Annotated in this window: 58 protein-coding genes (2 of these 58 cut by a window edge); 31 read left to right on the top strand and 27 right to left on the bottom strand. The window is 64.0% G+C overall.

Going from position 1 to position 55,515, the window contains the following annotated elements; translation table 11 throughout:
- From K1177_RS12125 to K1177_RS12085, 9 genes are all read left to right on the top strand, one after another.
- A protein-coding gene (locus tag K1177_RS12125; RefSeq protein WP_224703542.1) for an acyl-CoA dehydrogenase crosses the window boundary here: on the top strand, window positions 1–410 show its 3' portion. 2,056 nt of this gene lie to the left of the window's left edge; the window shows 410 of its 2,466 coding nt (coding positions 2,057–2,466); the start codon falls outside the window, past its left edge; its stop codon occupies window positions 408–410.
- Between the two features lie 168 nt (window positions 411–578).
- Window positions 579–2,540: a 3-hydroxyacyl-CoA dehydrogenase NAD-binding domain-containing protein gene (locus K1177_RS12120; protein ID WP_224703541.1), complete on the top strand. Its 1,962-nt coding sequence runs from the start codon at window positions 579–581 to the stop codon at window positions 2,538–2,540.
- Window positions 2,541–2,642: 102 nt separating this feature from the next.
- Window positions 2,643–3,926: an acetyl-CoA C-acetyltransferase gene (locus K1177_RS12115; protein WP_224703540.1), complete on the top strand. Its 1,284-nt coding sequence runs from the start codon at window positions 2,643–2,645 to the stop codon at window positions 3,924–3,926.
- Window positions 3,923–4,084, top strand: coding sequence for a hypothetical protein (locus tag K1177_RS12110; protein ID WP_224703539.1), 162 nt, complete (start codon window positions 3,923–3,925; stop codon window positions 4,082–4,084). Before K1177_RS12115 ends, K1177_RS12110 begins: the two co-directional genes overlap by 4 nt.
- 251 nt (window positions 4,085–4,335) lie before the next feature.
- Window positions 4,336–5,967: a peptide ABC transporter substrate-binding protein gene (locus tag K1177_RS12105; protein WP_224703538.1), complete on the top strand. Its 1,632-nt coding sequence runs from the start codon at window positions 4,336–4,338 to the stop codon at window positions 5,965–5,967.
- An 84-nt stretch (window positions 5,968–6,051) separates the two neighbouring features.
- Window positions 6,052–6,975 carry an oligopeptide ABC transporter permease OppB gene (oppB, locus tag K1177_RS12100; protein WP_224703537.1) on the top strand — a complete coding sequence of 308 codons (924 nt, stop codon included), beginning with the start codon at window positions 6,052–6,054 and terminating at the stop codon, window positions 6,973–6,975.
- 36 nt (window positions 6,976–7,011) lie between these two features.
- The gene (locus tag K1177_RS12095; RefSeq protein ID WP_224703751.1) at window positions 7,012–7,917 is read left to right on the top strand and encodes an ABC transporter permease subunit; all 906 of its coding nucleotides are present in this window, start codon (window positions 7,012–7,014) and stop codon (window positions 7,915–7,917) included.
- The gene (locus K1177_RS12090; protein WP_396120163.1) at window positions 7,914–8,900 is read left to right on the top strand and encodes an ABC transporter ATP-binding protein; all 987 of its coding nucleotides are present in this window, start codon (window positions 7,914–7,916) and stop codon (window positions 8,898–8,900) included. The genes K1177_RS12095 and K1177_RS12090 overlap by 4 nt, the downstream gene beginning before the upstream one ends.
- Window positions 8,897–9,922 (top strand): ABC transporter ATP-binding protein, encoded by a 1,026-nt coding sequence (locus K1177_RS12085; RefSeq protein WP_224703535.1) that lies wholly within the window; start codon window positions 8,897–8,899, stop codon window positions 9,920–9,922. Before K1177_RS12090 ends, K1177_RS12085 begins: the two co-directional genes overlap by 4 nt.
- Here K1177_RS12085 and K1177_RS12080 read toward each other — a convergent pair.
- Together K1177_RS12080 and K1177_RS12075 are read right to left on the bottom strand one after the other, a co-directional pair.
- Window positions 9,914–10,420: an HIT family protein gene (locus tag K1177_RS12080; protein WP_224703750.1), complete on the bottom strand. Its 507-nt coding sequence runs from the start codon at window positions 10,418–10,420 to the stop codon at window positions 9,914–9,916. The two genes, K1177_RS12085 and K1177_RS12080, sit on opposite strands and share 9 nt — an antisense overlap.
- On the bottom strand, window positions 10,417–10,926 hold the full coding sequence (locus K1177_RS12075) for a response regulator (RefSeq protein WP_224703534.1): 510 nt from the start codon (window positions 10,924–10,926) through the stop codon (window positions 10,417–10,419). Before K1177_RS12075 ends, K1177_RS12080 begins: the two co-directional genes overlap by 4 nt.
- A gap of 216 nt (window positions 10,927–11,142) precedes the next feature.
- Between K1177_RS12075 and ykgO the strand changes: the two genes are divergently transcribed.
- Both ykgO and K1177_RS12065 read left to right on the top strand, forming a co-directional pair.
- On the top strand, window positions 11,143–11,268 hold the full coding sequence (gene ykgO, locus K1177_RS12070; RefSeq protein ID WP_046105532.1) for a type B 50S ribosomal protein L36: 126 nt from the start codon (window positions 11,143–11,145) through the stop codon (window positions 11,266–11,268).
- A gap of 151 nt (window positions 11,269–11,419) precedes the next feature.
- Window positions 11,420–11,815: a hypothetical protein gene (locus K1177_RS12065; RefSeq protein ID WP_224703533.1), complete on the top strand. Its 396-nt coding sequence runs from the start codon at window positions 11,420–11,422 to the stop codon at window positions 11,813–11,815.
- A gap of 88 nt (window positions 11,816–11,903) precedes the next feature.
- Here K1177_RS12065 and pyk read toward each other — a convergent pair whose 3' ends face one another.
- Window positions 11,904–13,343, bottom strand: coding sequence for a pyruvate kinase (pyk, locus tag K1177_RS12060; protein WP_224703532.1), 1,440 nt, complete (start codon window positions 13,341–13,343; stop codon window positions 11,904–11,906).
- Window positions 13,344–13,357: 14 nt separating this feature from the next.
- Window positions 13,358–13,903: a DUF1036 domain-containing protein gene (locus K1177_RS12055; protein ID WP_224703531.1), complete on the bottom strand. Its 546-nt coding sequence runs from the start codon at window positions 13,901–13,903 to the stop codon at window positions 13,358–13,360.
- A 172-nt stretch (window positions 13,904–14,075) separates the two neighbouring features.
- Here K1177_RS12055 and K1177_RS12050 point away from each other — a divergent pair, with 172 nt between their 5' ends.
- Window positions 14,076–14,336 carry a DUF2312 domain-containing protein gene (locus K1177_RS12050; protein ID WP_137153141.1) on the top strand — a complete coding sequence of 87 codons (261 nt, stop codon included), beginning with the start codon at window positions 14,076–14,078 and terminating at the stop codon, window positions 14,334–14,336.
- Window positions 14,337–14,396: 60 nt separating this feature from the next.
- Here the strand turns inward: K1177_RS12050 and K1177_RS12045 are convergent, their stop codons facing one another.
- The 6 genes from K1177_RS12045 to K1177_RS12020 all read right to left on the bottom strand — a co-directional run bounded on the left by K1177_RS12045 (window position 14,397) and on the right by K1177_RS12020 (window position 22,126).
- Window positions 14,397–14,621, bottom strand: a complete 225-nt coding sequence (locus K1177_RS12045; protein WP_224703530.1) for a hypothetical protein — start codon at window positions 14,619–14,621, stop codon at window positions 14,397–14,399.
- 163 nt (window positions 14,622–14,784) lie between these two features.
- Window positions 14,785–15,126, bottom strand: a complete 342-nt coding sequence (locus K1177_RS12040) for a DUF2147 domain-containing protein (protein ID WP_396120069.1) — start codon at window positions 15,124–15,126, stop codon at window positions 14,785–14,787.
- A 184-nt stretch (window positions 15,127–15,310) separates the two neighbouring features.
- A complete protein-coding gene (gene dxs / locus K1177_RS12035) occupies window positions 15,311–17,236 on the bottom strand; it encodes a 1-deoxy-D-xylulose-5-phosphate synthase (protein ID WP_224703528.1) in 1,926 nt (641 codons plus the stop codon).
- A gap of 134 nt (window positions 17,237–17,370) precedes the next feature.
- Complete coding sequence (locus K1177_RS12030; RefSeq protein ID WP_224703527.1) at window positions 17,371–19,047, bottom strand: DUF882 domain-containing protein; 1,677 nt, start codon at window positions 19,045–19,047, stop codon at window positions 17,371–17,373.
- 232 nt (window positions 19,048–19,279) lie between these two features.
- Window positions 19,280–20,974: a L,D-transpeptidase family protein gene (locus K1177_RS12025; protein WP_224703526.1), complete on the bottom strand. Its 1,695-nt coding sequence runs from the start codon at window positions 20,972–20,974 to the stop codon at window positions 19,280–19,282.
- Between the two features lie 219 nt (window positions 20,975–21,193).
- Entirely contained in the window at window positions 21,194–22,126 is a 933-nt protein-coding gene (locus tag K1177_RS12020; RefSeq protein WP_224703525.1) for a dihydrodipicolinate synthase family protein, read from the bottom strand.
- Window positions 22,127–22,523: 397 nt separating this feature from the next.
- On the opposite strand from K1177_RS12020, the gene K1177_RS12015 reads away from it, so the two are divergent.
- From K1177_RS12015 to K1177_RS12000, 4 genes are all read left to right on the top strand, one after another.
- A complete protein-coding gene (locus K1177_RS12015; RefSeq protein ID WP_224703524.1) occupies window positions 22,524–24,065 on the top strand; it encodes a tryptophan halogenase family protein in 1,542 nt (513 codons plus the stop codon).
- Entirely contained in the window at window positions 24,062–24,868 is an 807-nt protein-coding gene (locus tag K1177_RS12010; protein ID WP_224703523.1) for a phosphotransferase, read from the top strand. Before K1177_RS12015 ends, K1177_RS12010 begins: the two co-directional genes overlap by 4 nt.
- An 8-nt stretch (window positions 24,869–24,876) precedes the next feature.
- Window positions 24,877–25,941, top strand: coding sequence for a DUF4037 domain-containing protein (locus K1177_RS12005; protein WP_224703522.1), 1,065 nt, complete (start codon window positions 24,877–24,879; stop codon window positions 25,939–25,941).
- Window positions 25,942–26,049: 108 nt separating this feature from the next.
- The gene (locus K1177_RS12000) at window positions 26,050–26,592 is read left to right on the top strand and encodes an AAA family ATPase (RefSeq protein WP_224703521.1); all 543 of its coding nucleotides are present in this window, start codon (window positions 26,050–26,052) and stop codon (window positions 26,590–26,592) included.
- A gap of 19 nt (window positions 26,593–26,611) precedes the next feature.
- On the opposite strand, the gene K1177_RS11995 is transcribed toward K1177_RS12000, so the two are convergent.
- Window positions 26,612–28,096 (bottom strand): sigma-54-dependent transcriptional regulator, encoded by a 1,485-nt coding sequence (locus K1177_RS11995; protein ID WP_224703520.1) that lies wholly within the window; start codon window positions 28,094–28,096, stop codon window positions 26,612–26,614.
- Window positions 28,097–28,301: 205 nt separating this feature from the next.
- Here K1177_RS11995 and K1177_RS11990 point away from each other — a divergent pair, with 205 nt between their 5' ends.
- The 6 genes from K1177_RS11990 to K1177_RS11965 all read left to right on the top strand — a co-directional run bounded on the left by K1177_RS11990 (window position 28,302) and on the right by K1177_RS11965 (window position 34,292).
- Window positions 28,302–30,104 carry a M3 family oligoendopeptidase gene (locus tag K1177_RS11990; protein ID WP_224703519.1) on the top strand — a complete coding sequence of 601 codons (1,803 nt, stop codon included), beginning with the start codon at window positions 28,302–28,304 and terminating at the stop codon, window positions 30,102–30,104.
- A 62-nt stretch (window positions 30,105–30,166) separates the two neighbouring features.
- Window positions 30,167–30,334 (top strand): aa3-type cytochrome c oxidase subunit IV, encoded by a 168-nt coding sequence (locus K1177_RS11985; protein ID WP_224703518.1) that lies wholly within the window; start codon window positions 30,167–30,169, stop codon window positions 30,332–30,334.
- A gap of 64 nt (window positions 30,335–30,398) precedes the next feature.
- Window positions 30,399–31,949, top strand: coding sequence for a Re/Si-specific NAD(P)(+) transhydrogenase subunit alpha (locus K1177_RS11980; RefSeq protein ID WP_396120063.1), 1,551 nt, complete (start codon window positions 30,399–30,401; stop codon window positions 31,947–31,949).
- Window positions 31,950–32,252, top strand: a complete 303-nt coding sequence (locus tag K1177_RS11975) for a proton-translocating transhydrogenase family protein (RefSeq protein WP_224703517.1) — start codon at window positions 31,950–31,952, stop codon at window positions 32,250–32,252.
- Window positions 32,253–32,256: 4 nt separating this feature from the next.
- Window positions 32,257–33,663, top strand: coding sequence for an NAD(P)(+) transhydrogenase (Re/Si-specific) subunit beta (locus K1177_RS11970; protein WP_263574808.1), 1,407 nt, complete (start codon window positions 32,257–32,259; stop codon window positions 33,661–33,663).
- Complete coding sequence (locus K1177_RS11965; protein WP_224703516.1) at window positions 33,663–34,292, top strand: LysE family translocator; 630 nt, start codon at window positions 33,663–33,665, stop codon at window positions 34,290–34,292. The genes K1177_RS11970 and K1177_RS11965 overlap by 1 nt, the downstream gene beginning before the upstream one ends.
- Window positions 34,293–34,294: 2 nt before the next feature.
- On the opposite strand, the gene K1177_RS11960 is transcribed toward K1177_RS11965, so the two are convergent.
- Window positions 34,295–34,501 (bottom strand): SlyX family protein, encoded by a 207-nt coding sequence (locus K1177_RS11960; RefSeq protein ID WP_224703515.1) that lies wholly within the window; start codon window positions 34,499–34,501, stop codon window positions 34,295–34,297.
- A 156-nt stretch (window positions 34,502–34,657) separates the two neighbouring features.
- Between K1177_RS11960 and K1177_RS11955 the strand changes: the two genes are divergently transcribed.
- From K1177_RS11955 to K1177_RS11945, 3 genes are all read left to right on the top strand, one after another.
- Entirely contained in the window at window positions 34,658–35,296 is a 639-nt protein-coding gene (locus K1177_RS11955) for a DsbA family oxidoreductase (protein ID WP_224703514.1), read from the top strand.
- Window positions 35,297–35,369: 73 nt separating this feature from the next.
- Entirely contained in the window at window positions 35,370–36,182 is an 813-nt protein-coding gene (locus K1177_RS11950) for an alpha/beta hydrolase (protein WP_224703513.1), read from the top strand.
- The gene (locus K1177_RS11945) at window positions 36,179–37,405 is read left to right on the top strand and encodes a multidrug effflux MFS transporter (protein WP_224703512.1); all 1,227 of its coding nucleotides are present in this window, start codon (window positions 36,179–36,181) and stop codon (window positions 37,403–37,405) included. The genes K1177_RS11950 and K1177_RS11945 overlap by 4 nt, the downstream gene beginning before the upstream one ends.
- A gap of 79 nt (window positions 37,406–37,484) precedes the next feature.
- Here the strand turns inward: K1177_RS11945 and rpsU are convergent, their stop codons facing one another.
- The gene (gene rpsU / locus K1177_RS11940; protein WP_224703511.1) at window positions 37,485–37,757 is read right to left on the bottom strand and encodes a 30S ribosomal protein S21; all 273 of its coding nucleotides are present in this window, start codon (window positions 37,755–37,757) and stop codon (window positions 37,485–37,487) included.
- Window positions 37,758–37,985: 228 nt separating this feature from the next.
- Here rpsU and K1177_RS11935 point away from each other — a divergent pair, with 228 nt between their 5' ends.
- A complete protein-coding gene (locus K1177_RS11935) occupies window positions 37,986–38,681 on the top strand; it encodes an alpha/beta fold hydrolase (protein WP_224703510.1) in 696 nt (231 codons plus the stop codon).
- A gap of 101 nt (window positions 38,682–38,782) precedes the next feature.
- Here K1177_RS11935 and K1177_RS11930 read toward each other — a convergent pair whose 3' ends face one another.
- From K1177_RS11930 to K1177_RS11920, 3 genes are all read right to left on the bottom strand, one after another.
- Window positions 38,783–39,868: a 5-(carboxyamino)imidazole ribonucleotide synthase gene (locus tag K1177_RS11930; protein ID WP_224703509.1), complete on the bottom strand. Its 1,086-nt coding sequence runs from the start codon at window positions 39,866–39,868 to the stop codon at window positions 38,783–38,785.
- Window positions 39,869–39,872: 4 nt separating this feature from the next.
- Window positions 39,873–40,337, bottom strand: coding sequence for a 5-(carboxyamino)imidazole ribonucleotide mutase (gene purE / locus K1177_RS11925; RefSeq protein WP_396120161.1), 465 nt, complete (start codon window positions 40,335–40,337; stop codon window positions 39,873–39,875).
- Window positions 40,338–40,443: 106 nt separating this feature from the next.
- Complete coding sequence (locus tag K1177_RS11920) at window positions 40,444–40,659, bottom strand: YdcH family protein (RefSeq protein ID WP_137153106.1); 216 nt, start codon at window positions 40,657–40,659, stop codon at window positions 40,444–40,446.
- 153 nt (window positions 40,660–40,812) lie between these two features.
- Between K1177_RS11920 and K1177_RS11915 the strand changes: the two genes are divergently transcribed.
- Window positions 40,813–40,986 carry a YdcH family protein gene (locus tag K1177_RS11915; RefSeq protein WP_224703507.1) on the top strand — a complete coding sequence of 58 codons (174 nt, stop codon included), beginning with the start codon at window positions 40,813–40,815 and terminating at the stop codon, window positions 40,984–40,986.
- Window positions 40,987–41,067: 81 nt separating this feature from the next.
- Here the strand turns inward: K1177_RS11915 and K1177_RS11910 are convergent, their stop codons facing one another.
- The 4 genes from K1177_RS11910 to K1177_RS11895 all read right to left on the bottom strand — a co-directional run bounded on the left by K1177_RS11910 (window position 41,068) and on the right by K1177_RS11895 (window position 45,619).
- Window positions 41,068–41,835 carry a sulfite exporter TauE/SafE family protein gene (locus K1177_RS11910; RefSeq protein ID WP_224703506.1) on the bottom strand — a complete coding sequence of 256 codons (768 nt, stop codon included), beginning with the start codon at window positions 41,833–41,835 and terminating at the stop codon, window positions 41,068–41,070.
- Between the two features lie 26 nt (window positions 41,836–41,861).
- On the bottom strand, window positions 41,862–43,712 hold the full coding sequence (locus K1177_RS11905; protein ID WP_224703505.1) for a monovalent cation:proton antiporter-2 (CPA2) family protein: 1,851 nt from the start codon (window positions 43,710–43,712) through the stop codon (window positions 41,862–41,864).
- 18 nt (window positions 43,713–43,730) lie between these two features.
- Window positions 43,731–44,462, bottom strand: a complete 732-nt coding sequence (locus K1177_RS11900) for a DUF1013 domain-containing protein (RefSeq protein ID WP_224703504.1) — start codon at window positions 44,460–44,462, stop codon at window positions 43,731–43,733.
- A 143-nt stretch (window positions 44,463–44,605) separates the two neighbouring features.
- On the bottom strand, window positions 44,606–45,619 hold the full coding sequence (locus K1177_RS11895; RefSeq protein ID WP_224703503.1) for an NAD(P)H-quinone oxidoreductase: 1,014 nt from the start codon (window positions 45,617–45,619) through the stop codon (window positions 44,606–44,608).
- Window positions 45,620–45,701: 82 nt separating this feature from the next.
- On the opposite strand from K1177_RS11895, the gene K1177_RS11890 reads away from it, so the two are divergent.
- Both K1177_RS11890 and rcdA read left to right on the top strand, forming a co-directional pair.
- On the top strand, window positions 45,702–45,884 hold the full coding sequence (locus tag K1177_RS11890) for a DUF1192 domain-containing protein (protein ID WP_224703502.1): 183 nt from the start codon (window positions 45,702–45,704) through the stop codon (window positions 45,882–45,884).
- 596 nt (window positions 45,885–46,480) lie between these two features.
- On the top strand, window positions 46,481–46,990 hold the full coding sequence (gene rcdA / locus K1177_RS11885; protein ID WP_224703748.1) for a protease adaptor protein RcdA: 510 nt from the start codon (window positions 46,481–46,483) through the stop codon (window positions 46,988–46,990).
- A 95-nt stretch (window positions 46,991–47,085) separates the two neighbouring features.
- Here rcdA and rpmE read toward each other — a convergent pair whose 3' ends face one another.
- Window positions 47,086–47,307, bottom strand: a complete 222-nt coding sequence (rpmE, locus tag K1177_RS11880; RefSeq protein ID WP_137153099.1) for a 50S ribosomal protein L31 — start codon at window positions 47,305–47,307, stop codon at window positions 47,086–47,088.
- Between the two features lie 224 nt (window positions 47,308–47,531).
- Between rpmE and K1177_RS11875 the strand changes: the two genes are divergently transcribed.
- A complete protein-coding gene (locus tag K1177_RS11875) occupies window positions 47,532–49,349 on the top strand; it encodes an ABC transporter transmembrane domain-containing protein (protein ID WP_224703501.1) in 1,818 nt (605 codons plus the stop codon).
- A 102-nt stretch (window positions 49,350–49,451) separates the two neighbouring features.
- Here the strand turns inward: K1177_RS11875 and K1177_RS11870 are convergent, their stop codons facing one another.
- Together K1177_RS11870 and K1177_RS11865 are read right to left on the bottom strand one after the other, a co-directional pair.
- The gene (locus K1177_RS11870) at window positions 49,452–50,477 is read right to left on the bottom strand and encodes a peptidoglycan -binding protein (protein WP_224703500.1); all 1,026 of its coding nucleotides are present in this window, start codon (window positions 50,475–50,477) and stop codon (window positions 49,452–49,454) included.
- A gap of 4 nt (window positions 50,478–50,481) precedes the next feature.
- Window positions 50,482–51,468, bottom strand: a complete 987-nt coding sequence (locus K1177_RS11865) for a flagellar motor protein MotA (RefSeq protein ID WP_224703499.1) — start codon at window positions 51,466–51,468, stop codon at window positions 50,482–50,484.
- Window positions 51,469–51,640: 172 nt separating this feature from the next.
- On the opposite strand from K1177_RS11865, the gene K1177_RS11860 reads away from it, so the two are divergent.
- A complete protein-coding gene (locus K1177_RS11860) occupies window positions 51,641–52,357 on the top strand; it encodes a DUF1868 domain-containing protein (protein WP_224703498.1) in 717 nt (238 codons plus the stop codon).
- 24 nt (window positions 52,358–52,381) lie between these two features.
- Here the strand turns inward: K1177_RS11860 and K1177_RS11855 are convergent, their stop codons facing one another.
- The 4 genes from K1177_RS11855 to K1177_RS11840 all read right to left on the bottom strand — a co-directional run.
- Complete coding sequence (locus tag K1177_RS11855) at window positions 52,382–53,176, bottom strand: inositol monophosphatase family protein (RefSeq protein ID WP_137153094.1); 795 nt, start codon at window positions 53,174–53,176, stop codon at window positions 52,382–52,384.
- Window positions 53,177–53,178: 2 nt separating this feature from the next.
- Window positions 53,179–53,745, bottom strand: coding sequence for an elongation factor P (gene efp, locus K1177_RS11850; protein ID WP_224703497.1), 567 nt, complete (start codon window positions 53,743–53,745; stop codon window positions 53,179–53,181).
- A 120-nt stretch (window positions 53,746–53,865) separates the two neighbouring features.
- Window positions 53,866–54,978 (bottom strand): tetratricopeptide repeat protein, encoded by a 1,113-nt coding sequence (locus tag K1177_RS11845; RefSeq protein WP_224703496.1) that lies wholly within the window; start codon window positions 54,976–54,978, stop codon window positions 53,866–53,868.
- On the bottom strand, window positions 54,975–55,515 hold the 3' portion of the coding sequence (locus K1177_RS11840; protein WP_224703495.1) for a thiamine phosphate synthase. The gene runs 56 nt beyond the window's last position; 541 of the gene's 597 nt are visible here — the last part of the coding sequence; the start codon falls outside the window, past its right edge; the stop codon is at window positions 54,975–54,977. Before K1177_RS11840 ends, K1177_RS11845 begins: the two co-directional genes overlap by 4 nt.

Below are 55,515 nucleotides of genomic sequence, written 5' to 3'. Positions count from 1 at the left end.
TGCTGTGCTTCCCGCTGGGTCGCCATGCGCGCCGCGCCAGCGACCGGGTGAACTATCGCCTGGCCAAGGCGGTGCTGCAGCCCGGCGCCTTCCGCGACCGGCTGACCACGGGCGCCTATGTGACCATGGACCCCGAGGACATCACCGGCGTGCTGGAAGATGCCTTCATCAAGGTGACCGAGGCCGAGGAGATCGAAGGTCGCTTCATCAAGGCGGCGCGCAAGGGCGTGATCGAGCGCCGGCTGGACCGGGACGCGATTGACGACGCCGTGGCCGCTGGGGTGTTGAACGGCAATGAGGCCGGGATCATGCGGGCGGCTGACGAGGCGACGGACCGGGTGGTCAAGGTCGACGATTTCGCGCCCGACGAACTGGCCGCCGAAAACAAGTACAAGCTGGCCGCCGAATAGGCCAGCAGGCCCCAGAGCGTATACAGCAGGGCAAGACCTGCGCCGCCCTCCGTGACGCGGGAGGGAAAGAGGGAGGGGGTCGCTGGGAGGTTCACTAATGGATCCCCACCCCCGGCCCCTCCCCTCAAGGGGGAGGGGAGAGAAGCCCCCAGCATATGAGGAGAAAAAATGATCCAGCCGCAGATGCCTGAGACTGAAAACTGGAGCTTCCAGCTCGATGTGGAAAAGCTGGGCTGGCTGACGATCAATACGCCCAATGCGCCGGTCAATACGTTGAGCCGCAAGGCCATCGAGGAGCTCGAGCAGCTGGTCGTGCGCTTTGAGGAGCTGGCCCGCACGGGCGAGCTGGTGGGCGTGATCCTGCTCAGCGGCAAGGACAGCGGCTTTATCGCCGGGGCGGACGTCAGCGAATTCGATGCTATGAGCGATTTTTCCGTGCTGCCCGAGGCGCTGGAGCGCACGCATGCGCTGTTCTCGCGCATCGAGGCCATGCCGATCCCGGTGGTTGCGGGTATCCACGGATTCTGCCTGGGCGGCGGGCTGGAGCTGGCGCTGGCCTGCCACTATCGCGTGGCGGTCAATGACGACAAGACGCGCATCGGCTTTCCCGAAGTGAACCTGGGCATCTTCCCGGGCTTTGGCGGCACGGGGCGCTCGATCCGCCAGGCCGGGCCGGTCGACGCCATGCAGATCATGCTGACCGGCCGCATGCTCAAGGCCGGCGCGGCGCGCGGGTTGAACCTGGTGGACAAGCTCGTGCGCCACCGTGACATGCTGCGCTGGGAAGCGCGCAAGGCGGTGCTGCAGAAGCGCAAGTCCGAGACCGCAGGCTTTATCAAGCGCGTGATGGCCATGGGGCCGCTGCGCAGCTATGTCGCGGGCAAGATGCGGGCGCAGGTGGCCAAGAAGGCGCGCAAGGAACACTATCCCGCGCCCCACGCCCTGATCGACCTGTTCGAAAAGCATGGCGACACCTGGCAGGCGATGAGCCATGGCGAGATCGCCGCCTTCGTGCCGCTGATGGGCAGCCCGACCGCGACCAATCTGCGCCGGGTGTTCTTCGCGTCGGAGAGCCTGAAAAAGCAGGGAACCAAGGGCGTCAAGTTTGCCCGGGTGCATGTGATCGGCGCGGGCGTTATGGGCGGCGATATTGCCGCCTGGTGCGCGCTGCGCGGCATGAGCGTGACACTGCAGGACCTCGACATGGCGCGTATCCAGCCGGCGCTGGACCGCGGCAAGGCACTGTTCAAGAAGCGGCTGAAAAAGAAGCGCGAGGTCGAGGCCGCCATGCTGCGGCTGGAGGCTGACCCCAGCGGCAAGGGCGTGGCCCGGGCCGATGTGGTGATCGAGGCAGTGGTCGAAAAGCTCGAGGTCAAACAGGCCATTTTCAGTGGGCTCGAAGACAAGCTCAAGCCGGGCGCCATCATGGCGACCAATACGTCTTCGATTGAACTGGAGCGCATTGCCGAAGCGCTCAAGGATCCGGCGCGGCTGATCGGGCTGCATTTCTTCAATCCGGTGGCGCAGCTGCCGCTGGTGGAAGTGATCCGCTCGAGCTTCAATACCGATGCCGAAATCGGCAAGGGCGCGGCGTTTGCGCTGGCCATCGGCAAGTCGCCTGTGGTGGTGAAGTCTGCGCCTGGGTTCCTCGTGAACCGCGTGCTGATGCCCTATATGCTGGGCGCGGTGGAGCGGGTGGAGCGCGGCGAGAGCAAGGAATTGCTGGACGCGGCCGCCGTGGCCTTTGGCATGCCGATGGGGCCGATCGAACTGATGGATACGGTGGGGCTGGACGTCGGCAAATCGGTGGCCACCGAATTGGGCCATGCCGTGCCCGAGGGCAGCAAGTTTGACGCCCTGGTCAAGGCCGGCAAGCTGGGCCGCAAGAGCGGGCAGGGCTTTTATACCTGGACAGATGGCAAGGCGCAGAAGGGTGAAGTGCCGGCCCATGCCGATCTGGCAGCGCTGGGTCGCGAGCTGGTGAAGCCGCTGGTCGACATGACCGAGGTGGTGCTGGCCGAGGGCGTGGTTGCCAATGACCGGCTGGCCGACATCGGCGTTATCATGGGAACCGGCTTTGCGCCGTTCCTGGGCGGGCCGCTCAAGGCGCGCGCGGATGGGCGGGCGTGATGGACACAGCAGACGCGACCATCGACCCCCACCCTCGGTCCCTCCCCTCAAGGGGGAGGGAGGCGACAGAATTGAACTTCCTGATGTGCGGAGACCGCCAAGATGACTGAACTTCGCAAGGTTGCCATTGTGGGCTCGGCGCGCATTCCGTTTGCGCGGGGCAACACGGCCTATGCCGATGAAACCAATCTCTCGATGCTGGGCACGGTGCTGGCCGGGCTGGCGGACAAATATGGGCTCAAGGGCGAAAAGATCGATGAGGTCGTCGCCGGGGCGGTGATCGGGCACAGCCGCGACTTCAATATCGCGCGCGAGGCCAGCCTCGACGCCGGCTATTCGCCGCGCACGCCCGGCACGACGCTGCAGATCGCGTGCGGCACGAGCCTGCAGGCGGCGCTGATGCTGGGCGCCAAGATCGCCAGCGGCGAGATCGACAGCGGCATTGCCGCCGGCACCGATACGGTCAGCGACAGCCCGATCGTGTTCGGCAACAAGTTCCAGCACCGGCTGATCGCGCTCAACAAGGCGCGCTCGACCGGCGAGAAGTTCAAGGCGTTCAAGGGCTTTTCCTTTGGCGAGCTGACGCCGGTGGCGCCCTCGGTCAACGAGCCGCGCACGGGGCTGTCGATGGGCCAGCATTGCGAGCTGATGGCGCGCGAATGGGGCATCACCCGCGAAGCGCAGGATGCGCTGGCCGTTGCCAGCCATCGCAATGCGGCCAAGGCCTATGACGAGGGCTTCCACGACGACCTGCTGGTGCAATGCGCCGGGCTGGTGCGCGACAACAATGTGCGTGCGGACGCCAATATCGAAAAGATGGCGACGCTCAAGCCGGCCTTCGACAAGTCGAGCGGGCAGGGCACGCTGACAGCCGGCAATTCGACGCCGCTGACCGATGGCGCCTCCTCGGTGCTGCTGGCCAGCGAAGACTGGGCGCGCCAACGTGGCCTGCCGGTGCTGGCCTATCTCACCATGGGGCGCGTGGCGGGCAATGACTTCGCCCATGGCGAGGGGCTGCTGATGGCGCCGACCATTGCAGTCAGTGAATTGCTGGCCCGGGCCGGGCTGGGCTTTGCCGATATCGACTATTTCGAACTGCATGAGGCCTTTGCCGCGCAGGTGCTGTCGACACTCAAGGCCTGGGAAGACGCCGACTACTGCCGCACGGTGCTGGGGCGCGATGCGCCGCTGGGGCCAATCGATCCGGCCAAGATCAACGTCAAAGGCTCGAGCCTTGCCTATGGCCATCCCTTTGCCGCAACCGGTGCACGCATCCTGGGGCTGACGGCCAAGATGCTGGCTGGCCAGGCTGGCAAGCGGGCGCTGATTTCGGTGTGCACGGCCGGTGGGCAAGGCGTGACGGCTCTGGTAGAAAGTGCCGCATGAGCGACAATGTCATCAAGTTCCGCAAGATCGAGAAGCAGCCCGAGCCACCGGTGAAGAAGCCGCGCGGGCCGGTTCCGGGCTGGGTGCCGTTTGCCGTGGTGGTGGCCGTCGCGGTGGCCATCTATCTGGCGCGCTCCGCCGGTTTGTTAGGCGCGTAGCCTTAATTTCTACCACTGACTGCATCGGCGCAATGAATTTGCGTGTTTTGCAAGGTTCGGACGTGTGAAGAAGTGCGCATTGGCTGCCGTATGCGTCAATGTTTTGCTTGTCAGTAGACGGATTTCCGGAATACCGTCCACCAATCTTGACCAGGGGGTCAATTCCCCCGGGTCCAGGACCATTGAAATCCGCGGCGCAATGACCGCGGAGACAAGACTTTTCAGGACTTCAACAAGGAGATGGGACGAGCATGATGATCACTCAAACCCTCAAGGCGGCCGTAGTGGCTGCAGCGCTGCTGAGCGCCACTGCCCTTACCGCGCCGGCCTATGCCGCGATGGTTCCCGAGGGGACCAAGCTGGCCGCCGAGCAGGTGTTCAAGTATCGGGTGCTGGACAACATCAATACGCTTGATCCGCAGCTGGTTGAAGACGTTGACACCTCCGCCGTGGTGCGCAGCCTGTTCGAAGGCCTGTACAACAGCGGCCCCGATGGCGAGCCCGTGCCCGGCGTTGCCGAGAGCTATGACGTCAACGAAGACAACACCGTCTATACGTTCCACCTGCGCGATGCGAAGTGGTCCAATGGCGAGCCCGTCACTGCCGGTGACTTCGTCTATGCCTGGCAGCGCGCCGTGAACCCGGAAACCGCCTCGAACTACGCCTATTTCGTGGGCCTGGTCGGCGTGGTGAATGCCGATGCCATCGTGGCCGGCGAGAAGACGCCAGAAGAGCTGGGCGTCAAGGCGATCGACGACAAGACGCTGGAAGTGAGCCTGGCCTTCTCGAGCCCGTGGTTCATCCGCACCCTGTCGCATGCCACCCTGTTCCCCACCTACAAGGCGAGCGTGGACAAGGGCATCGACTGGACCAAGCCGGAAAACATCGTCAGCAACGGCGCCTTCACGCTGGCTGAAAACACCCCCGGCGAACGCGTTGTGCTCAAGCGCAACCCGAACTACTGGGACAATGAGCACACCGTGCTCGAAGAAGTGCAGTTCCTGACCATCAATGATGAGAACCAGGGCCTGACCCGCTGGCGCGCCGGCGAAGTGGACCAGACCGACGTGCCGGCTGGCCAGTTCCCCGCCCTCAAGGCCGAGCTGCCCGACAACACCTTCTCGGTGCCGCAGTTCTGCACCTACTACTTCAGCGTCAACATGACCGACAAGCAGCCCAATGCTGCCCTGGCGGACGTGAAGGTGCGCGAGGCCCTGAGCCTGGCCATCGACCGCGACGTGATCGTCAATGGCATCCTGCAGGGCGGCCAGCAGCCGGCCTATTCGTTCACGCATCCGCTGACCGCCGGCTTCACCATGCCGGAAATCGCGGCCGCGTCGATGACGCAGGAAGAGCGCGACGCCAAGGCTGTCGAGCTGATGACCGAAGCCGGCTTCGGCAAGGACAACCCGCTGACCATCAACTACATCTACAACACCTCGGAAGCGCACAAGAAGATCGCGACCGTCGTGAGCCAGATGTGGAAGGAAAAGCTGGGCGTGACGATGAACCTGCAGGACATGGAATTCCAGACCCTGCTCGATACCCGTCACTCCAAGACCTATGAGCTGGCCCGCAACGCGTGGTGCGGCGACTACAACGAAGCCTCGACCTTCCTGTCGCTGCTCGACTCCAAGTCCGAGCAGAACGACCAGGGCTATGCCAATGCCGACGTCGACACGTGGCTGGCCGAGTCCAAGACCGCCGAAGACCCCAATGTGCAGTATGCAGAGATCGAAGCGCAGGCGGCCAAGGACGTGCCGATCATGCCGATCTACTTCTACGCCAAGGTGTTCATGCAGAATGCTGACGTCAAGGGCTGGCCCTATGATGACGTGGAGCAGAACTGGTACGCCAAGGACCTCTACAAGGTCGCTGAATAAGGCTTAGGCCTGTTGCGCCCCGCCGATCCGGCGGGGCGCTTACCCGTTCCTGGCCAGGCGCCATGAACCGGCCGGACAAGACACATGATCCAGTTCATTCTCAAACGACTAGCGGTCGCCATACCGACCCTGCTCGTGCTTATCGTCGTTTCCTTCTTCCTGATGAAGATGGCGCCCGGAAACCCGTTTGCCGGCGAAAAGACCGTGCCGCAATCGGTGCTCGACAACATCTATGCGCGCTATGGGCTGGACAAGCCCGAGTGGCAGCAGTTGGCCGAGTACATCTACAATGTGGTGTTCCGCTTTGATTTCGGCCCCTCGTTCCAGTATCGTGACCGCACGGTCAACGACATCATCGCGCAGGGTTTCCCGGTCACCTTCACCTATGGGGCCTGGGCCTTTGTGGCGGCATCGGTGATCGGCATCGCGCTGGGCGTGGTGGCTGCGGTGCGCCAGAACAGCTGGGCCGACTATCTGTCGGTGGGCTTCTCGATCGGCGCACAGGTGGTGCCGAACTTCGTGATGGCGCCCATCCTGGTGCTGATCTTCACGCTGTGGCTGCGCTGGCTGCCGGGTGGCGGCTGGAACGGCGGGCACTGGAGCAATGTGGTGCTGCCGGTGATCGCGCTGGCGACCAGCTATTTCGCCAATATCGCCCGCATCACGCGCTCGTCCATGCTCGAAGTGCTGGGCTCGAACTATATCCGCACGGCGCGGGCCAAGGGCCTGCCGGGCTGGAAGGTGATCTTCGGTCACGCCCTGCGCCCGGCGCTGCTGCCCGTGGTGAGCTATCTGGGCCCGGTGTTCGTGGGCATGGTGACCGGCTCGGTGGTGATTGACCTTTATTTCTCCACCGGTGGCATCGGCCAGGCCTTCGTCAACAGTGCGCTCAACCGCGACTATTCCACCATCCTGGGGATCACGATCCTGCTGGGCGCCCTGACGATCACCGCCAATCTGGTTGTCGACGTGCTCTATGCCTGGATCGACCCCAAGATCGAATTGTGAGGCATGGCCATGCTTGCCGATAACCGTATCAAGACCGTGACGTCCGTAGCGGCCGCACCGGCGGATGTCCCCGCCAAGGGGCGTTCGCTGTGGCGCGACGCCGGACGCCGCTTCATGGCCAACAAGGCCGCCATGACCAGCCTGATCGTGCTGATCGGGGTGGTGCTCTTCACCATCATCGGGCCGTTCTTTGCCAAGTGGTCGATCGAAAAGGTCGACTGGAGCGTGGTGGGCAATGTGCTGACAGCCGGTGCGCCGTCGTTTGAGACCGGCCATTATTTCGGCACCGACGAAGTGGGCCGCGACCTCTATTCGCGCGTCATCCAGGGCACGCAGATCTCGCTGCTGGTTGGCCTGGTCGGCTCGGCGATCGCCGTGGTCGTGGGCACGATCTATGGCGCCGTCGCCGGCTATTTCGGCGGGCGGCTGGACAGCGCCATGATGCGCCTGGTCGATATCATCTACTCGATCCCCTACATGTTCATCCTGATCCTGCTGCTGATCGTGTTCGGCCGCTCGTTCATCATGCTGTTCGTGGGTATCGGGCTGATCTCCTGGCTAGGCATGTCGCGCGTGGTGCGCGGCCAGACGCTGACGCTGAAGAACCGCGAATTCGTCGAGGCGGCCATTGCCACCGGCTCCAAGCCGCGTGACGTGATCTTCCGCCACATCGTGCCCAATCTGCTGGGCATCGTGGCGATCTATGCGACGCTGCTGGTGCCCGAGATGATCCTTCTGGAATCCTTCATCTCGTTCCTGGGCCTGGGCGTGCAGGAACCCAATACCTCGCTGGGTGCGCTGATCAGCGAAGGCGCGCAGACCATGCAATATGGCACCTATTGGCAGCTGGCCTTCCCGTTGGTGTTTTTCATCACCATCCTGTTCACCTTCTTTTTTGTCGGCGACGGCCTGCGGGACGCGCTCGACCCCAAGGATCGCTGATGGCTCCGGTTCTGACAGTCAAAGACCTTTCGGTCCGCTTTGCCCTGCATGAGTCAGTGGTGACGGCGGTCAACAATCTCAACTTCACCCTGGAGGCCGGGGAGACCCTGGCCGTGGTGGGCGAAAGCGGCTCGGGCAAGAGCCAGGCCTTTCTCGCGCTGATGGGCCTGTTGGCCAAGAATGGCTCGGTGAGCGGCCAGGCGCTGCTGGGCGATGTGGACCTTCTGGCGCTCAGCAAGACCGAGCTCAACCAGTATCGCGGCCGCGACGTGGCCATGATCTTCCAGGACCCCATGACCTCGCTCAATCCGGCACTGCGCCTCAAGCAGCAGCTGGCCGAGGTGCTGGTGCTGCACAAGGGGCAGGACCAGAAGCAGGCCGAGACCAGCGCCATCGAGATGCTGGAACGTGTCGGCATTCCCGAACCTGCCAAGCGCGCCAATGCCTATCCGCACCAGCTCTCGGGCGGCATGCGCCAGCGCGTCATGATCGCCATGGCGCTGCTGTGCCAGCCCAAGATCCTGATCGCGGACGAGCCCACGACGGCGCTGGACGTGACGGTGCAGGCGCAGATGCTGGACCTGTTCAAGACGCTGACCGAGGATTTCGGCACCTCGCTTGTGCTGATTACCCACGATCTAGGCGTGGTGGCGGGTGTTGCCGACCGCATGATGGTGATGTATGGCGGCCGGCCGGTGGAAAAGGGCACGGTGGACGATCTGTTCTATGATCCGCGCCACCCCTACACGCTGGGTCTGCTGCATTCGACGCCGCATATCGCCAAGCGGGCAGAGCGGCTCGACCCCATCCAGGGCATGCCGCCAAGCCTGGAAAACCTGCCCAAGGGCTGCGCCTTCCATCCGCGGTGCGCCTTTGCGTTCGATCGCTGTCTCGCCGAGCGTCCGGCCCTGACACAATTGGAGAATGGCCGCGAGAAGGCCTGCTTCCACGAAGGCCCCATGCGCTACGGGAAGGTGGCATGATGAACCAGACCCCGGTCAATCTGCTGGAAATCCGCAACGTCAAAAAGACCTTCTCGATCTCGGGTGGTGGCTTCCTGTCGCGCCCGCTGACGCTGACGGCACTTGAGGACATCAACTTCACCATCCGCAAGGGTGAGACGCTGGGCATTGTGGGGGAGAGCGGCAGCGGCAAATCCACGCTGGGCCGCTGCATCCTGCAGCTTTTGTCGCCCGACCAGGGCCAGGTGCTCTGGCTGGGCCAGGACCTGACCAAGCTGCCGGCCGAAGAAATGCGCAGGCGGCGGCAGGACCTGCAGATCATTTTCCAGGATCCGCTGGCCTCGCTCAATCCGCGCATGACAGTGGGCGAGATCATCGCCGATCCACTGCGCACGCTGCGGCCAGAGCTCAGCAAGGAACAGCGGCGCGAGCGCGTGCTCAAGACCATGGCGGCAGTGGGCCTGTTGCCCGAGATGATCAACCGCTATCCGCATGAGTTCTCCGGCGGGCAGGCTCAGCGCATCGGCATTGCCCGGGCGCTGGTGACCGAACCCAAGCTCATCGTCTGTGACGAGCCGGTGTCGGCGCTGGACGTGTCGATCCAGGCACAGATCCTCAACCTGCTGGCCGAGCTCAAGGATGCCTTCGGGCTGACGCTGATCTTCATCAGCCACAATCTGAGCGTGGTGCGGCATGTGTCGGACCGCATCCTGGTGCTTTATCTCGGGCGCATCGTGGAGCTGGCAACCGGCGACGAGATCTATCTCGATCCGCGCCACCCCTATACGCGGGCGCTGCTGACCGCCGTGCCGATCCCTGATCCAAAGCTGGCGCGAAAGCGCAGCATCGACGGGCTGAAGGGTGAAATTCCCTCGCCGATCAATCCGCCCTCGGGCTGCACCTTCCGGACCCGCTGCCGCTTTGCCGAGGCGCAGTGTGCAGAGACGCGGCCGCCGCTGGAGACGCTGGAAAGCGGGCGACTGGTAGCCTGCCTGCGCTGGCGCGAGATCGAGGCTGCAGAGCCGATTGCCGGCTCAGCCTGACCCATCGATCTGCCGATAGACCGCCGCGATCTGCGCGGCGGTGGCTGCCATTTCGGCGTCGGGGATGGTGAGCACGCCATGCTCGGCCATCAAGGCATGATACTGCTGCTGCGCGTAGGGGACGCCGCGCGGTAGCGGCACCACATGAAAATGCAGATGGCTGTTGCCCTGCTGGCTGCCCAGCGAGAGCACATAGATGCGCTCGGCATCAAAGACCTGCTTGAGCGCCCGGGCCAGCCGGTGCACCACCGCCTGCAGGGCCAGATAGTCCTCTGGCGAGACGTCCTCGGCGAGGTCCTCGCAATGGCGCAACGGGCAGACCAGGGCATAGCCGGGCTGGGTGGGATATTTGCTGAGAAAGGCGATATGCCGGTCGTCCCTGGCAATCACATGATGGGCATAGGCCGGATTGCCCGCGATCAGCTCGCAGATGAAGCAGGGCCCGTTCTGGCTGCGCTGGGCATGCGCAGCGAGATCGAACGGCTGCCGGGCCATCAGCCGGCGTCTGCCACGGGCTTGGCGCTGTTGCGACGGTCGTTGGTGCCGACATCGACCGATTTGCGACGCCGGTCGGGGCCCTTGTATTCGCCCGCCTCGATGAAGCCGCGCGGATTGGTTTCGATGCTGGTCAGGCGGGTCTGCAGATGGTTGGCCGCAAAGGGCTTGCGCAGGAACTCGGTAATGCCGGCATCGCGGGCATCGGCAATGCGCTTGGCATCGGGCGCTGCGCTCATCATGATGACGGGCAGATAGCGGTTTGGGCAGTCGGTCATAGCGCGCAGCTTGCGGGTCAACGCAACGCCATCCATGCCCTCGAGTTCGTCATCAATGATAAGCAGGTCAAAGCTGCGCCGATTGAGCTCGAGCAGCACCTTGTTGGCATCATAGGCTTCGCGGATGTCCTTGCGGCCCAGGCTGCGCAGCATGACGGAGACCAGAGAGGCCATATGCTGAGAGCTGTCGGCCACCAGAACGCCCCGCTTGGTGATTTCTTCTGCGGCCATAGGGGTTTCATGCCTGATTTGCGACGCTGCTCATCTTAAGCAGGGATTGCATACGGGCGGTTAACGCGGGGGTGTCGTCATCCTGTCACGCTTTGTCTGGAAATGCGTGAATTGAGCGGCAAAGCTGCGTTGACAGGGTGGCGCATATTCCCTATGTATGCCGCCAAGTTTCCGGGGCGCGCAGGCGCCTCTTTTGTTTGACCAAGGAATCGTCCGATGAAGATCCGCAACTCGCTGAAGGCGCTGATGACTCGCCACCGCGCGAATAAGCTCGTCCGCCGTCGCGGCCGGGTTTATATCATCAACAAGGTGGACAAGCGCTTCAAGGCCCGTCAGGGCTAAGCCTTTGTTTCAAAGCCTCTTCCAAAGCCCGCGAAAGCGGGCTTTGTTGTTTCCTGGGACTGGCGAGGGGATTCGAGTCACGTCCGTTTCCTGCCAGCCGCGATGAACCGTTTCCCGATGGTCACGGCGGCACTCTCGTTCAGGCCCTGAGATGTTGCGTGCGCATACCCTGACCCTTCTGATCGAACGCCCGGCGCGGGAAGTGTATCGATTTCTGACCACCGTCGAGGCGCTGATCGACTGGCTGCAGCTCACCGACGTCGCGCTGCGTCCCGAAGAGGATGCGCGCCTGGTGCAGTTCGACACCGCACAGGGGCCGGTGCGGATCGACCTGACGGCGGAGAACCGCCAGGTGATCGATTACAGCCATTGGCAGGGCGGGCGACCCGTCCGCATGGGCTATGTGCGCGTGATCGAGCATGGCGAGGGTTGCGTGCTGGTGCATACGGGCCTGCAGCAGCCCGGTGTGAGCGCGGAGGAATTCGTATCCGAGCAGAACTGGGTCGAAACCGACCTGCTGGTGCTCAAGTCGCTGCTGGAACGCTGATCGCGCAAAAAGAACAAGGCCCGCATCGCTGCGGGCCTTTCTTTTCATGCTGGGTTGTCCTGCCATTCGGCCACAGACGTCATGGCCATCAGCTGGAGCCGGCGCCATCCTGGCGGACGAAGGCGATGCGCAGCATATTGGTGGCGCCCGGCGTGCCCAGAGGGATGCCGGCGGTGATGGCGATGCGGTCGCCGGGGCGGGCAAAGCCCTCCTGATAGGCAATGACGCAGGCGCGATCGACCATGTCCTCGAGGCTGACGGCATCTTCGGTCTGCACGCAATGGACACCCCAGACCACCGACATGCGGCGGATGGTGCGCATATTGGGCGACAGCACAATGATGGGCTTGGAGGGGCGCTCGCGGGCGGCACGGATGCCGGTGGAGCCAGAGGCCGTGTAGGTGACAATGGCGGCCAGATCGAGCGTCTCGGCGACCTGGCGGGTGGCGGCCGAGATGGCGTCGGCGGCGGTGGCCTCCGGCTCGGTCTGGGCGGCGCGGATGATGCCGCGATAGTTGGCATCGCCCTCAACGGCCACGGCCACCTTGTTCATGGTGGCGACGGCTTCGACAGGATACTGGCCGGAGGCAGACTCGGCCGAGAGCATGATGGCGTCGGCGCCTTCGAAAACGGCGATCGACACGTCCGAGACTTCGGCGCGGGTCGGGACGGGAGCCGTGATCATCGATTCCAGCATCTGGGTGGCCACGACCACCGGCTTGCCGTAGCGGCGCGCCATGCGGATCATGCGCTTCTGCAGGCCCGGAACGGTTTCGAGCGGCAGCTCGACGCCGAGGTCACCGCGGGCCACCATGATGGCATCGCACAGCTTGATGATCTCTTCGAGCCGCTCGATGGCCTGGGGCTTTTCGATCTTGGCCATGACGCCAGCGCGACCCTGGACGATCTTGCGGACATCGATGATGTCTTCGGGGCGCTGCACGAAGCTGAGGGCGATCCAGTCGGCCTCGGCCTTGAGGCCTTCGAGCAGATCGGCATGGTCCTTTTCGGTGAGGGCGCCGGTGGGCAGCAGCGTATCAGGCAGGGACACGCCCTTCTTGTCGCTCAGCTTGCCACCATAGATGACCTCGGTCTCGATGGCGCCATTGCCCACCTTGGTGGCCTTGAGGGCCAGCTTGCCGTCATCGAGCAGCAGGCGGTCGCCGACTGACACGCTTTCGATGATCTCGGGGTGCGGCAGGTAGACACGCTCGGCATTGCCGTTGTCGTTCTTGTCGCTGTCGAGGATGAACTTCTGGCCCGCGACCAGGTTGACCGCGCCATCGGTGAACTTCCACACGCGCAGCTTGGGGCCCTGCAGGTCGACGAGGATGCCCAGGGGATGGTTGAGGCGCTTCTCGACATTGCGGATGCGCGCCACCGTCTGGTGCAGGAGCTCATGGCTGGCATGGCTCATGTTGATGCGGAACACGTCAGCGCCGGCCTTGGCCAGTTCCTCGATCATCTTCTCTTCGTGGCTGGCTGGCCCGAGGGTGGCGACGATCTTTGCGCGTCTCATGCGTCTCATTGCGTGTCCGTTTCTCAGTTCGAAATGTCGTCCTGGGGCGCATCTGCGTCCGCAGGATCGACAAGGAAAGGTTGACCGCCCGGTGCGGTGGCACCATCGGGCCCGACAACAGCCGGACCATCGGCATTCTCTGTCAGCTGCAGAGTCCAGTCGGTGCGGTTCTGCGTGTCGATTTCGAAGAAGCCGGTGCGCTCATAGCCCCGCGCAAGGCAATCCTCAACCCCGAATATGGTGAAGGTTTCGTCACGCGTGCACATGAAAACCGAGCCGTCCCAGGCGCCGCCAGCCTGATCGTCGGCTGCGTAGATGTAGTAGAAGCGGCGCTGCAAATCGCCCTGGTAGAGCACGCGGCAATCGCCGGGGGCGGCCTGCCACCAGCCTTCGCTCATCCAGCCGCGGTCGGCGCGATAGCCCATGGCGACCGAGACCAGATTGGGCGTCTCGTTGCAGACACGCAAATCTGCCCGTGCCGGCGTGGCGAAGAACGCCAGGCTGCCAAGCATTGTACCGATCAGGGTCATGCCGAGACGGAAGGTTTGCAAATGCGAGCCAAAAATCATCGGAAACGTGCCTTCTTTGAGCCCATGGTGACCAAATGGTCAATGGCTAAAGACCCGTTTTGGCGGAATTGGGGGTATGCCCCAATGCAGGGGTGTGGATTGGATCACAAAAGGGTTGAACAGGAGCCAAGTCTGGGGTTCAAGCAGCGCTTGATCTAGTGAGGTAAGACCGATGGCTGAAGACAGCGTTGCCCAGGACCAGCTCCGGGCGTTCATCGAGCGCATCGAGCGCATGGAAGAAGAAAAGGCCGCCATCGCCGCCGACATCAAGGAAATCTACGCCGAGGCCAAGGGCAACGGCTTCGATACCAAGATTCTGCGCAAGATCGTGGCTATTCGCAAGCAGGACGCCAATGAGCGCATGGAGCAGGAAGCCCTGCTCGAGCTCTATATGAGCGCGCTGGGCATGGTGGCTGCGCCCTCCGACGACTGACGTCGGCGAGCTGAATGACTTTGACGCCCGGTTGCCACGCGCCGCCGGGCGTTTGTTCGTTCAGGCCAGGATGTTGATGGTCGCCTTGGCCATGGCGTCGGCGACGCGCACGACACTGGCGTTGGCCTTGAAGTCGGCCTGAGCCATGGTGACCTCGACGGCCTCGGTGGGGAGGTCGACATCGGCGAGGCCCGTGCCAAAGCGGGCGACGCGATTGGCGCTGGCTTCGAGGCGGTCGGCAGCGCGGGTCATGCCTGCGGTGGCCGAGGCAATTGATGACAACATGGGTAGGGCCTGTGCGTGCTGGGATAGGCCTCAGCTAAGCGCGCAAGTGTTTGAAAATCTGTTATCGGCGGGTGGGCAATCTGGTTCAAACGCGCCGCTTGGCGCTGGCCAGGCCATCAGGGATGGACGCGGGGCTGGCGTCCACCCCCCGGGGTGTCATCGGTCAGAGACGGGCCCAGGTCTGCGATTTGCAGAAGATGCCCAAGACGCAGCCTTTCATGGTGAGGCTGTCGCCCTTGACTTCGCCGGACCCCGAATAGGTCTTGTTGCCCGCCGGGTCGGTGATCTCGCCCTTGTAGGACTGACCCTGACCGGACATGCGGCCGATCTGCCTGCCAGCGAACTTGCCGGTCTGCAGCGTAACGCAGTAATCGGGCCCGCATGCCGCGATGTTGGCGGTTTCCCCGCTTGCCGTCTTCCAATTGCCCTCAATGGGCTCGGCTGCGGTCGCGGGGGCCAGGGTGGAGACCACCAGAGCCAGCGCCAGCAGCGTCTTCTTGATCATTGCAATGCTCCTCATATTGACCAGCCCGTCTCCGCCAGAGCTGTCTCCTGCAGCTGTTGGCTCATGGCCACCATCACCGTCCGGAGCGGCTTCTGCATTGCCGAACGTAAGGGAAATCTAGCTGACGTTTAGGTCAAGGTAAATCGGGATTGCGCGGCCCGGCGGGCCATCAGCGGGCGCCGATCTAGCGCTTGAGCGCCGCTGTCATGGCGGCTTCGTCATAGCCAAGGGTGGTGAGGGCGGCGGCGACAATGCCGGCGCGATCAAGCCCCGCGGCCGCATACATGTCGGCCTGGCTGGAATGCTCGTCGAAGCGGTCCGGGATCATCAGCGGGCGGAAGCGCAGCTTGCCATCGAGCAGGCCATGGGTGGCGAGGAACGTCGCCACGTGGCTGCCAAAGCCGCCGATGGAGCCTTCCTCGACGCTCAGCATGACATCATGGTTCCTGGCGAGGTCCGCGATGAGTTCCTCATCGAGTGGCTTGAGGAAGCGCGCATCGGCAACGGTGGGGTTGAGCCCCAAAGCGGCCAGGCGGTCCGCAGCTGCCAGCACCTCGCCCAGGCGCGTGCCATAGCTGAGGATGGCGATGGTGCCACCCTGGCGCACAATACGGCCCTTGCCGATCGGCAGGACCTGTCCACGGGCGGGCAGATCGACGCCCAGACCGTCGCCGCGCGGGTACCGGAACGCAATCGGGCCATTGTCGTAGTGGGTGGCCGTGGTCACCATATGGCGCAGTTCGGCCTCGTCAGCAGCCGCCATCTGTACGATGCCGGGAATGGCCCCGAGATAGGCGGCATCGTAATTGCCGGCGTGGGTGGGGCCATCGGCGCCGACAAAGCCGGCGCGGTCGATGGCGAAGCGCACGGGAAGATGCTGGATGGCCACATCGTGCACCACCTGGTCATAGGCGCGCTGCAGGAAGGTGGAATAGATGGCCACGAACGGCTTCATGCCTTCGCTGGCCATGCCGGCGGCGAAGGTTACGGCATGCTGCTCGGCAATGCCAACGTCGAAAATGCGGTTGGGATGGATCTCGGCAAACTTGTCGAGCCCGGTGCCCGACGGCATGGCGGCGGTGACCGCGACGATCCGCGGATCGTCATTGGCTTCCTGGATCAGCGTCTCAGCAAAGACCGAGGTGTAGGACGGCGCATTGGAGGGCGCCTTGGACTGGGCGCCGGTGATGACGTTGAACTTGGAGACGCCGTGGTACTTGTCGTCGGAATCCTCGGCCGGGCCATAGCCCTTGCCCTTCTTGGTGACGACATGGACCAGGATCGGGCCCTCGGCGGCGTCGCGCACATTATCGAGCACAGGTAGCAGGTGATCGAGATTGTGCCCATCGATGGGGCCGACGTAGTAAAAGCCCAGCTCCTCGAACAGCGTGCCGCCGGTGAAGAACGAGCGAGCGAATTCCTCGGTGCGGCGGGCCGGCTCGTGCAGGAACTGCGGCAGCTTGCTGACCACGGATTTGGCCGCCTCGCGGGCGCCACGATAGACGGGGCCCGAGACCAGGCGCGCCAGATAGGCACTCATCGCGCCGGTCGGCGGCGCGATGGACATATCGTTATCGTTCAGGATCACGATCAGCCGCGCATCCATGGCGCCGGCATTGTTCATGGCTTCATAGGCCATGCCAGCCGACATGGCGCCATCGCCGATGACGGCGATCACATTGCGCGGCTTGTCCATCAGTTCGCTGGCCACGGCCATGCCCAGTCCGGCGGAGATGGAGGTGGATGAGTGTCCGGCGCCAAAAGGGTCGTATTCGCTCTCGGCGCGACGGGTGAAGCCGGAGAGCCCATCCTTCTGGCGCAGGGTGCGGATGCGGTCGCGCCGACCGGTCAGGATCTTGTGGGGATAGGCCTGGTGGCCGACATCCCAGATGATGCGGTCGGTCGGCGTCTCGAAGACGGCATGCAAGGCAACGGTAAGCTCGACCACGCCCAGGCCGGCGCCAAGATGGCCGCCGGTGACCGAAACCGCGTCAATCATTTCGGCGCGCAACTCATCCGCCAGCTGGCGCAGGCTTTCGCGCGGCAGGGCGCGCAGGTCGGCCGGGGTGTTGACGGTGTCGAGCAGCGGGGTAACGGGCGAGTCGGCCAAACTGGCAGTCCTTTGCCAAAGGGGCAGGGTTGAGTGTTGTTTAGGCGCGCCGCCGCGGCATTGCAACAATGGCCGACAGCAGCGCGTCCCTGAGGATGCGTGCTGACGGACAAAGATGGCGCTTGTGGGGTCGCCTAGTTGGCGGCAACGCTGATTGGCGCGGCGCTGACGAAGCGCGTGGCGGGCAGGCCCTGCGGGAAATCGCCAACGCCCATCACCGTGACATAGCGACCCATTTCGGTCACCGGGCTGAAGTCGGCTTCGTCATGATCCCAGATGTCGGCAAAATGATCAGAGGTCAGCGCAACCGGGGTGAGGAAGACGTCCACGACATGCTCAAGATCGGGCGCGATCAGGTCGGGCTTGCGCATGGCCACGTCAACCGCGGGATGGCGAGCGATGTGCTCGGCCAGGGCGGCAGCGATGGGTTCATTCTGCTCGGCAGCACCGAAGGTGCCGCGAAAGAGGTCTGTCATGGCGCCGCTGTCGCCATTGCCGAGCGAAGCCGTCTGCACAGGCGTCTCTGCGGGCAGAGGCGGCAGGCGGTTGGTCGGCAGGGCGGCCGTCACGGCAGGACTGGTCTGGCGTCCGATAATGGTTTGCAGAGCCTGTTCGGCCTGGCTGTCCTGCTGCATGGGCGGCAGATAGGCCGTGAGCACCTCGGCCTGCGGCGCGTCGGTCATGATCAGGCGTGGCTGCGGCACGGGCGCGCTGAACGCTGCCAGGGCGGTGACAGCATCGCCGGAGGCCGGGTTTGCGGCGGTGGCGACCAGAAGCGCCTGCGACTTGGTGGCCGGAACAGGAGCCTCGATGCCGCTGGCCAGCTCTTCGGGTGCAAGCGGCGCGCTGCCGACGGTCGAGAAGGGCAGGGCGGGGACTGGTGCGGCTTCGGCTGAAGCCAGCGCGACAGTGGCAGGTGCGCCGCCGAACTGGGCGGGACGCATGGCGGGAATGGGGGCGACGCTGGTGGGCGCGTCGGCGGGGGTGGCCGCGGCAAGCTGGACAGGCGGCGGGACCGGGGTGGGGGCTGGCGCTGGCGCCCGCGGCGCAATCTGACCGGGTGCGGCAAGGCCCTTGGCGGTGTCATTGCCGCCGCCAAAGAGCATGTCGACCAGGCTCCGGCCACTGCTGCCGCCATCGGCAACCTGGGTGCCCGAGGATCTGCCATCGCAGGGATAGGCGTGGCACTTCTGCCATTCGGCCAGAGCCACCTGATAGCCCTGCTGCGACAGCGGCTTGCCATCGGTGGGCAGGTGCATGGTGCGACCGTCCGGGAAGATTTCCTTGAGCTGGGCGCGGGTCATGCGCGGCCAGGCGCGCACGGAGCCAGTGTCCAGGTGCACAAAGGGGCTGCCGGAGGTGGGGTAGAAGCCGACGCCGCCGACCTGCTTCTTCATCGCAGTGGCGCGCAGACGGGCCAGGGGAACGCCAGGAATGAAGAAATCCATGGCGTGGCCCTTGATGTGCTGGCTGTTCTCGGCAACGCCCGAGGACTTTTCACGCAGCATGGCATTGGTTGCGGGCGAACGATAGGCCGAGACCACGTTGATGGGCTGGCTGGCACCAACCTCCTGATAGACTTCCCAGACCAGATCAAACAGGCGCGGGTCCATCTTGGCGGGTTCGTTGCGGCGCCAGTCGCGCAGGAACTGGTTGAGCTGGTTGAGGCCGGCCTGGACATATTGTCCATTGCGCTTGAAGACGATGCGCGCCGTTTCCTTGGTGTGGGTATAGTAAAGATAGAGCGCGCGTTCGGACGCAGCGGCGGCAGGCACGGCAGTCTGCGGCAAGATGACGGATACGCTCAGCACTGCGGCCAGCAAAAGCCGGCCGATCCGATATCGTTGGAAAAACGAGGTCCCCGTCACGCTGTACTCTGCCCGGTTATTGCCTGCAATCAGCCGATATTAGCGCAGAAGTCGATCGAATTTATTAACGCTAATGAGCCGTCAAACACGCATGCCATGCCTATCACGGACACGTTATTACGTGACAAAACTGGCACAACCAAGGCGAATTCGTCAACGAGAGGTTAAGCCTGGCCTAGGGCGAAATGGCGCCGTCGCCAGCTTCTGCGACGATCTCGGGCTGGGGCGCGGGGGCGCCCAGACCCATGGCGGCGATCAACTTGGCGTTGTGGCCATAGACGTCGTCGAAGGAGCGCAGGCTGCCGTCGGCTTCCACCCGCAGGGTGAAATAGGCGATGTGCACCGGGATCTGGGTCTGCGGGTTCACCCAGCGCTCGGAGGCGCCGAACATGCCCTCGAGCGAGGCGCGGCTGATGTTCGGCTCGTTGGCCATCAGGGCGCCGGCAAACTCCATGGGGTTCTGCACGCGGACGCAACCGTGGCTATAGGCGCGGAAATCGCGCGAGAACAGCGACTTGGAGGGGGTGTCGTGCAGATAGACGTCATGCTTGTTGGGGAACAGGAACTTGATCTGGCCCAGGGCATTGCCGCTGCCGGGACGCTGGCGCACGCGGAAGGGGAAGTTGGTGCTGCTGACCTGGCTCCAATCGACTGACCACGGGCTGACCGGATTGCCATTGTAGAGCAGGTCGTAATTGTGGCTGTCGACATAGCCGGGATTGCGCAGAACGGCAGGCGCGATCTCGCCGCGGATGATGGAACTGGGCACGTTCCAATAGGGATTGACCACGATGTGGCGGATATTGTCCGAGAACACCGGCGTCTGGTTCTTGACAGTGCCGACCACGACGCGGGTGGTGTATTCTTCCTGGCCGTCGCGACTGATGGCGAGGCGGTATTCGGGGATGTTGACGAAGACGTTGAAGGCGCCCAGGTCGCGCGGCATCCAGCGCCAACGCTCCATATTGGCCAGAATGTCGGCGCGGGTGATGGGGGCGCCGCCATTGACGGCAGCTAGGGTCGCCGGCCCCATGACGCCATCGACATCCAGATTGTGATCGGCCTGGAAGGCCTTGATCGCCTCAACCAGGGCGTCGTCATAGGTATTGTCGGTACCAGCGGGCAGTTCGAACCGCTGGCGCAACGTCGGGATGCGCTCGTCGGTCATGCCCGGGCGCAGGGTGCGGCCGGCAGGAATGGCGACAGGGCGATCGGCCTGGGTTTCGTCGAAACTGGCCAGGGCTGCCTTGAGGGCGAGGAATTCGGGATGGGTCGGCTCGAGCGCCTTGAGCACGGAGACCGGATCGGCGCTGGTGGCCAGTTGCACCAGCAGGCCCGCCTCGTCGAGCTTTTTGGGCGCGATATCGAGATTGGTGCTGACCGAACTGGGCACAATGCGGCCGGTGTAGATGTGGGTGGCATAGCGCATCGTGGCCCGCGAGAAGGCGGTTTCCAGCTCGGCCAGGCGCATGGGATCGGCCTTGACGCCGGTGACGTCGAGATCGGGCGTCAGATAGTCTTCCGGCCGCAGACCTTCGGTTGCGGCCTGGGAGAAGAGATCAAGGATCTTGCGGGCGGGGGCGGAGAATTCGACGCCGCCGCTGGCCGTCTGGTTGACCCAGATGGGTTCGAAATGGCGCGAGCCGTAAAAGAAGTAGAGCTTCTGGGCCTCCGAATAGGCGCTGGTTTCCTTGCCGGCGCCATAATAGGCGGCGGCGAGACGCGCCTTGATGGTCTCCCCGATGGGCGAGGCCGGGGGTGCAATGATGACCGGGCTGACCGCAAGGCTGGCCACATCCTGTGCCAGGGCGGGCCCGACGCTGACACCGCAGGACAGGGCCGCAAACAGGCCAATCAGAATCTTGTTCATCGGGACTCCAGCAGCGCAGCATCGCATCAGGCGCGACCGCGCCGCCCGCCAACCGGACCAAGCGCCGCACCACCAGCCAGCATTACCGCGCAATCCTTAACAGGAGCAATCGCTCGCTATTTTGTGAGCGGCATCTGTGGTGGGAATGCCACGAAAAAAGCCCCGGACACCCAATGGCAGGTGTCCGGGGCGATGATGCGGCTGGTCAGGGATGGCCGGTCAGGCAGCCCAGGCGTCGTACCAGGTGCGGAAGCGGCGAAGGGCCGATTCTGCGACGCCCTTCTGGGAGGGCGTCAAGCTGTCGGTCTCGTTGAAGTGGCGCTCGTATTCGGCCTCGCCGTTGAGCACCAGGAGATATTTGAAGAACAGCACCAGATCCGGACCGGCGTCCCATTTGGACAGGGTCATCAGGGCCTCTTCGAGCTCCTTGGCGCGGCTGCGGGCGACGGGGTCGCCTGCCTGCGCCTTGTAGCAGAGGTCCACCAGGTGCAGCACTTCGCGCGGCAGGCAATTGCCGATGCCGGTGATGGCGCCGCGGGCGCCGCACTGGACAAAGCCGTGGTAGACAGCGGTATCGACGCCCACCATCAGGGCCAGGTCGGGATCACCCGAGGTGATGTGCTCGGCCGCATAGGTGAGGTCATCCTCGCCGCCGAATTCCTTGAAGCCAACAAGGTTGGGATGTTCGGCGCGCAGGGCAAAGAACAGGTCCGCACGCGTGGCAAAGCCGTAATAGGGGCTATTGTAGATGACCGCGGGCAGGTCGGGGGCGGCCGAGAGCAGCGCCTTGAAGTGGTTTTTCTGCGCAATGGGGGAGGAGCCACGAGACAGCACACGGGGGATCAGCATCAGGCCGGCCGCGCCGATCTTCTGGGCATGGGCCGCATGCTCGGCGGCGATGCGCGTATTGACCGCACCGGTGCCGACGATGACGGGGATGCCCGCGGCAACGAGGCGCTCGACGCCTTCCATGCGCTGGGCGTCGGTGAGCAGCGGCCAATCACCCATCGAACCGCAGTAGACCACGCCCGACATGCCCAGGTCGATCAGTTCCCGGGCCTTGCGGACCAGGCTGTCGAAGTCGGGCGTCCCGTCTGCGCGACAGGGTGTCATAAGGGCGGGGATACACCCGGAGAACGGGTTGGCGTGCATAGGTCGGGCTCCAAAAGGAAGAGTGAAAACTAGGGCTTGAAGTGCCTGTGCACTTCGTCGTCTACCTCTGTGTACCTTCTAGCCGACAAACTGTCGACAAGAAGTTCGCGATTGTGACGATTGTGTCCGTCTTGACGCCCCGAGCGGTTCGCAAAGTCAGGTGATGCACGTGTGACTCTGACCGGCGAGCAGGCCACCAAGACGTGGTATCGGCACCTGTAGCTCCGGCTTGTAGCACCCCGCGATGGCAGCGGATATCCGGTGTATCGCGGTGCGCACCGCCGCCGCGGGCGCCGTTCAAACCGGGTCCGACAAAGGACAGTAAACTTCCGGCTTCCTAAGAGCGTCTTGCCTTGGCCCGCCATGGCCCGCTAGCGTCGCGCCCGGAGGACTATCAATGGACCGGCAAGCGCATTTTGTGATCGTCGGCGGGGGCACCGCCGGCTGGATCGCGGCTTTCATCATTCAGGATGCGGCCCGTCGGAAGGGACTCGATATCTGCATCAGCGTGATCGAGCCGTCGAGCATTCCGACAGTGGGCGTGGGGGAGGCGACAACGGCCGCGTTCCGCGTGCTGCTCAGGCACTTCAAAATCGACGAGTTCGAATTCTTCCGCAAGACCGAGGCGACCTTCAAGCTGGGCATCCGGCACGAGGACTGGCGCCGCAAGGGCTATACCTATTATGGGCCGATTGACGATCCACACCAGGTGGTCAGGCCGCCAGCAGGCGCGCCGCACGACTATCTCAATGTCTTTGCCATTGCCGCCGGGCGGTCGATCACGGACATGCATCTGTTCGGGCCGCTGCTGGAGCAGAAAAAGGCGCCCTATGCCAAAAAGGCCGATGGTTCGCTGATCCCGCTGGGGCCATTCCACCATGCCTATCATTTCGACCAGGCCAAGGTCGGTCGGTTTTTTGCCAGCAAGTCCAAAGGCGTCGAGATTGTCGATGCCGTGGTTGCCGGCGTCGAGCGCGATGCAGAGAGCGGGCATGTGACGGCGCTGACGCTGGACAATGGGCAGGTGCTGGCCGGCGACTTCTTCATCGACGCGACAGGTTTCCGCAAGCAGCTGATCGTCAAGGAAATGCAGGCGGACTGGATCTCCTATGCGCATGAGCTGCCGGTGAACCGGGCGCTGCCCTTCTGGCTCGATATCAAGCCGGGCGAGGAGATTGCCAATTACACCCGCGCCTGGGCGCAGGAATCGGGCTGGATGTGGCAGATCCCGACGCAGACGCGCTATGGCTGCGGCTATGTCTATTCGGATGCCTTCTCAACGCCCGAACAGGCCAAGGCCGAGGTAGAGCGCGTGCTGGGGCGCGAGATCGAGGTGCGCAGCGACATCCGCTTTTCCATCGGCCGGTTGGCCAATGCCTGGGTGGGCAATGTGCTGGCGGTGGGGCTGAGCTCAAGCTTCCTCGAGCCGCTGGAATCCACCTCGATCCACGGCACGATCGTGCAGATGATGCTGTTTGCCGACCGGCATCTCAAGCATCCAAAAGGCATGACGCCGGACGAGCGCGCGGACTACAACCAGCGGGTCGGCCGCCAGGTGGATGACTTCCGCACCTTTGTGAACACGCACTACATGGTCGAGCGTGACGATACGCCGTTCTGGCGCGAGGTGCGGGCCAACCGTATCCACAATGAGACCAAGACGCAGCTGGCGCGTTGGCAGACGCAGATGCCGCGGCATGACCAGTTCCCGGATAATCTGTTCGGTCTGCCGCATATCCAGACCCAGCTCTACTATCCGGTGCTGGCTGGGCTTGGGCTGCTGGACCAGGGCCTGGCGCGGCGGGAAATGGAGAAGGATCCCAAGCTGCGCCAGTTCGCCCGCGAAACCTATGAGAGCCTGGTGAAGGAGTATCGCGCGGCGGCCAGCCAGGCGCTGGGGCATGCCGAGTTCCTCGAGATCGTGCGCGGCATGGCATGAGCGGCAAGATCGAGGGCGCCGAGCCCGATGAGGAGGTGTTGGCCGGTGGCCGGTCGGCGGTGACGCGGCAGGGCGATGTGGTCTTTCGCGGGAGCGGGCCGTGGTCATCGACAACGATGGCGCTGCTTCGCCATCTTGAGCGCGAAGGCTTTGACCATGCGCCGCGCGTGCTGGGCAGCGGATTTGACGACAAAGGCCGCGAGACACTGAGCTTTGTGGCTGGCGAAAGCCCGCATCCCTATGCCTGGGACGACGATGCCCTGCCGATGCTGGGGCAGATGCTGCGCCGGCTGCATGCGGCGTCGGAAAGCTTCGTGCCCGGGGACGATGCGATCTGGCGGCCCTGGTTCGGTCGGGAAATGGGGCAGCCAAGCGTCATTGGACACTGCGACACCGGCGCCTGGAACATCATCGCGCGGTCGGGCCGTCCCGTGGCGCTGATCGACTGGGAGGCGGCGGGGCCGGTCGATCCGCTCATCGAACTGGCGCAGGCCTGCTGGCTCAACGCGTTGTTGTTTGATGACGATCTGGCCGAGACACTGGGGCTTGGGTCGGTTGATGCGCGGGCGCGGCAGGTGCGGTTGCTGCTGGACGGTTATGCGTTGCCACGAGCGCAGCGCCATGGCTTTGTGGGGCTCATGCGCGATTTCGCCATTGCCTGCGCCGCCAATGAAGCCATCCAAGCCGGGATCACGCCCGACAGTGTCGATCCGGCGCCGCTCTGGGCCGTGACCTGGCGGGTGCGCAGTGCCGGATGGCTGGTGCGCCATCACGATGCAATCGAGCGGGTTATCCTGCGCTAGGAGTTGGCATGCAGGGACTGGAATTATCACGCCGGTTTTATGGGGAGGTGGTGCGGCCCTGGCTGCAGCAGGTGGCGCCGGACCTCAAGCACGCAGCCGCGCTGATCGGCTATGGTTCGGAGCTTCTCGGGTTTGACGATGAGATGTCGCGTGACCACAATTGGGGTCCGCGCGTGCATATCTATGTCAGTCGCAGCGAATTCGATGACAGCGCGCGGGCGCTGGTGGCAGCGTTCTCCAAGGTCGCGCCAGAGCATTTCTGCGGCGAACCCATTGGATGGCGATCGCGCCCGCATCCGCCAGCTGACGGGCCCGACGCGGTCGGCGCACAGGAACATGGCCTCGAATTCCACACCATAGAGGGGCGGCTTGAGGCGGGGTTGGGCATACGGTCCCTGGACGGCGTCGATAATCTGAACTGGCTGGGCTTTACCCAGCAGGGCCTGCTCAGCCTGACAGCAGGCGCGGTGTTTCACGACGATGTTGGTGAACTGACGGCGTTGCGGGCGCGGCTGGCCTATTTTCCCGACGATGTCTGGTTGTATCGCATCGCGTGCCAATGGCGGCGCATTGCCGAGGAGCAGGCTTTCGTGGGCCGTGCAGGGATGGCGGGCGACGACCTTGGTTCACGCGTGGTCGCGGGGCGGCTGGTTCGGGACGTGATGGGCATGGCGTTCCTGCTGGAGCGACGCTATGCGCCCTATGCCAAGTGGTTTGGCAGCGGCTTTGCCCAACTGCCCATGGCGGCCGCGCTGACGCCGCATCTCGCAGCGGCGCTGGGCGCGGAGCATTGGCAGCCTCGCGGCGAGGCACTGGCGGAGGCCTATCTGGTGCTGGCACAGACCCAGCGCGCGCGGGATATCGCGTCCTTCGAGGCGCGTCTCGGGCCCTATTTCGACCGGCCGTTCCGGACCATCAATACCGACGATGGGGTGGCTGCGGCGATGCAGCGGATTGGGGATCCGCGGCTCAAAGCGTTGCCGGTGATCGGCGCCATCGACCAAATCAGCGATCTGACGCCGGTCTTGGTGGACGCGGGGCTGACGCAAAGGATGATTGCGCAACTGCGGTGATGGCTATGTCGAGAGGACAAGGCGGGCATCGAGTTGGATTTGTCGGGCTGAGAGTGGATTTCGCCATGTGCTGGGCACGTTGCACGGCGGGACGGCAATGAGGACGGCATGGCTATCAGGAACTATTTGATCGAAGGCCCATCGGGGAGTGGCAAGACCAGCGTGGCGGAGGAATTGCAGCGCCGCGGCTATCACGTCATCCACGGCGACCGGGTGCTTGCCTATTATGGCGATCCGCTGACGGGTGAGCGGCTGGACCCGCCCGTGGTCGAGGAAATGCGGGCCGATCTCCAACGGATGAACGCACACTGGATCTGGCCCGTCGATACGGTCAGATCGCTGATTGCCGACAAGAGCGAGGCGATCAGTTTCTTCTGCGGTGGCTCAAGAAACTGGCACCATTTCATTGATCTTTTCGACGCGGTGTTCGTGCTCGAAATCGATCCCGAAACTCTGCATGCGCGGCTCGTCGCCCGACCGGAAGATGAGTTCGGCGGTCGGCCTGAAGAACGGGCGCTTGTCATTCGGCTTTACGCCAGCAAACAGGATATTCCTGAGGGCATCGCTATCGATGCGACTGCGCCATTGGGCGAGGTTGTCGATGACATTTTGCGGCGATGCGACGCGGCCGTCGGCAGGCCGCGCCCATAGAGGAACCGGACACGACGGCTCAGGCGGCGTCGTGGATCAGCTCGTCGGCCAGGCCGTATTCGTGCAGTTTCCGGTAGAGCGTGGAGCGACCGATCTTGAGGGCGCGGGCGACGCGGGACATGCGGCCGCCATGATGGGCGATGGCGAAGACGATGGCGGCGCGTTCGATATCGGCGAGCGCGGCGACCTCGCCGCTGGCATCAAGGAAGCGATCGGGCGCAGGCGCTGTCTCAAAGACGGTGCGCTGGCGCACGGTGTTGGTGTCGATATGGGTCGGGGCCGCGGCGACGGGGGCAGCTTCGATGGCCTTGATGACGCTGTCGCGACCGATGGACTGGGCAACGATCTGCGGGAAATCCTGGGTTTCAAGGAAGGCCGCGTCGCACAGGATCACCGCACGATAGACGGCGTTTTCCAACTGTCGGACATTGCCCGGCCAGTCATAGGCCTTGAGCAGGTCGAGCGCCGGCGGGGCAATGCCGAGGATACGTTTGCCGGCTTCGGCAGAGAAGCGGGCGATAAACATGGCGACCATGGCCGGCAGGTCTTCGACACGCTCCCGCAGGGGCGGGGTATAGATGGGGAAGACATTGAGGCGGTAGTAGAGATCCTCGCGGAACTCGCCGGTCTTGGCCAGGTTGAGCAGGCGACGGTTGGTGGCCGAAATGATGCGGACATTGACGCGTTCACTGCGGGTCGCGCCAACCGGCTCGATCTCGCCCTCCTGCAGGGCACGCAGCAGCTTGGGCTGAATGTCGAGCGGCAGCTCGCCGATCTCATCGAGGAACAAGGTGCCGTTGTGCGCTTCGGCGAACTTGCCGATCTGGTCGGCGGTGGCGCCGGTGAAGGCGCCCTTCTTGTGTCCGAACAGCACCGATTCAACCAGATTGGGCGGAATGGCGCTGCAATTGACGGTGACGAAGGGCTTGCCGGCGCGGTCGCTCGACCCCTGGATGATGCGGGCGATCAGTTCCTTGCCGACGCCGGTCTCGCCCTCGATCAAGACGGGAATCGTCGATTTGGCGGCCTTGGCGCACAGATCAAGCACGCGCGCCATGGCGGGCGCCTTGGCGATCATGTCGCTGGCGGTGAAGGTTCCGGCCCGGCGGGCACGCTCGGCGCGGATGGTGGCCTCCAGCGCATCGAGCTTCATGGCATTGCGCAGGGAGATGACCAGGCGCTCGGGCGCCACGGGCTTGACGAAATAGTCGGCGGCGCCATTGCGCATGGCCGAGATGACGGTCTCCATGGAGGCGTTGGCGGTCTGAATGATCACCGGCGTGGTCAGGCCTTCGCGGCGCATGGCATCCATAACGCCCATGCCGTCCAGATCGGGCATGACCAGATCCAGGATCATGGCGCCGATATTGCGGTCCTCGCGCAGGATGGTGAGCGCCTGCTCGCCGCCCGTGGCGGTGATGGGCTTGAAACCAGCCTTGTTGGCCACTTCAGCGGTCAGGCGCAGCTGTACCGGATCATCGTCAACAACCAGAACGCGCGTCATCCAAACTCCGGTCTTTTTGAGCACGGCATCGATTCGTGTGCCGTTTTGGGATGAGCATGAAGCCAGTGACTTAAGAGGGTGTTAATCATGAAGATTTTGATGGCGTTAAGCTTTATCGATCGGCGTTGAAGGGGGCCTTGCTCTTTCCAAGCGCAAGCGTGCTGGGTAAGGTCCGCGCCACATCCAGACCTGCCGGAGACATGCCATGACCGCCGCCGCTCAGAAGAGCCACAACCAGTTCGGCAACCTGCCAGTTTGGGATCTCAGCGATCTCTATCCGGGTGCCGACAGCGCCGAATTCAAGGCGGGGCTGGACAAGGCCAAGGCGGACGCGGCGCGCTTTGAGAGTGCATACAAGGGCAGGCTGGTCGAACTGACCAAGGCCGGCCGCCTGATCGACGCCATCAAGGACAGCGAGGCCCTGGGCGATCTGACCGGCCGCATCGGCTCGTTTGCCTTTCTGCAATATGCGCAGAAGTCGACCGATCCGGACCGCGCCAAATTCATGGGCGACACCAATGAAGCGCTGACCAATCTGTCGACCCGTGTGTTGTTCTTCGAGCTCGAGCTGAACCGCATCGAGGACGCTGATCTTGAAGCGGCCTTTGCGGCCGACCCCGAGCTGGCGCGCTATCGCACCTGGTTTGCCGAGCTGCGCAAGGCCAAGCCCTATCAGCTCGACGACAAGCTTGAGGAGCTGTTCCACGACAAGTCCGTCACGGCTTTTTCGGCCTGGAACCGGCTGTTCGATGAAACGCTGGCGAGCCTGGAATTCGACGTGAACGGCGAGATCCTCAATCTCGAAGCGACGCTGCACCTGATGAGCGAGAAGGACAGCGCCAAGCGCGAGGCCGCGTTCAAGGCGCTAGGCAAGACGCTCAAGGCCAATGGGCGGCTGTTCACCCACATCACCAATGTGCTGGCCAAGGACAAGGAAATCTCGGACCGCTGGCGCGGCTACCAGGATATTGCCGACAGCCGCCACATGGCCAATTCGGTGGAACGCGAGGTTGTCGATGCGCTGCAGCAGGCGGTGCAGGCGGCCTATCCGCGGCTGAGCCACCGCTATTACGCGATGAAGGCCAAGTGGTTCGGCAAGGAAAAGCTCGACGCCTGGGACCGCAATGCGCCGCTGCCGACCAGCGACGAACGCACCTGGGATTGGGACAGCGCCGTGGCGACGGTGATGGAAGCCTATGGCAAGTTTTCGCCCAAGCTGGCGGAAGTGGCGGCGCCGTTCTTCAATTCGGGCTGGATTGATGCGCCGAGCGGGGATGGCAAGCTGTCAGGCGCCTTTGCTCATCCCACCGTGCCCAGCGCGCATCCCTATCTGATGCTCAACTATATGGGCCGCTCGCGTGATATCATGACGCTGGCCCATGAGCTTGGTCATGGCGTGCATCAGCGCCTGGCGGCGGCGCAGGGGCCGATCCTGGCCAATACGCCATTGACCCTGGCCGAGACGGCCTCGGTGTTCGGGGAAATGCTGACGTTCCGCTCGCTGCTGGACAAGACCGAAGACCCCAAGGCGCGGTTTGCGCTGCTCTCGGGCAAGGTCGAGGACATGCTCAATACTGTGGTGCGCCAGATTGCCTTTTATACCTTCGAGCGGCGCGTCCATACGGCGCGGCGCCAGGGCGAGCTGCGCACCGAGGAAATCAACCAGATCTGGCTCGATGTGCAGAAGGAATCGCTGGGCGACGCCATTGTCGCCAACGAGGGCTATGAGAGCTTCTGGGCCTATATTCCCCACTTCATTCATTCGCCCTTCTACGTCTATGCCTATGCCTTTGGTGACTGCCTTGTGAACTCGCTCTACGCACAGTATGAGAAGGCAAACGAGGGGTTTGCGGAGCGTTACTTCGACCTGCTCAAGGCGGGGGGAAGCAAGCACCATTCCGAATTGCTGGCGCCATTCGGACTGGATGCAAAAGATCCCGAATTCTGGTCGCTTGGCCTGTCGATGATCGAGGGGCTGATCGACGAACTGGAAGCCACTGCACCCTGAGCGGTTGCGGCGGTAGACCTTAGACGCATAGACTTTTTGAGCACTGGACGAACGAGGACGAAATGGCCACCAAACACCGCCCGGAACACCACGCCGAACTGCAGGTCGAATCGCCGATGGACTACGCCCAGCACGAGGCGACCTACAACGGCTTTCTGACCGCCGTTAAGTGGTCCATCCTGGTGATGGCCGTGTCGATCGTGGTGTTGTACTTCCTGATCAAGCCCTGATTTTCAGGCAGGTTCAGGCATTCAAACCGAGCCTGTCCGCCGGGCAGGCGGGCAGGAGAAGTTGATGAAGATAGCCATCGTCCGAGAGCGTTTCGAAGGTGAGAACCGCGTTGCGGCGACCCCCGAGACGGTGGGCAAGCTGATCGGCCTGGGGGCCAGCGTTGCGGTGGAAACCGGCGCGGGCCTGGGATCGCGAATTCTCGACAGCGACTATGCGGCGGCCGGCGCCAGCATTGAGGCGACGCCAGCGGCGACCCTCAAGCAGGCCGATGTGGTGCTGACCGTTCGGCGGCCCGAGGCGGCTGCCCTGGCCGGCGTCAATCCTGGCGCGCTGGTGATCGGCGCCCTTGACCCCTATGGCAATGATGCAGCGCTCGCCGCCCTGGCCAAGGCCGGCGTCACCGCCATGTCCATGGAATTCATGCCGCGCATCACGCGCGCGCAGGTGATGGATATCCTGTCCAGCCAGGCCAATCTGGCCGGCTATCAGGGTGTCATCGAGGCTGCTGCCGTGTTCGACCGCGCCATGCCCATGATGATGACCGCAGCCGGCACCGTGCGTCCGGCCAAGGCCTTTGTGATGGGGGCCGGTGTTGCGGGCCTGCAGGCCATTGCCACGGCGAAGCGCCTGGGTGCGGTGGTGTCGGCGACCGACGTGCGCCCGGCGGCCAAGGAACAGGTTGAAAGCCTGGGCGGCAAGTTCATTGCCGTCGAGGACGAAGAGTTCAAGCAGGCCGAAACGGCCGGCGGCTATGCCAAGCAGATGAGCGCGGAATACCAGGCCAAGCAGGCCGAGCTGACCGCGCAGCACATTGCCAAGCAGGACATCGTGATCACGACGGCCCTGATCCCGGGGCGCCCGGCGCCGCGCCTGATCTCCAAGGCGATGGTGGAATCGATGGCGCCGGGTTCGGTGATCGTGGATCTGGCGGCCGAGCGCGGTGGCAATGTCGAACTGACTGTGCCGGGCAAGGTGATCGACCACAATGGCGTGACCATCATCGGCTATACCAATGTGCAGGGTCGCATCCCCACAACGGCCAGTCAGCTCTATGCCCGCAACCTGCTGGCCTTCCTGACCACGCTGATCGACGCCAAGGCCAAGACGCTGGCGGTCAACTGGGACGACGAGCTGGTCAAGGCGACAGTGCTCACGCGCGACGGGCTGGTGGTGCATCCCAATTTCGTCGGCGCGGCCATCGCCAGCGAGGCCAAGCCTGTTGCTGCCAAGCCTGCCGCCGAAAAGAGCGTGACCGCAAAGACCGCGACGCCAAAGGCTGCTGCCTCCAAGACGGCTGCGGCAACGTCAGCAGCGCCGAAGGCGCCGGCCCGCAAACCCGCAGCGAAGTCCGCGGCGACCGAGGCCGCGGCCAAAGCGCCGACGGCTGCGCGCAAGCAGGCCAAGGAAAAGGCCGTTGCCGTGATGGATGCTGCGGCGGCCGAAAAGCCGACGACGCCCAAGCCGGTGCGTGCAAAGGCTGCCAAGCCGGCCGCGAGCACTGATGCCAAGGCAACTACCGCCCAGCCGACCGCCAGCAAAGCCGCCGCCAAGCCTGCCAGCACCAAGTCGCCAGCAGCAGCCAAGAAGCCGGCAGCCCCCAAGGGAGAGCAGTAAATGGATATGATCGACCCCTTCACCTTCCGCCTGGCCATCTTCGTGCTGGCGATCTTTGTGGGCTACTTCGTGGTCTGGTCGGTGACGCCGGCGCTGCATACGCCGCTGATGAGCGTGACCAATGCGATTTCCTCGGTGATCGTGGTGGGCGCGCTGCTGGCGGTGGGCGTGCATCTGGCCGCCGACGCCAACTGGGTCTCGAAGGTCTTCGGCTTCATCGCCCTGGTCTTTGCCAGCGTGAACATCTTCGGCGGGTTCCTCGTCACCCAGCGCATGCTGGCAATGTACAAGAAGAAGGGTTGAGCCGATGATTTCTGCAGATTTTGCAGCCCTTCTCTATCTGGTCTCGGGCGTGCTGTTCATCCTGGCGCTGCGGGGACTGTCGAGCCCGCGCTCGTCGCGGCAGGGCAATCTGTTCGGCATGGTGGGCATGGGCATCGCCATCCTGACCACGCTGGCCGTTGCCGCGCCCAGCGATGTGCTGAGCTGGGTGCTGATTATCGGTGGCCTGGGCCTGGGCGGCGGTATCGGCGCCTATATGGCGCGGACGGTCAAGATGACCGACATGCCGCAACTGGTTGCAGCCTTCCACTCGCTGGTGGGCCTGGCTGCCGTGTTTGTGGCCGCCGCAGCGCTTTATGCGCCTGAGGCGTTCGGCATTGGCGAGCCGGGGCATATCCATACCCAGGCGCTGATCGAAATGTCGCTGGGCGTTGCCATTGGCGCCTTCACCTTCACCGGCTCGGTGATCGCTTTCGCCAAGCTCAATGGCAATATGAGCGGCAAGCCGATCATCCTGCCGGCGCGCCATGCGATCCATATCGTGATGGGCGTGGCCATTGTGGCCTTGATCTGGGCTTTTGCCAGCTCGGCCGAGCCTTGGCTGTTCTGGGCCATCACGGTGCTGGCGCTGGTGCTGGGCGGGTTGATGATCATCCCGATCGGCGGCGCGGACATGCCGGTGGTGGTGTCCATGCTCAACTCCTATTCGGGTTGGGCTGCCGCAGGCATCGGCTTCACGCTGGGCAATACGGCGCTGATCATCACCGGCGCGCTGGTGGGCTCGTCGGGCGCGATCCTGAGCTACATCATGTGCAAGGCGATGAACCGCAGCTTCATCTCGGTGATCCTTGGGGGCTTTGGCGGCGACAGTGCAGCGGCCAGTGGCGGCGCCGAAGACGATCGTCCGGTCAAGCAGGGCGCGGCTGACGATGCGGCCTTCCTGATGAAGAACGCCGGCAAGGTGATCATCGTGCCGGGCTATGGCATGGCCGTGGCCCAGGCACAGCATGCGCTGCGCGAAATGGCCGACCTGCTCAAGAAGGAAGGTGTCACGGTCAAATACGCCATCCATCCCGTGGCCGGTCGCATGCCGGGGCATATGAACGTGCTGCTGGCGGAAGCCAATGTGCCCTACGACGAGGTGTTCGAGCTCGAGGATATCAATTCCGAGTTCGCGCAGTCGGACGTTGCCTTCGTGATCGGCGCCAATGACGTGACCAATCCGGCGGCCAAGACCGACAAGACCAGTCCGATCTATGGCATGCCTGTGCTGAACGTCGAGGATGCGGGCACCGTGCTCTTCATCAAGCGCGGCATGGCAGCCGGCTACGCTGGCGTACAGAACGAACTGTTCTACCGCGACAACACCATGATGCTGTTCGGCGACGCCAAGAAGATGACCGAAGACATCGTCAAGGCGCTCGGTCACTGATGTTGACGGGCGAGGCCGCAAGCGGCCTCGTCGCCTATCTGCTGACCTGCGTGGCGATCGAGCTGACGCCGGGGCCGAACATGGCCTATCTGGCTGTGCTCAGCGCGGAACGGGGGCGGTTGGCGGGGCTCTATGCGGTTGGCGGCGTCGCACTGGGCCTAGCGATCCTGGCGGTTCTGGCCGTATTGGGCGTGGGTGAGGCGATTGCGGCGCAGCCAGTGCTCTATGAGGGCCTGCGCTGGGCCGGCGTCGCTTATCTGCTCTACCTTGCCTATGACGCCTGGCGGGACGCGCAGCGGCCCCTGGGGCCGCTCGACGCGCATATCCTGGGATGGCGCTCATTCCGGCGCGGGTTGATCAACAATCTCCTCAACCCCAAGGCCGCGCTGTTCTACATCACGGTGATGCCCAGCTTTGCCAATGCGGCGCGCCCGATCCTGGCCGAGACAGCGATGCTAGGCGCGATCTATGTCGCGGTTGCCACCTCGATCCATGCCCTGGTGGTGCTGCTGGCGGGGTCGGTGCAGCCCTTGCTGACCGGGGCCAAGAGCCGCCGGGTGATGGGCGGCGTGTTTGCGGCGCTCCTGGTGGGCGTGGCCGCCTGGGTCGCGCTGGTGACGGCGCGCTGAGATCAGTAATGCGGTGGCGGTGGCTCGGTGGCCGGGTCAGCGATATGCACGCCCGAGCGGACCTGCTGTTCCATTGTCTCAAGCTTGCGCGTCAGCAGGTCGATCTGGCGCCATTGCGCGGTGATGGTGGCGTTGAGCTCCTCGATGGTCTGATCCTGATAGGCAATGCGGGTCTCGAGCGCATCGAGGCGAGAGCTGTGGTCGGTCATGATATGCCTTTCTGGCTGATCCGCTTCTAGCGCAAGCAGGGGCATTCGCCCAAGGCCCTTGCGTTGCGCCGGGGGGCGGAAACAAGGTTACCTTGGCGTGCGTTCTTGCAGAAGCAGGCTTTGTGCGCCATGTGACGGGCAGAAAAGGAAAATGCCATGACCAAGCAGCTCAAAATCGACGTGTTCACCGATGTGGTATGCCCCTGGTGCATTGTTGGCTCTGCGCGGCTGGATCAGGCCGTTGCGGCGTTGCCCGATGATGTGGAAGTGGTGATCGAGAACCACCCGTTCTATCTCGACCCCAACACGCCCAGCGAGGGCGTTGTGGTCGCCGACATGCTCCGCGAGAAGTATGGCCGCGACCCCAAGGAAATGTGGGAGCGCGTCGAGAGCGAGGCGCGCAAGGCGGGTGTTGATCTCGACCTCAGCAAGCAGCCACGCATGTTCCCGACCAAGAAGGCGCATACGATCACCCGCTTGTCCAAGCCGCTGGGCATCCAGCATGAGCTGGCCAACGCCATCGCCAACGCCTATTTCCTCGAGCACCGGCAGATCAATGACGACAATGTGCTGGCCGACATTGCGGTGGCGTTTGGCTGGGATCGCGGCGATGCCCTCGATGCCATGAACGACGAGAACGAGCTCTCGATCACCGAGCAGCTGGCGACCGACGCCGCCGCTCAGGGCATTCGCGGCGTTCCCTTCTTCGTCTTCGGCGAGAAATATGCGCTGTCCGGCGCGCAACCGGACGAAGTGTTCCAGCGGGCGCTTGCGCAGACCCTTTCGGAGATGTAGCCAGCCACAGGGGAGCCGGTCGGCGGCTGCCGAACGAGATGGTTCGCGGTTCAGGCGAACCGGGATGTGAGCCGTGAAGCTGTTGCGTCGTATCGTGCTGGCCCTGTGCCTGCTGCTGGTTGTCGGCTATGTGGGCGTGCTGGCATACATGTATTTCAATCAGCGGGCGCTGCAGTATGACGCCCAAGGACCGATCACGGCACTGGCCGACAGCGGGTTGAACGCAACAGAGGCTGTGGCTATCCCGTCGGGCGATGGCGTCATCAACGGCTGGTACAAGGCGCCGCAGCCCGGCAAGCCGCTCATCGTCTACTATAAGGGCAATTCGGGCAGCTTCAGCAAGGAGCATGAGCGCTATGTGCAGTTCGTGGCCGATGGCTACGGCTTTCTGGCGTTTGACTATCGCGGCTTTCCCATGTCGCCCGGCGAGATCAGCCAGGCCCATATTCTGGAGGATGCCACCAGCGCCTTTGACTGGGCGGCCCAGACAGGTGCGCCAGTCATCATCTGGGGGCGTTCGCTGGGCACCGGGCCGGCGACCTATGTAGCCAGCATTCGCGACGCCAAGGCGCTGCTGCTCGAAACGCCATTCCTGTCGGCCGTAACCGTCGCCGCCGAGCGCTACCCGCTGCTACCTGTGGGGCTGGTGATGGAAGATCAGTTTCCCAGCAACAGCTGGATCGCCGACGTCAGCGAACCGGTGATGGTTGCCCATGGCACGGCAGACAAGACCATTGATGTCTCCAACGGCGAGCGCCTCTACGCACTGGCGCCGCGTCCGGACACTCTGTGGATCGAGCAGGGTGCAGGGCACAGCGACATGTGGGCTCGGGGTATCTGGGCACGCGCCAGGAGCTTCTTCGAGCGGGCGATGGCCGGGTCATGAGTTCCGCCGTTGTGACCCCCATGTCAGCGCGGCGCACCGCGCTGATCGGGGGGCTCATGGTCGCGGCCGGGCCGCTGTCGATCTCGCTCTATGGGCCGGCCCTGCCAACCATTGTTGCCGAACTGGGCACCACGGACGCTGTAGGCAAACTGTCGCTGGCCGTCTACTTCGCAGCCTTTGCGCTGGCGCAATTGGTGTGCGGGCCGCTGTCGGACAGCCTGGGGCGCCGCAAGGTGGCAGTGCTGTTCTTTGCGCTCTATGTGGCAGGCAGCGTTGTGGTCGCGCTGGGCGGCAGCGTTGAGACGCTGCTGGCGGGACGCGTGCTGCAGGGGATTGGCGTGTCGGTGGGGGTGGCGCTGTCGCGGGCCATGGTGCGCGACCAGTTCACTGGCGGCGAGTCGATCCGCATCCTCACCCTGGTCAACCTCATCCTGACCGTGGCGCCGGCCATTGCGCCGACGCTCGGCAGTGCGATCCTGCTGGTCGGGAACTGGCGCCTGCTGTTCCTGGTGATGGCGAGCTATGGCGCGCTGCTGATGGTGCTGATCGGTGTGGCGGCGCGGGAGACCCATCCAGAGGCAGCCAGGATGCCGTTGCGGCCCACTATCGTTATCGGCAACTATGGACGACTGCTGTCGGACAGGCGGTTCATGCTGCCGGCGCTGGTCTTGGCGTTGTCCTTTGGCGGGTTCTACGGCTTTGCGGCCCTGCTGCCGTTTATCCTGATCGACGAGATCGGCCTGAGCACGTTCGGGTTTGCCATGGTGATGCTGATTCAGACCGGTGCGTTCATCTCCGGCAATGTGCTGGCCGGCTATGCGGCGCGGCGCCTGGATGGATTGGCCATGGTGCGCATTGGCCTGGTGCTGATCGGACTGGCGGGACTGGGCTTCGGCATCGCGCCGAGGCTGTTTCCGGGGGATGTGTTGGCGGTGATGGTGCCGGTGGCGCTGTGGATGCTGTCGCTGGCCTTTATCGGCCCCAGCACGACCGCTGCCGCCATGGCCGATTTCGGCGGCATTGCCGGCGCCGCAGGGGCCCTGACAGGCGTGTTCCAGGTGGGGGGCGGCTTTGTCGGCTCCACGCTGGCCAGCGTCGCCTTTGCCACGGCCAGCGGCGCCCTGGCGACGCTGATGCCGCTGATGGCCGGGCTGACGATTGTCGTTGCATTGGTGCGGCGCGCTTCTGCGCGTGGCCGCGCATCCGTTCCGCCGGCGACCTGAGCGACCTACCCCGGCAGGACAGGCAAAAGAAAACGCCGCCCAAAAAGGACGGCGTTCAAACTCTGCGGTGCAGCAGCGCTTAGTTGCGCGGCGTAACCGATGCGCTCGGACGAGCGGGCTGGCCGGGACGGGCAGCGGACGGAGCGGGCAGACCGCCTTCACGCTGGGCGCGCTTACGAGCCAGCTTGCGGGCGCGGCGAACGGCCTCGGCCTTCTGGCGAGCCTTCTTCTCAGAGGGCTTCTCGTAGTAGTTGCGCAGCTTCATCTCGCGGAAGACGCCTTCGCGCTGCAGCTTCTTCTTCAGCGCGCGAAGCGCCTGATCAACGTTATTATCGCGAACGACTACTTGCAAAGGTCAACCGCCCTTTCGAAGCTTGGACATGTGGGTTTGGATAGTGGCGCCGCGATAAATATCCCGTCGCCGACCAGCAAGGCTGATCACCGTGGGGCGGTCTATAGCCCAGCTTTCCGGCCTTGTCCACTGACTCATGGATAAAAACCTTGGCAAAGCCGCCTCCCAGCTTGCTCAAGAGGGCAGGGCGGGGAACAATCGCAACCACCAGACGAGAGACACAGTGCCATGATGAGCCAAGACCTGCTGATGCTGCCGGGGCTGAATTGCGATGCCCGGCTGTGGCGAGACGTTGTTGCGGGCCTGGGCGGGCGGGCGCGGTGCAGCGTGGCGGAGCTGCGCGGCCCGGACAGCGTTGCCGGCATGGCGGCCCAGGCGCTGGCGGGTGCCCCACCACGATTCGCCCTGGCGGCCCTCTCCATGGGCGGCTATGTGGCGCTGGAGATCATGCGGCAGGCGCCGGAGCGGGTGACGCGGCTGGCGCTGCTGGACACCTCTGCGCGGGCCGACGACACCGTGCGCACGCAGGCGCGGTTGGCGGCGATCCGGCTGGTGGAAGAGGGCAAGTTCGGATTGGTGGCCCGTACGCTGCAGCCCGGCCTGCTCGCACCGCAAAACCTCGATAGTCCGACGGCAAAGGAAGTGGTGGCCATGGCCGAGCGGGCCGGGGCGGAGGCCTATCTCAAGCATCAAAAGGCGATCATGGCGCGGATCGACTCGCGTCCCTATCTGGGCGCCATCACTGTGCCCACGCTGGTGGGAGTGGGTGAGGCGGACGGGGTCACGCCTCCTGAACTGGCCGAGGAGATGGCCGCCGCCATTGCTGGTGCTGTCCTCGTGCGTTTTGCCGGCTGCGGACACGTGCCGACCATGGAAGCGCCCGATGCTGTCGTGGCCGCGATGGCGGACTGGCTTGCCCGCTAGAGCCGTTTCACCGCTTCGCTGAATCGGTCAAACGGCTCTAGGGTCTTGTTTGGTCGCGCTTCCGAACCGCAAAAATGGTGTCCACTTTTGCTGGAAACGCTCTAGCGCCGGGTGATGGTGTTGACGTGGCCCATCTTGCGGCCGGGCCGGGCTTCGGCCTTGCCATAGAGATGGGGTTGGGTGTTGCCATCCAGACTGGCGGGCAGGGCCAGGACCTCGTCGCCGATGAGGTTTTGCATCACGACATCGGCCATGCGGGCGGGGTCGCCCAGCGGCCAGCCAATAATGGCCCGAATATGCTGCTCGAACTGGTCGGTCAGGCAGACCGCTTCCGTCCAGTGGCCGGAATTGTGTACGCGCGGGGCGATTTCGTTGACCATCAAGGTCGGACGGTCACCGGGAACGACAAAGAACTCGACACCCAGGACACCGACATAATCGAGCGCCACGACGATGACCTTGGCCAGCATGGCGGCGTGTTTTTCAAGGCCGGCAGAGATGTCGGCGGGCACGGTGCTGGTGTGCAGGATATGGTGGCGGTGCACGTTCTCAGCCGGATCGAAGCTGCGGACTTCACCGGCCGTGTTGCGAGCCACCACCACCGAAATTTCCTTGTCGAACGGCACAAAGGCCTCAAGCACCAAAGGCTTGGGTTCGAGCTCGGCAAAAGCGGCGTCGGCATCCTGGGGCGTGCGCAGCACCCGCTGGCCCTTGCCGTCATAACCCAGGCGGGTGGTCTTGAGCACGGCGGGCAGGTCGAGGTCGGCAATGGCGGCATCGAGGTCGGCGCGGGTGTGGACGGCGCGATGGGGCGCCACGGGGATGTTCTTGCCCGCCAGGAAGGATTTTTCGGCCAGCCGGTCCTGGGAGATTGCCAGGGCATTGGCGCCGGGGCGCAGCGGCTTGCGGCCGGCGAGGAACTCGGCGGTGGCGGCCGGCACGTTCTCGAATTCATAGGTGATGACGTCGACCGCATCGGCGAAGGCGGCCAGGGCGGCCTCATCGTCATAGGCGGCGATGGTGCGGTGTGGCGTGACCTCGAAAGCCGGGCTGTGCGGATCCGGGCAGAAGATGTGGGTGCGCATGCCCAGCCGGCTGGCGGCCAGCGACAACATGCGGCCCAGCTGTCCGCCGCCCAGAATGCCGATGGTGCTGCCCGTGGGCAGCGGTGGGGTCGCTTGGGACAAGAGGCTACTCGGTGTCTGCGGGGAAGAGGGGGACGGCCTGGGTCTGGCGGGCACGATGGGCATCGAGCCGGTCGGCCAGTTCATCGTCGTAGAGCGCCAGAACGGCTGCGGCGAGCAGGGCGGCGTTGATGGCGCCGGGTTCACCGATGGCCAGCGTGCCGACCGGAATGCCACCGGGCATCTGGACGATGGAGAGCAGGCTGTCCTGCCCGTTCAGGGCCTTTGATCGCACCGGAACGCCAAACACCGGCAAGGGCGTCATGGCGGCAATCATGCCAGGCAGGTGGGCCGCTCCGCCGGCGCCGGCGATGATGACCTTGAAGCCCTCCATGCGGGCATTGGTAGAGAACTCGACCAGGCGCTCGGGCGTGCGATGCGCCGACACGATGCGCGCCTCGTATTCGATTTCGAGCGATTCAAGGGTTTCTGCGGCCAGCCGCATTGTGGGCCAGTCGGACTGGCTCCCCATGACGATGGCAACGAGCGGTTTGGTCAGCACGGCCGATTCCCCCATCGGTCTCAAGCAAAGCGCGGAACTAGCCCAATTGTCGCCACACATCAAGGCCGGGACGGCCTCAGGCGATGATGTCGGGCAGCAAATAATTCTCGAGCTGCACGATGCGATCCTTGAGCGCCAGCTTCCGCTTCTTGAGGCGCTGAATCAGCATGCGATCGGCAATGTGAGACTGGGTGAGCGTGTTGATGGCCGCGTCGAGATCGGCATGTTCCTGGCGTTTCGTCGCCAGTTCGAGACCAAAACTGGCTTCCTGTTCCTTGGTCAACGACAACATGGATCGGCACCTGCCCGACGGCTAAAACTCACCCTTGGTTAACCGATCAGACGGTGATTTGCACCAGATTTCAAACAGGGGTCCGAAGGGCAGTCGACAAGACGTGAATTTTTTGTGACGATGAGTCGTCCACAAAGCTTTCTAGGAGTTGTCATGACGACTGAAGGGCATATCGCGGCGCTCGAACGGCGCCATCAGGAGTTGGACCGCCAGATCCAGGCCGAGCTGCAGAGTACTCGAGCGGATGATCTGATGGTAAGCGCACTCAAGCGCAAGAAACTCGAAGTGAAGGACGAACTCTACAAGTTCTCTGCAATGACACAGTAATGCGGCGCAGTATTCCCCGGTAGGGATGAAGGGTCACGGCAGAAGCCGCGGCCCTTTTTTGTTGCCTCCGGCGCGCTTGGCTCAGAGCCCCCAGAAGACGCCTCGGGCACCATCCCAGACCAGCTTGAGCGCCAACAGGAACACCAGCCAGTAGGCGACGCGGTAGAACAGCGCCATGGAGATGCGGCGGACCAGGGCGATGCCGATGAAGACCCCGCCTATGCCCACCGGTATGAGCATTGCCGACAGGGTGAGGTTGTGGACGTTGAGCTGGCCGAGGAAAAAATAGGGGACCAGCTTGGCGGTGTTGACGATGGCGAAGAACACCGCGGTGGTGCCGGCATAGATGGCCGGTGGCAGGCGCTGGGGCAGCACGTAAATCTGGAACGGCGGGCCGCCAGTGTGGCTGATGAAGCTGGTGAAGCCCGAGAAGGCGCCCCAGAAAATGCCCCATGGGCGCGATGGCGGCAGGCCCTCAAGCTTCTTGCGCAGGGGCAGGATGGCATCGAGGATGAAGAGCAGGGTGACAATGCCGACGAAGAGCAGCACGGCGGAATCGGACACAAAAGCCCAGAGTACCCAACCGAGCAGGGTGCCGACGGCAGCGCCGGGCAGCATGATGGCAATGACGCGCCAGTCGATATCGCGGCGATAGGCAAAGACGGCAATCGCATCCATGGCCAGGAGCACCGGCAGCATCATGCCGGCAGCGTCGCGTGCGGGCATGACCAGGCTGAGCAGGGGCACGCCCACCATGCCCAGACTGCCCAGCAGACCGGCCTTGGACAGGCCGACAATCAGCACGGCGATCACGGCGACCGTGACGAAATAGGGATCAAGCATGGGCATGGAAAATAGTCCGGGAGGGTTCCGTACTATTCGGTACGCTTCGGCGGCGTATTGTCAACAGGCGGTTCGGGCCGATCGGCGCTCATGGCCTCGTTGAGCAGGCCCATGGCGTTGCGCACCATGCCGATATAGGCCGTTTCGTCGCCACGCACGAAAAAACTGTCCTGCAGCAACTGGTTGTCGTGGGTCTCGAAGGCCTCGGCCTGCCGGGCAGCCTCTTCGGGCGAGTGACCCAGGCGCACGAGCACCTTGGCGCCCAGGCTTATGGCAGACAGGAAGGTCTCGCGCTCAAAGACCTCGACGCCAAGCGCCATCAGTTCGTGGGCGTGGCCACGATCGACAGCGCGGGCGGCGATGTCAACATGGGGGAAATGGCGCCGCAGATTGCGGGCAATGGAGAGAATGCGATCCGCCCCGCCCACGGCGATCACCACCAGTTCGGCCTTGTCGACACCGGCGGCATGCAACAGGTCGAGGCGCGAGGCGTCGCCGTAGAAGACCTTGACGCCAAAGCGGCGCACCAGGGCGATCTGGGCGGCGTCGTCGTCGATCAGGGTCATCTCAAAGCCCTGGGAGCGCAGCATGCGCGTCACGATCTGCCCGAACCGGCCATAGCCCAGAACCACGATCTTGCGGTGTTCGTCGATGGTGTCACCCGGGCGCTGGCTGGCGCGACCATCCAGGCGGGGGGCGATCACCTTGTCAAAAAGCAGCAGGAGCAACGGCGTGGTAACCATCGAGAGGGCGACAGCGACGCTCATGGTCCCATATTGTTCAGCGGGGATGGCGCCTTCGGTGCGGGCGAGCTGCAGGACAACGAAGGCAAACTCGCCGGTCTGGCTGAGCAACATGGACATCAGCAGGCGATCGGCGAAGTGCATGCGGAACATGGAGGCGAGGGCAAACAGAATGCCCATCTTGACCACGACCAGCCCCATGACCAGCACGGCAATGCGCACCGGTTCGGTGGCCAGAACCGAGAAGTCGATCGACATGCCGACCGAGATGAAGAACAGGCCCAGCAGCAGGCCCTTGAAGGGCTGAAGATTGCTTTCCAGCTCGTGGCGATATTCGCTGTCGGCCAGAATGACGCCGCCAATGAAACCACCCAGAGCTGGTGACAGGCCGATCAGTTGGGTGACCATCGCGGCGCCAACGACCAGGGCCAATCCCATGGCGGTAAAGGCCTCGCGCACCTCGGTGCGGGCGACATAGCCCAGCAAAGGGCGCACTATATAGCGGCCGGCCAGCAGGGCGCCGACGAAGGCGCCCACAACCGAGAGCGGCATGATCCAGTCGACCGGGTTATCGAGCTTGCTCACGGCCTCGGTGACTTCGGCATCGATGGCGGCGCCACTGCTGGCGATAGCGAGGAGCGGAATGGCGGCCAGGATCGGAATGATGGCAACGTCCTGCACCAGCAGGATGGCCAGGCTTGCCCGGCCTGTGTCGGTGGTGGTGATGTCGCGCTGTTCGATGGTCTGCATGGCAATGGCCGTAGAGGACATGGCCAGGGCCAGACCAATGATGACCGCCACGTTCCAGGACAGGCCGCTCAGCGTCAGCGTGATGGCAATGACGGCGGCCGTGGCCACGACCTGGGTGACGCCCAGGCCAAGCACCTTGTGGCGCATGCGCCAGATTTCGCGGGGTTGCAGGTCGAGGCCGATCAGGAACAGCATCATGACGATGCCGAACTCGGCTATGTGACGGGTGGTATCGCTGTCCGAAACCAGACGCAGGCCATAGGGGCCAACCAGCACGCCGGCGGCCAGATAGCCCAGAACGGTGCCAAGACCGGCGGCCTTGGCGAGTGGCACCAGCGCGATACTGGCTGCCAGCAAGACGAAAATGGCCAGCAGGATGTTGTTTTCCATTCTGCTGACCTGATTCTTCTAGTTGTCGCTGTCGGCGTCGACGTTGAGGGACTTGAGCTTGGAGAAGACCGAGTCAGCGTCGAACTCGTCCTGCGCTTCAGCGGGACGATGATCATTGGCTGAGAACTCGCCGTCCTCGTCGGACTGGCCACGGGCGCCGGAGCGGGCCAGGGCCTCTTCGGCCGTCATCAGCAGCGTGCCTTCTTCGGCCTCGTCCACGCCCGGACCACCCTTGGATGCGCGCTTGACCTCAAGATCGAGATCGATCTGGCTGCAGAGGCCCAGGGTCACCGGGTCCATGGCGGCCAGGTTGGCGGCGTTCCAGTGGGTGGACTCGCGCACGGAGTCGATTGTGGACTTGGTGGTGCCGACCAGACGCATGATCTGGGCGTCCTTGAGCTCGGGATGGTTGCGCACAAGCCACTTGATTGCATTGGGGCGTTCGTTGCGGCGCGAGATCGGGGTGTAGCGCGGGCCCTTGCGCTTGGCAGCGGCAACACGAACCTTGGGCTCGCTCAGCTTGAGGCGATAGTTGGGATCGGCCTCGGCCTTCTCGATCTCTTCGCGGGTCAACTGGCCATTCTGGATGGGATTGACGCCCATGATGCCGCCGGCGACGTCGCCATCGGCAATGCCCTGAACTTCCAGCGGGTGAAGCGTGCAGAAGGCTGCGATCTGCTCGAACGACAGCGCAGTGTTGTCAACGAGCCAGACGGCGGTAGCCTTGGGCATCAACAGTGGCTGGGTCATGATAAATCTCTCCTGCAGGCGCGGCCGGTTTTCCTCCGGGCCGCTCCGCCTCTTTGCTTCATGCTGAGGGGGAACGCAGCCAATATATGGATTTCGCCCCCGATCCGCAATGGCAATGTCGGCTTTCCCCGGCTTGTGCGCCGCTAGAGCGTGGCGCCGAAGGGGGTGACCAGCACCAGCTTGCCCATGTGGCTGCGGGCTTCCATCGTCGCATGGGCCCGGTTGGCCGCATTGAACGGATAGGCGGTGACCAGCTGGCGGGTGAAGCCATGGCTGCTCAGAGCCGGCAGCAAGTGGCGGCGAATGTGACTGGCAATCGCGGCCTTGGTGGCCGAACTCTGCGGGCGCAGCGTGGACCCTGAGAGCGTCAGCTGGCGCGCCATGATGGTGCGTAACGACACTGGCGCCGTGGCGCCATCCAGGGTCGAGACCTGGACGATATGGCCACCCTGTGCCGAGGCGCGGATATTGTGTTCGGCCATGGCGCCACCGACGACGTCGACGACACGATCAACGCCCTTGCCAAGAGTGATCTCAAGGGCCCGTTCAGCCACATCTTCCTGCGTGTAGTCGATGGTCGCCATGGCGCCCAGGCTGCGCGCATAGTCGGCCTTGGCCGGCGAGGAGACGACCGCAATGCTCTGCGCCCCCAGAACGCTGGCGATCTGGATCGCGGCGCTGCCGATGCCGCCAGCCGCGCCATGCACCAGAACCGTCATGCCGGTTGAGAGGCCTGCCCGCATCACCAGGGTCTGGGTGATGGTGAACCAGGTCTCGGGAATGGCCGCTGCGTCGGTCAGCAACCAGCCGCTGGGCACCGGCAACACCTGACCGGCAGGCACGGCGACGAAATGCGCATAGCCGCCGCCATTGGTCAGCGCCATGACGCGCTCGCCGCGCTGAAAATTGGTGACGCCCTGGCCGAGTTCGACGACTTCGCCGCTGACTTCCAGCCCGGGGATGGGCGAAGCGCCTGGCGGCGGATCATAGTGACCGCGCCTTTGGGCCAGGTCGGGGCCGTTGACGCCAGCCGCGGCGACGCGAATCAGCACCTCGCCCGGGCCACACACGGGCATGGGCACCTGCTGAACCTGCAGGACATCCGGGCCTCCGGGGGTGGTGATGGCGATGGTTTGCATAGTCTGGGCGGTGCTCATCCTGTTATGCTGCTGCAAGCCGGATTGCTCTGCAAGTCCGGTTGGATAGACTGGCATGGATTGTACAGCGCGGAGACCAGGCATGGACGAGGACGAACGCAAGGCGCCCAAGACCCATGAGGTCGGCATGGTGATCGACACCATGTCAGTGGAGGAGTTGACGCAGCGCATTGGCCTGCTGGAAGCCGAGATCGACCGGCTCAGGGCCGCGATCGTGGCGCGCAATGCCACCCGTCAGGCAGCAGAGTCCATTTTCAAGCTCTAGGGCTGCGCAGTCGCTCCTGTACCGCAGTGGTTGCCGCTGGCTGCGGGGCAGACATCGGGCGGTCGGCGTGATGTCGCGCGGGCGCAGAGCCGTCGCGAGACCTGTTTGGCGATGCCGAAAGGGCAGGGCCCGCTGCGACCATAGCCATCAACAGGTTGGCAGCGACGCCGGCAGACAGATTGGCCATGAACGATCCCGCAGATGGTGAACAATGATGGGGCAGCCGCTGAACCGACTCGGATGCGGTGGCTGCGGCAATGGGCAATTTGTCGGCGGCGGACGAAACGGGGTCAACGCAATGCCAAACAGCAGGGTTAAGAAATCGACTCCTGTTAACGTGCAATTAATCTGTTTGCGGTAACTTCAAATTATTCAGATTTTTCTGGATTTTGCAGAGTGGTTTCTCCCTCTGTTTGACGCCTCCCTGTTAACTTCGAGAGCGGTTCTTACCGCTCTTTTTCTTTTTCAGGGCAGGGTCGGCCTTGCTCCTGCCAGGTTTTCAGTCTCTTTTCATCGTGTTGGCGACAGAGCGATGACGGCCGGTGGCATTTGGCCTATTATGGCGCCACAAGCTGGGAGAGAGTTGCTTGGCGGATGTGACAGAGACCGGATCGGCCATTGCTATTGGCCCACGCATCGTGGCGTCGGGCGGTTTTGACGCGCTTTATCGCGAAGGCATGACGCTGATCGAGGACGTGGCGACCTATTTGGACGCCGATGGCCGGGCAGATAGTCGCGTGCTGAGCCGCGAAGCTTCGTTTCTCTACGCCACCGAATCTATGCGCCTGACGACACGGCTGATGCAGCTGGCGTCCTGGCTGCTGTTGCAGCGTGCCGTCAACGAAGGCGAGATCACCAAAGAGAACGCCCGCTCCGAAAAGGAGAAGGTGAAGTTCTCGGCCACGCCATCGGAACGCGGTGGACCGGGCTATGAGCAACTGCCCGAGGCGCTTCGCAACTATATCGACAAGGGTGACCGACTGTTTGACCGCGTGATGCAGTTCGATACGCTCGAGCGCGGCAAGATGCCGGTGCTCGATGCGGGCACCGCCAATGGCATTGCCGATCAGCTTGCGCGGCTCAAGGCTGCTTTCGGCCGTCCCTGACGCTTCCAGACAGTTCTGCCCAGGTGTGGTGCACCATGGGCAACAAAAAACCCGGCGCAAAGGCCGGGTTCTTCGTAATTGGGTATCGGGTTGGCTTAGATGCCCAGGCCCTTGAAGCGCTCCTTGAAGCGCGAAACACGGCCGCCGCGGTCGAGCAGCTGGCCCGTGCCGCCGGTCCAGGCGGGGTGGGTCTTGGGATCAATGTCGAGCTGCAGCGTGTCGCCGGCCTTGCCGTAGGTCGAACGCGTCTCGTACTTGGTGCCATCGGTCATGACCACGGTGATGACGTGGTAGTCCGGGTGAGTGTCAGCCTTCATCGGTATCGCCTCAAATCAAACGGGCGCCGCAGCGCCCGGAGAGCATCAGAAATCTGTTGTTGGCGGCTTCATACAGAAAGCATGGCCACTCTGCAAGAGGACGGGCGCGGCAATTTCACGCCAGACAAAGCGGTTGCCCCAGGCGGGCGCTGTGCCTATATCCGGGGCGTGGCGCGGCCCGGCGGTTCCGGACCCCATGTCGACAAGAGTGGCGCAGCCCAACAATGACCGAACAAGCCGTTCCCGCGCAGGCTGAGCCTGACCAGACCGTCACCCAGCCAGCCCCGACCGTGCGCAAGCTGCAGCCCCTGCGCCGTTTGCTGCCGTTTATCCTGCGCTACCCGGTCCGCCTCGCGCTCACAATTGTCTTTCTTCTGATCTCGGCCGTGTCGTCGCTTTCCATTCCAGCCGTGCTGGGTGGGGCGATCGATGAGGGCTTTATCGAGCAAAATCTCGAAAATGTCGGCCGCTACGGCTGGCTGATCGTTGGCATCGCCGCCATCATGGCGGTGGCGAGCGGCGCGCGGTTCTATTTCATCTCGGTCATCGGCGAACGCGTGCTGGCCGATCTGCGCCAGGCCGTGTTTGTCCATCTGCTGCGGCTGGATGCCCACTACTTCGACACCAATCGCGTGGGCGAGCTGACCAGTCGCCTTAACGGCGATGTGGCGGTGATCCGCTCGGCCGTGGGATCGAGCTTCTCGCTGGCGCTGCGCTCCATGGTGACCATCATCGGCGCGCTGGTGATGATGTTTCTCACCAGCCCTGTGCTGACACTGGCCGTGGTGATCGCCGCGCCGGCGCTGCTGTTGCCGCTGATCGCCTTTTCGCGACGCCTGCGCGGCCTGTCGCGCAAGACGCAGGATGCGCTGGCCGATCTGTCGGCGATGGCGACCGAGATGCTGGGCGCCACGCGAACGGTCAAGGCGTTCACCCAGGAGGGCAACCAGGCCGACATCTATAATTCGCGCAGCGAAGACAGCTATCGCGCCGAAGTGCGCCGCCTGGGTGCTCGTTCTGTGCTGGTAGGCATGGTGATCTTCCTGGGCACGTCGGCCATCGTGTTCCTGGTCTGGTGGGGCGCTCGCTCTGTCTTTGCCGGCACCGTCACCGCCGGCCAGCTGACGCAGTTCCTGGTCTATGCGCTGATGGCCTCTGGCGCGCTGACCAATGTCAGCGAGGTCATGGGCATTCTGAACACTGTAGCGGGCGCCACCGAGCGGTTGACGGAAATCCTCGACACCGACGCCAGCATTACCGATCCAGCCGATCCGGTTGCCCTGCCTGTACCGGCGCTGGGCACGGTGGCGTTCGAGCATGTGGACTTCGGCTACCAGACCAGCGGCTATGAGCGCGTTCTGAACGATCTCAACTTCACCGTGGGGGCCGGCGAGACCGTGGCCTTGGTTGGTGCGTCGGGCTCGGGCAAATCCACCACGCTGTCGCTGTTGCAGCGCTTCTATGACGTGGCCGGTGGCAGCATCAAGGTGGATGGCGTCGACATTCGCAAGGTGCGGCTGGACGAGTTGCGGCAGCGTTTTGCCTATGTCGAACAGGAGCCGACGATTTTTGCCGGCACGATTGCCGACAATATCCGCTTCGGCAAGCCGGACGCGAGCTTCGAAGAGGTCGAGGCTGCTGCCAAGGCGGCCCTGGTGCACGACTTCGTGCTCGACCTGCCGCTGGGCTATGACGCGATCGTTGGCGAGCGCGGCGTGATGCTGTCGGGTGGGCAGAAGCAGCGCCTGGCGATCGCGCGGGCGATCCTGAAGAATGCGCCGATCCTGCTGCTCGACGAGGCGACCAGTGCGCTGGACGCCCAGAGCGAGCGGCTGGTGCAGACGGCTCTGGAATTCCTGATGCGCGGGCGCACCACGCTGGTGATTGCCCACCGCCTGGCCACGATCCGCGACGCCAACAAGATCCTGGTGCTGGATGCCGGCCATATCATCGACCAGGGCACGCATGACGAGCTGGTCGCCAAGGGCGGGCGCTATGCCGAGCTGGCGCGGTTGCAGTTCCGCATGGACGAAGCCGGGTAGGTCTGTGGCGCCCGGCGCTGGTCCGGGGGCTCGCAAGGCTCGACCCGCAATCGTCTCAAATCGCGCCGCCGGCGCGATGTGTCGGCGTTCCGCCGTCGCCGATCACCCCTCGGTCAGCTTGAACTCGATGCGGCGGTTGCGGCGATAGGCTTCCTCGGTCTCACCGGGATCGATGGGCGTGAATTCGCCGAAGCCGGCGGCGACCAGGCGATTAGGCGAGACGCCCTTGCTGACCAGATATTGCGCCACCGAGATGGCGCGGGCGGCGGACAGCTCCCAGTTGGACGGGAAGCGGGCATTGCTGATCGGGCGACTGTCGGTATGGCCGTCGATGCGCAGCACCCAGTTGATATCGGGCGGGATTTCGGTTTCGAGCTGCAGGATAGCATCGGCCAAGGCATCGAGCTCGGGCAGGCCACCAGCCTGCACATCGGCCTGGCCGGGGTCGAACAGCACTTCGGACTGGAAGACGAAGCGGTCGCCAACCACCCGTACATCGGCGCGGCCTTCCAGGATCTGGCGGAGGCGGCCAAAGAAGTCCGAGCGATAGCGGCTGAGGTCCTGCACGCGCTGTGCAAGCGCCACATTGAGGCGGCGGCCGAGGTCGGCAATCTGGGTGCGGGACTGGCTGTCCCGGCTCTCTGAGGCCTCGAGCGCGACTTCGAGCGCGTTGATCTGCGTGCGCAGCGCAGCCAGCTGCTGGTTGAGCAGCGCCACCTGAGCATTGGCCTCGTCGGAGAGCTCCTGGGCTGCGAGCAGATCGCCCTGGAGACCGGCAATGGTTGCGTCCTTGCCATCGAGCCCGGCGCCGATCCCGGCCAGCTGGCTGCTGAGGCTGGCATTTTCGGCCTGGGCATTGCCCAGGGTCGCGGTCAGGTTGGCAATCTGGCTGTTGAGATCGTCGGAATTGGCGCGCTCGAGCTGCAGCAGGTCGGTGAGTTCGGCGATCTGGCTGTTGAGGCGGGCAAGGGCGCTGTCGCGGCCCTGGATCTCCTGGCCGAGGAAGAACTGCGTCAGCATGAACAGGCTGAGCATGAAGATGATGACGAGCAGAAGGCTCGACAGGGCATCAACGAAACCAGGCCAGTAGTTGGCCTCAAGACGCCGACGGGAACGGGCTCCCGGCATGGGCCTAGTTCCGCCGCTCGTTGTCGCCCTGCGTCAGCACGGCGTCGATCAGTTCACGCAGCTTGCGGTTGGTCTCGCCCTGTTCGTCGATATGCTTGCGCAGGTCGTCCTGCTCGGTGCGGATGTGCTTGACCAGGCCGTCGATGCCCCTGGCCAGTTCGGCCATGGCGCGAATGGCGTTCTGGCTGGAATTCTGGTTCTGCATGGAACTGCCGAGCTTATCGAACATGGCCTGCATGTCCGGCCCGCCAGCATTGGCCTGCATGGCGCTGACCGGGTGGTCGAGCTCGGTCATGGAGGTCATCCAGTCTTCAAGGTCGGTGTAGAAGGCGTTCTGGGCCTGGCTGGTCTGCAGGTCGAGAAAACCCAGCACGAGCGAACCGGCCAGACCAAACAGCGAGGACGAGAAGGCCGTGCCCATGCCCGCCAGAGGTGCGGTGAGCCCCTCTTTCAGGTTGGAGAACAGGGCCGCCGAATCGCCGGCCGTGACATCGAGCTGGTTGATGACGCCGGCGACGGAGGTCACGGTCTGCAGCAGGCCGTAGAAGGTGCCCATCAGGCCCAGGAAGACCAGCAGGCCGGTCAGGTAGCGCGAGGTGTCCTTGGCTTCGTCGAGGCGATTGCCGACGCTGTCCAGAATGGAGCGCATGGAGGACGGGGTGATGACCGCCTCGCCGATGCGCTCGCGCAGGATGCCGGCAACGGGCGCCAGCAGAATGGGCGCACGGACATTGGTGGTGGTGCCATCCTGCAGCGAATTGACCCATTTCACCTCGGGGAACAGCCGCACGATCTGGCGGATGCTGAGGAAAATGCCGACCGCCAGGGCCAGAAAGATCATCGCGTTGATGAAGGGATTGGCCCAGAAAAACTCGATGACCGTGTTGAACAGGATCGCGGCGACCAGGAACACCAGCACCAGGAAAATCAGGATCTTGATCAGGTAAACGGTTGGACTGGCGAGGTGGTAGGGATCGTAGCCTTGCGTCATCTTTGCCTGAACCTTGCCCCGAACGCACAAATCACGCTGCAAGAGTAGTCAGACCGCTGGCCGGGAGCAATGCCAAAGGTTAATGCCTCCTGAAGGGGTGATGGCAGTGTCACGCAATCATCGTGCGGGCGGGGTATGGGGGCGCGTCGTTACCACTGCTGGAAAGCCTGCCATGCCTGCCGATACCCTGCTGCCTGCCGCCCGCTATGGCCGCCACATGAACCCCAATCCGCCGCGCCATCTGGGCACGCGCTACAACAGGGATGGCGTGTTTCTGCCCGAGCCGGGCAACACGGTGGTGTGTCATCTGGTTGAGGGGTCTGAGACCCAGAAGGCCCTGATTGATGCGCGGGCCCGGTATCAGGCGATGCCGGATGCGGCGTCGCTGGCCTTCACCCCGGTCGAGAGCTATCACATGACGCTGTTCCAGGGCATTCTGGAAGGACGCCGCACCTATCCCTACTGGCCGCGCGACATTGCCGGCGACACACCGATCCCCGTCATGACGGAACGGTTCCTGGAGCGGCTCGAGGGCTTTTCCGGTGGGCCGGCCTTCAAGGTTGCCGTGCAGGCGGCCCGGCCAACAGGTCTGCTGGTGGAGGGTGTCACGGCGGCTGACCGCCACGCCATGGCCAGCTGGCGCAACAATTTTGCCGAGGTGCTGGGCTATCAGCATCCCGACCACGACAGCTACGAATTCCACATCACCATGGCCTACATGATCGACTGGCTCGATGATGCTGCCGTGCCGGAATGGCAGGCGATGCTGGACGGTGTGCAGGCCGATATCGTGCGGCGTGCGCCGGTGATCGAGCTGCGGGCGCCGGCCTTCTGCAGCTTTGCCGACATGAACTGGTTTGAGGAACTGGCCGTATTCGCGCCCCGCTAGGGACGCGACCGGAACAGTCCGGCCCTAGTTGATGGGCCGGAGCTCCTTGAGCAGGGCGGCTTGCAGCGTCTCGTTGCCAGCCACGATCTGACCATTCCAGACCGAGCCGGTGGTGCCCGCAAAGTCGGACACGAAGCCACCGGCTTCCTTGACCATCAGCAGGCCGGGCGCCACGTCCCAGGGTGCCAAGCCGGCTTCCCAAAGGGCGTCATAGCGACCGCCGGCCAGCCAGGCCATGTCCATCGAGATCGACCCGGAACGGCGAATGCCGGCGACGGCGGGATTGATATGGGCGAGCTGGCGCAGCTGCAGGCTGTCATTGGCGGTGCCCTGGGTCTTGATGCCAGTGCAGACCACGGCATCGGCCAGGCTGCGGCGACCGGCAACGCGCAGGCGCTTGCGGTCATTAAGCCAGGTGCCGCCGCCCTTTTCGGCCGTGTAGAGCTCGTCGAGCACGGGATTGTAGATCACCGATGCAACAATCTCATTGGCGCGTTCAAGGGCGATCGCCACGGCGAACAGCGGAATGGAGTGCAGGAAATTGGTGGTGCCATCGAGCGGGTCGATGATCCAGCGATGCTGGCCATCGGTGCCGGCCACTTCACCACCCTCTTCCATCAGGAAGGCATAGGTCGGGCGGGCCTTCTGCAGCTCACCAAACACGATCTGCTCTGCGCGCAGGTCGGCCTTGGACACGAAGTCCGCCGGGCCCTTTCGGGAGACCTGGAGGTTTTCGACTTCCGAGAAGTCCTTGGTCAGGGATTTGCCGGCCTTGAGGGCGGCGCCAACCATGACATTGAGGATTGCTGAACGTGCCATGGTTAATCCGCCCGGCGCAGATAGGTGGTTTCGGTGGTGTCGACGACGATGCGCTCACCGACGGCGATAAAGGGCGGCACCATGACCTTGAGGCCGTTGGCGACCTTGGCAGGCTTGAACTGGTTGGACGCTGTCTGGCCCTTGGTGACCGGGTCGGCCTCGATGACCTCGAGAATGACGTTGGGCGGGAACTTGACGCCCAGGGGGGTGTCCTCGTGCATTTCGAGGGTGATCTTCATGCCGTCGGTCAGGAAGGCGGCGCGGTCGCCGACGAAGTCCTTGGCCAGTTCGACCTGCTCATAGCTTTCCTGGTCCATGAAGACCAGGTTTTCGCCCTGCTCGTAAAGGAAGGTGAAGTCGCGGAACTCGAGCTCGACCTGCTCGACCGTCTCGGCGGAGCGGAAGCGCTCGTTCAGCTTGGTGCCGGTCAGGATGGCCTTGAGCTCCACCTGGGCATAGGCGCCGCCCTTGCCGGGCTTGACGTGATCGACCTTGACGGCGACCCAGAGGCGGTCCTGGTGGTTGATGACGAAACCGGGGCGGATTTCGTTGCCGTTGATCTTGGCCATGGCGAGAGTGCTTTCGGTGCGCGAATTGTCAGGGCGGGCCCCGCATGCCGGATGCGGCTGGCCGACTATTGATTAGGCTGATGGGCGTGGCGGGCTTATTGCCCCAGAACGCCCGCCCAATCAAGGGTCTTGCGGCTGCGTGCCCTCTCCAGGGGGCGCCTCTTGCACCTCGGTCGGCGTTGGCAGGGTGTCACCGGTGCTGGCTGGAACGCTGGTGGTGGGGATTTCCAGAATGGTCTCTGCGGTCTCTGTGGTGGGCGGAGCCGACGGCCAGAACCGTGCCCGCTCCTCGGCTGCAGCCAGATCTTCGGGCGGAATGGAGATCAGCAGACTATCGAGCGTGGTGTCGTTGATGCCCTGGCGGCGCGCCAGTGCCCGCCACATGGCGGCCTCCTGCAGGTCAAGGGCCACGCCTTCGCCGACCGCCAGGAGCTTGGCATAGCGGTTCTGCGCCACGGCATTGCCGGCTTCGGCGGCGCGGCGATACCAGGCAGCAGCGCCCTCGATGTCCTTTGCCACGCCTTCGCCCATGTAAAGAAGGGTGGCGTAGTCGATCTGGGCGGCGACGAGGTTCTGCTCGGCAGCCTTGAGGATGTATTCTGCACCCAGAGCAGGGTCCGGAATGACCCCCGCGCCTTCGATCAGCATGGTGCCATAGTCGTACTCGGCCTCGGGCAGACCGGTATCGGCAGCTTCCTTCATCAGGCTGGCAGCCGTGGTCAGGCTGGGCGAGGCGTAGATACCCTCGATATGAAGAAGGGCCAAATTGTATTTTGCCGGCATATAGCCAGCGTCGGCGGCCTGGCTGAACAGGGCGGCGGCACGCGCGCGGTTCTTGGGTACGCCGGTGCCTTCCTCATACATCAGCGCCAGCTCGAACGTGGCCAGCATGTCGCCGTTGTTGGAGGCAAGCTGATACCAGCCGGCGGCGCGCTGGTCGTTCTGCACCACGCCAAGGCCCTTGGCATAGAGCTCGGCAATCAGGGTCTGTGCAGAGGCCTCGCCCTTTTCGGCGCGGGGCAGGGCGAGCTCCAGCGCCGTCAGGAAATAGCCGCGCTGGAACGCGCCAAAGGCGTCGTCGGTGGGAACCCGGGGGCCAAAGATCTGGTCGCTGATGACCTCGGCCGGCTCCGTGTCTGACGTGCTGGTCGGGGCTGGTGTTTCCTGTGCCCAGGTTGGCGTGACCAGCAGCAACGGGAACAGGGCCAGGGCAGTCCGGCGCAGACGGGTCATCTTGCACCCAGGGCGCTGACGATGGCCGTGGTGGCCGCGACCGGGTCGGCGGCCGTCCAGATGCTGGTGGAGAGCGCCAGGAACTCAGCACCACGTGGGTCGACCGAGGGGCCGGCGCCGGGGTCGCTGAGCACGGCGGGGATTTCGAAGGTGGCGGCCCACCATTCAGCAAGGTCCGCGCTGGCGGGGTCTGTCGCGCCGTCGAGCGGGCCAAAGAACACATAGTCGACGTCCATCTCGCCCATGGTCATGGCGTCATGGCGAGTGGCGGTGCGGCCAGCCCCAACGATGAAGCCGGGCTTGAGCGCGGCGATGGCGTTTTTGACCGCGGCAGCGCCTGTTGTGATGTGCACGCCATCGGCGCCGAGGCGGCGGGCGAGGGCCACGTCATCTTCCAGCAGCACCGCGCAGCCGGCGCCCTGGCCGATATTGATCAGGCGCTTGGCCAGAGCCTCATAGGCCGTCGCGTCCATGCTTGCACGGCGGACCAGCAGCGCGGCGAACTCGGCGACATTGAGCACGGCCATCAATCGAGCC

The organism is Devosia aquimaris (genome assembly GCF_020169335.1).
Classification (GTDB): domain Bacteria; phylum Pseudomonadota; class Alphaproteobacteria; order Rhizobiales; family Devosiaceae; genus Devosia; species Devosia aquimaris.
This window is presented reverse-complemented; position numbering and strand designations above follow the sequence as displayed.

Coding starts and splice junctions, on each gene's coding strand:
- K1177_RS12055 (WP_224703531.1), bottom strand. CDS start 13,903: ATGATTTTTGGCTCGCATTTGCAAACCTTCCGTCTCGGCATGACCCTG.
- K1177_RS12065 (WP_224703533.1), top strand. CDS start 11,420: ATGTTGCGTGCGCATACCCTGACCCTTCTGATCGAACGCCCGGCGCGG.
- K1177_RS11875 (WP_224703501.1), top strand. CDS start 47,532: ATGACCGAACAAGCCGTTCCCGCGCAGGCTGAGCCTGACCAGACCGTC.
- K1177_RS11900 (WP_224703504.1), bottom strand. CDS start 44,462: ATGACCCAGCCACTGTTGATGCCCAAGGCTACCGCCGTCTGGCTCGTT.
- K1177_RS11995 (WP_224703520.1), bottom strand. CDS start 28,096: ATGACGCGCGTTCTGGTTGTTGACGATGATCCGGTACAGCTGCGCCTG.
- K1177_RS11990 (WP_224703519.1), top strand. CDS start 28,302: ATGACCGCCGCCGCTCAGAAGAGCCACAACCAGTTCGGCAACCTGCCA.
- purE (WP_396120161.1), bottom strand. CDS start 40,337: ATGGGGAGCCAGTCCGACTGGCCCACAATGCGGCTGGCCGCAGAAACC.
- K1177_RS11895 (WP_224703503.1), bottom strand. CDS start 45,619: ATGAGCACCGCCCAGACTATGCAAACCATCGCCATCACCACCCCCGGA.
- pyk (WP_224703532.1), bottom strand. CDS start 13,343: ATGAGACGCATGAGACGCGCAAAGATCGTCGCCACCCTCGGGCCAGCC.
- K1177_RS11865 (WP_224703499.1), bottom strand. CDS start 51,468: ATGACGCAAGGCTACGATCCCTACCACCTCGCCAGTCCAACCGTTTAC.
- efp (WP_224703497.1), bottom strand. CDS start 53,745: ATGGCCAAGATCAACGGCAACGAAATCCGCCCCGGTTTCGTCATCAAC.
- K1177_RS11890 (WP_224703502.1), top strand. CDS start 45,702: ATGGACGAGGACGAACGCAAGGCGCCCAAGACCCATGAGGTCGGCATG.
- K1177_RS12020 (WP_224703525.1), bottom strand. CDS start 22,126: ATGCACGCCAACCCGTTCTCCGGGTGTATCCCCGCCCTTATGACACCC.
- K1177_RS11965 (WP_224703516.1), top strand. CDS start 33,663: ATGTTGACGGGCGAGGCCGCAAGCGGCCTCGTCGCCTATCTGCTGACC.
- rpmE (WP_137153099.1), bottom strand. CDS start 47,307: ATGAAGGCTGACACTCACCCGGACTACCACGTCATCACCGTGGTCATG.
- K1177_RS11960 (WP_224703515.1), bottom strand. CDS start 34,501: ATGACCGACCACAGCTCTCGCCTCGATGCGCTCGAGACCCGCATTGCC.
- K1177_RS11860 (WP_224703498.1), top strand. CDS start 51,641: ATGCCTGCCGATACCCTGCTGCCTGCCGCCCGCTATGGCCGCCACATG.
- K1177_RS12010 (WP_224703523.1), top strand. CDS start 24,062: ATGAGCGGCAAGATCGAGGGCGCCGAGCCCGATGAGGAGGTGTTGGCC.
- K1177_RS11935 (WP_224703510.1), top strand. CDS start 37,986: ATGATGAGCCAAGACCTGCTGATGCTGCCGGGGCTGAATTGCGATGCC.
- K1177_RS11985 (WP_224703518.1), top strand. CDS start 30,167: ATGGCCACCAAACACCGCCCGGAACACCACGCCGAACTGCAGGTCGAA.
- K1177_RS12050 (WP_137153141.1), top strand. CDS start 14,076: ATGGCTGAAGACAGCGTTGCCCAGGACCAGCTCCGGGCGTTCATCGAG.
- K1177_RS12075 (WP_224703534.1), bottom strand. CDS start 10,926: ATGGCCGCAGAAGAAATCACCAAGCGGGGCGTTCTGGTGGCCGACAGC.
- K1177_RS11975 (WP_224703517.1), top strand. CDS start 31,950: ATGGATATGATCGACCCCTTCACCTTCCGCCTGGCCATCTTCGTGCTG.
- oppB (WP_224703537.1), top strand. CDS start 6,052: ATGATCCAGTTCATTCTCAAACGACTAGCGGTCGCCATACCGACCCTG.
- K1177_RS11945 (WP_224703512.1), top strand. CDS start 36,179: ATGAGTTCCGCCGTTGTGACCCCCATGTCAGCGCGGCGCACCGCGCTG.
- K1177_RS12045 (WP_224703530.1), bottom strand. CDS start 14,621: ATGTTGTCATCAATTGCCTCGGCCACCGCAGGCATGACCCGCGCTGCC.
- K1177_RS12005 (WP_224703522.1), top strand. CDS start 24,877: ATGCAGGGACTGGAATTATCACGCCGGTTTTATGGGGAGGTGGTGCGG.
- K1177_RS11955 (WP_224703514.1), top strand. CDS start 34,658: ATGACCAAGCAGCTCAAAATCGACGTGTTCACCGATGTGGTATGCCCC.
- K1177_RS12120 (WP_224703541.1), top strand. CDS start 579: ATGATCCAGCCGCAGATGCCTGAGACTGAAAACTGGAGCTTCCAGCTC.
- K1177_RS11845 (WP_224703496.1), bottom strand. CDS start 54,978: ATGACCCGTCTGCGCCGGACTGCCCTGGCCCTGTTCCCGTTGCTGCTG.
- K1177_RS12105 (WP_224703538.1), top strand. CDS start 4,336: ATGATGATCACTCAAACCCTCAAGGCGGCCGTAGTGGCTGCAGCGCTG.
- K1177_RS11980 (WP_396120063.1), top strand. CDS start 30,399: ATGAAGATAGCCATCGTCCGAGAGCGTTTCGAAGGTGAGAACCGCGTT.
- K1177_RS12110 (WP_224703539.1), top strand. CDS start 3,923: ATGAGCGACAATGTCATCAAGTTCCGCAAGATCGAGAAGCAGCCCGAG.
- K1177_RS12115 (WP_224703540.1), top strand. CDS start 2,643: ATGACTGAACTTCGCAAGGTTGCCATTGTGGGCTCGGCGCGCATTCCG.
- K1177_RS12025 (WP_224703526.1), bottom strand. CDS start 20,974: ATGAACAAGATTCTGATTGGCCTGTTTGCGGCCCTGTCCTGCGGTGTC.
- K1177_RS12085 (WP_224703535.1), top strand. CDS start 8,897: ATGATGAACCAGACCCCGGTCAATCTGCTGGAAATCCGCAACGTCAAA.
- ykgO (WP_046105532.1), top strand. CDS start 11,143: ATGAAGATCCGCAACTCGCTGAAGGCGCTGATGACTCGCCACCGCGCG.
- K1177_RS11855 (WP_137153094.1), bottom strand. CDS start 53,176: ATGGCACGTTCAGCAATCCTCAATGTCATGGTTGGCGCCGCCCTCAAG.
- K1177_RS11910 (WP_224703506.1), bottom strand. CDS start 41,835: ATGCCCATGCTTGATCCCTATTTCGTCACGGTCGCCGTGATCGCCGTG.
- K1177_RS12040 (WP_396120069.1), bottom strand. CDS start 15,126: ATGATCAAGAAGACGCTGCTGGCGCTGGCTCTGGTGGTCTCCACCCTG.
- K1177_RS11870 (WP_224703500.1), bottom strand. CDS start 50,477: ATGCCGGGAGCCCGTTCCCGTCGGCGTCTTGAGGCCAACTACTGGCCT.
- K1177_RS11905 (WP_224703505.1), bottom strand. CDS start 43,712: ATGGAAAACAACATCCTGCTGGCCATTTTCGTCTTGCTGGCAGCCAGT.
- K1177_RS12000 (WP_224703521.1), top strand. CDS start 26,050: ATGGCTATCAGGAACTATTTGATCGAAGGCCCATCGGGGAGTGGCAAG.
- K1177_RS11970 (WP_263574808.1), top strand. CDS start 32,257: ATGATTTCTGCAGATTTTGCAGCCCTTCTCTATCTGGTCTCGGGCGTG.
- K1177_RS11920 (WP_137153106.1), bottom strand. CDS start 40,659: ATGTTGTCGTTGACCAAGGAACAGGAAGCCAGTTTTGGTCTCGAACTG.
- K1177_RS12015 (WP_224703524.1), top strand. CDS start 22,524: ATGGACCGGCAAGCGCATTTTGTGATCGTCGGCGGGGGCACCGCCGGC.
- K1177_RS11915 (WP_224703507.1), top strand. CDS start 40,813: ATGACGACTGAAGGGCATATCGCGGCGCTCGAACGGCGCCATCAGGAG.